Here is a 54,781-nt window from a genome sequence, read left to right as displayed (position 1 = left end):
GGAGCGCTTCACGATCTCCAACGACACCGACAGGGTCGAAGTCGCGCGTGTCGCGGGAACCGTCTATGAGTTCGACGCCGCGAACAAGGCCGCTCTTCAAAGCGTGTTTGATGAAAACGGCTCGACGTTCTTCAAGTTCGCCGACACCGTCGGCAAGGTGACGGTCGCTGACGTGGCGCACATGGGCTTGGGCGAGCAGAAGGGCCGCTATTACAAGTTCAACGGCACCGCCGACCAGTTCATCGTCAACGCGGACGGCAACGTCGTGAACGTGCTGCGCAAGCACGATGTGCGGTTTTTCGATCGGCCCGCGTCATGAGCCGACTGCTTCGCGTGTCGACGCTGCTCTTTTCTACCGCCTCGTTCCATGCGCATGCCGATTGTCTTGGCGATGCCGCGCGTTATCACCGCGTGAGCATTCAAGTGGTACGTGCCATCGCACAGCAAGAGTCCGGAATGCGCCCGTATGTGACGAACCGCAATACCGATGGGAGCGAGGACATAGGCCTTATGCAGATCAACTCGTCATGGTTACCAGAACTAGGCCGCTTCGGCATCACCCGGCAACACCTGTTCGATGCCTGCGTGAACGCCTATGTCGGGACCTGGATCCTGGCCTCGAACATCAAGCAGTTCGGTCCGACATGGAAAGCGGTCGGTGCCTACAACGCTGTTTCCTCGAATAAGCAACTCATCTACGCCAACAACATTTACCGCCGTTTGCAACGCGCGAACTGACCAACATGACGCCTACTTTTTCTCTTCAAACGCATCGCACCGCGCGCATGGTGGCTTACTTGTTTGCGTGTCTGGCACTCACGACCGTGTCGGGTCTCGCTGCAGCGGACCCCGATCAGTCTCGACTTGCACCGCCGCCCGGTGACGGCTGGCAACTCCTCTCCGCGCCTGCCGCGAAAGCCCCGGTGGCTCAGATTGCGATGGCGTCGCCGGGTTCTCCCGTCGTTCGTGCTACTCCCGCCGTGCTCAAGGCAGCAATCGGTGGTTCTGCACCGGTTGCGCTTCCCGGTGTCGCCGCGCTGTCGCCAGTTGGCGCGATGGACGTCGCCCCGGTCGTCGTGCCGTCGCGCGGTGGCGTAACGATGCCCGGTGGGATTCTGTCTTTCTCGATCACTCCACAGGACATCAACCTGCGCAATGCGCTCGATCGCTGGCTGCAGCAGCAGGGCTGGCAACTCGCCTGGAAGATTGACGACGACTTGCCGCTCGAGTTCAACGCGACGTTCTCGGGCGACTTCAAGTCCGTGCTCACGCAAGTGATGCAGGCGACCAATCACATGCGCACGCCCACGCGGGTTTGCAAGCACACCAATAACGTTATCCGCGTCGTCGCACGCGCAGCCAACTGCCAAGAATAAACGCCATGCGCCTCACGAAAATCAAGTCTGCCGTTGCCATTCTCGTGGCTGCATCGCTGACCGGCTGCGCGGTGTCGCAATCCGACGTGAACCACGCCTATGACGCGACCAACGCGGAAGCCACCCGCGCGATGGGTAACGGCCCCGAGTCGATGTCGCTTGTTGAAGAAGTGCCGACCGCGTTCCTCGGCGACCGGTTGGTGCCCGTCGCGTATGAAGCGACATTGCCCGCGATCTTCCGCGAGAAGTCGGTTGTCTTCCCCGGCAATCTCCCGCTGTCGAAGATCGCCACGCTTGTCTCCACCGCGACCGGTTATCCGGTGCATCTGAGCCCGGATGTGTTCATTCCGCGCGACGCGCTGATTCCGAAGACCAACGGCGGGAACGGGCAGAGTGCCCCGATGCAGCCGCAAGCGTTGGCCAAGTCGAATGTCGAGCCGGTCTATGCGCAGGCGTGCAACTGCAAGGTCGGTGAGTATCTGCGCGGCATGACCGAAAACCTCGGCCTCGACTGGACGTTTGATGGCAGCACCATTTCCATCAGCCGGTTCGTCACAAAGACGTTCACGATCGCGGCGATCCCGGGCAAGGTGTCCATCAAGTCGACGATGTCGAAGGGTACGGATACGTCAACCGGTAACCAAGCGTCCGGTGGTACCACGGGCGGCACGTCGGGCAATACCGGATCTTTCTCGTCGATCACGTCCACCGGACGCGATGGCACGTTCGATCAAATCGCGATCATCCAGTCGGAACTAGAAAAGCTAAAGTCGCCGCTCGGCGAAGTCGTTGTCAATCCGCAAAGCCGCTTGGTGATGGTTCGTGACACCAAAGAAGCCGTCGATCGCATGGGCGCGCTGCTCGCGCGTGAGAACGCGATCTCGACGCGTCAGGTCGCGCTGCGCGTGCGTACGCTGCAAGTCGACTTGAGCAATTCGTCGCAAGCAGGCGTCAGCGCGGACATCGTGTTCAACCGCATCTCGGACGGACTGAAGCGCTATTCGATCACGGTGGCTTCGCCTACCTCGTTGGCAACAGCGATTGGCGGCACCGTTGGCCTGTCGGTCTTGAAGCCCGGCTCGCCGATGGAAGGCACCAACGCGATCATCAGCGGCCTCAACGCTTTCGGAAAGACGATACAGGACAACACCCAGACGAAACTGACCTTGAACGGCCTGCCCGTGTCCATCGGATCATTCGAGACGAAAGGCTATTTAGCAGCCACCACGCCGAGCGTTGGCTCGATCGCCGGTAGTTCCGCAGGCGTACCCGGCTTGCAGCCGGGATCGGTGACTGTGGGTGACTTTGTCAACATTCTGCCGTCGGTCAACGATCACAATCAAATCATTCTCTCGTACTGGAGCGATAGCTCGAAGCTGAACGGCCCGTTCACGACTATCAGCACGGGTTCGGGCGCCACGCTGCAGCAGATCCAGTTGCCTGACATCCTCGGCAATAAGGACGACCAGACCATTGCGCTGTCCGATGGACAGACTGTCGTGCTGTACGGCGCGGTGAGCAATCGCTACGACGGCAACAGCAACAACGGCATTGGCGGCTTGTCGGGCGCATGGAATAAGGGCCGGACGTTCCAAGTGATCATGCTGACGGCGACTGTCGTCCCGTCGATGTGAGCGCGAGGTAAGCATCCCTATGCACTTCGAATCCATACCGGGAGAAAAGGGCGCGAAGCTCGTATTCGGGCTGGATTGGCGCGCCTATTCCGCCAAGGGCGCTCGCGCCGAACGCCGACACTACGTCGAGGAGTCAGGTGCGACGCACTACACCGAATACAAGGCGAATGACGAGACCATCGTCGGGTTCTGCGAACTTGAACCTGCGCACCGCAAGGGTGGCAAGCTGTACTCTGCTGCGGCGCGTATCGCGTCGTTGGACCGCGTTCGTCGGCGTCCGGCGGTACTCGTTCTCATACAGAACGATGAGCGCGTGCATTTGGTGCTCGTGCAGCGTGGCGCTGTCTCGCTCGATCAGGAAGTAGCACTTAATGCGCTTGCCGATCGGCGACACGAGATCGAGGACGGGTGCGCAAAAGCAGGGCTCGAACTGGCGACCCTTGGTTACGGCGCGCAATTGCACGCGGTAAATGAGTCGTTCGATCTTCGCGAGCTGCTTGTCGCGCGCAAGGTCGGGCTGATCAAGAAGGTCCCGGTGACCGTGCCCACGACGGTGCCGTTGCTCGTCATCCTGGCTGCCGTGTTCTTCGGCGGCAAGCAATTGATTGACGTGCTCAATCCGCCCCCACCGCCGCCCGTGCCCCCGCCGACGTTCATGCAGGAGTATCAGTCCGCAGTGATGCGCACGTTTGCCGCGCCTGCTCCGCTCGCGAACCAACTCGCACCGAAGCTGCTGGCTAGTTTCGGCGCGCAGGAAACCAACGTCGCAGGATGGCAGTTTCAAAAAGCGTCTTGCACGATCGCGGGTCCCTGCATCGCAACGTACAAGCGACAGGGCGGCACGTTCAAGGAATTCGACGCACGCGCGCCGGAGTCGCTGCGACCGGTCGTCTTCAACCCGGACGGTTGGCATCTGACCGCGCGTGGGCCTGAAGTGACGGTCGCTGAGCGTGTCGCGCTCGCCCAGCAAAAGACGTGGCCGACTCAGCAGGCACTCATCAAGGCCTTGCAGACCGATCCGCAAAAGCTTTCGATTAAGCCGGACACGCTCGATAGCCACGGTTACGTCGTTGATATCAAGCCCGCCGAGCGCCTCATTGCGCGACAACCGACGGCGGGCGAAGTGCAGGGGCCGCTCGTGCGGCGTGGCACGTGGCAGATCGACGGATACAAGTGGCAAAGCGCGCTGCTCGCGCGCCTGCCCGACAACATGGCACTGGACACCCTCGACGTTGAACTGAAAGAGGACGGTACCGGGGTGCATTTCACTGCGAAGGGTAAATACTATGTTCTCAACTAAGTGGCCAGCACGGGCCGCCTGCTTCGGTGCGCTCATGTTCGTCGCCGGCGCGGCGGTTTCGCAGGAAAGTCATCTCACGCTGGACGACATTGACAAGCTCGCGCGCGCAAAGCTCGTCGACTCGATGCGGGGTCCGCAAGGTGGTCAAGGTGGGCAAGGCGGATCAGCGGCACCAGGCAGCGGCGAAGGCCTCTCTTCGCCGCTCGGCGCGACCGGGGCACCGGTCACCGCCGCCGCCCCCGCCCCCGCAGCGCCCAAGATGGAGCACAGGCCCAGTGCGCCGCCGAAGCGCGTCATTCCCGCGAGCTTCGTTGGGGCGTACTCCGACATGTCCGGCTCCTACGTTCTGTATGACTATCAAGGCACGACCTATACCGCGCGGCGCGGCAGCCGGTTGCTCAATGGCTGGACCGTAGCCTCCATCGACGGCTTCACGGTCAATCTCGTCGACGGCAAGCGCCACTGGACAGAGACCATCGCTGCGCCCTCTGACGCGCCCGCCGCGATTCCGGACTCGCCGGCCGTCAGGGCGATCACTGATCTGTCATCGCCACTTCCGCCGGGGGGTGTCTCATCGACGGCTTCCACCTTTGTACCGTTTGGGAAATAAGCAATGGGTCTGTTCGCACAAGAAGAGCAGGGCACGCCGGACACGGCAAGCGGCGGCTTCCTGAAGCGATTTCGCGCTCCGCGCTCGAGCTTCGTTGAGCTTGGCATTGCTGCGGAGCCGAAATTCGTCTCCGCAGAGCCTGTTGCCGGAAAACGGAAACGGCGAGATAGACCTTCCGAAATGGCGGCGGCGCAAGCATCGCCCGTGAGCACGCGCGCGGTGAACCCGCAAGTCACGTTTCTCGGTCGCGCGCTATCGGGGGGTGACATCGAAGATGTCGAGAGCACGGAGATCGGCGATGACTGGCACTCTGCCACGCAGGCTGCGCCCGAGCAGTGCGAAGCTCCGGCCGATGTGACCGATGAAGATGTGGCCTTTCGCCCGTTCGTCCCGCCCAGCTTCGAACGACCCAGCTACGCGAGCATGGCTGCCTCGATGGTAGCCAGGGAGCGCGGGGAGCCGGTGAATAGCTTAGGCGCGACAGCGGAAGCGGTGCGAGCCGCTGCGGACGTACAAAATTCGCCGCAGCCTGAATCGCTCGTTGTCACCGCGCCGTCGGAAACTCATGAGCGCGCTAGTTCCGCTGCCAGCGATGCGATGCTCGACGTGCGTGCCGCATCCGCTGCGCGCGTTGATCCTCTGCAGTTCGAGAAGCAACCGGAAGTCGAGCCTCATCGGCCCGTAGGCTCTGGCGAGAAAAACGCCATGCCCCCGCCGACCACGGCAGCGCAGGAACAGCCAGCGGACGACGATGAGCAGTTGGAGGGCGGAGGACTGTCGTCCGGGCGGCCGGAACTCGTGTCGCCCGATTCCCTTCTGGACTTCAAGCGTATTCTGACCGTCGCGGACGACGATGCCGCGCTGCGCATTCCCGCGGCCGCCCGCAAGGAGTTCGTCGCCGTTGAGCTTCAACCGGGTGTGGCGATCACGGTGGCCACCGCGCGATTCTCAGAGAAGGCGCAGTACGCAACCTTCATCAAGGATCTGGGCGCGAACGACATCCTCGTGCGCGAGGAGATGATCGCGTCCGATGCCGTAATCGCCGCGATCTACTCGGGTAAGGCCGCGGCGTCCGCGAACTCCACAGTCCGCGAAGCGAGCCGCGCGATCGGCAATTTCCGGGACATTGTTGAGGCCGCACACGCATACGGCGCGAGTGACATTCATTTTGAGCCACGCGAGTTTCACAACGAGGTCGAAGTTCGGTTTCGCGTGAACGGTGACATGTACACGTTCAGCCGCATGCCGAAGGCCATCGTTCGTCGCGCCTTGTTTGCCGCGTACAGCGATCTCGTTCAGCGCAACACGAACTCGGGCAACAGCTTCCAGCCGACCGCGCCCCAGTCGGCAATGATTCCGTTGGTGGTCAAGACGGACACGGTCAACCTGCGCTGGCAGTCGTCTCCGCTGGTGGGCGGGTATGACGTCACGCTGCGTCTGCTCGACGGCAACTTCAAGAACTATTCGGTGCTGCTGCCCAAAGACATGGGCTTGGAGAAGAGCCAGCTTGAGCTGATCGAAACGCTCAACTATGTGAGCGGCGGCATCACGGCGCTCACTGGCGAGACGGGCTCGGGCAAGACGACGACGCTGCGAGCGCTCTCGTACATGCTGCCGGATCGCGAACTCAAGAAGCAGTTCGCGGTGAACGAACCGTCCGAGTATCCGATGCCGTGGCTGTCCGACTACTCGATCATTCGCCGGCCCGACGAGACGGACGATGAAGCGAACCGGAAGTACGCTGAGGTAATTCGAACGCTGATGCGGCAGGATCCGGACGATCTGACGATCGGGGAAGTGCGCGACCGCGTCGTGATGGGACTAGTCGCCGAACTCGCCTTGACCGGCCATCCGGTGCGTTTCTCGCTGCACGCGGGCGACATCATTGCAGCGGTCATGCGTATGGCGGGGGGACGGCTGCAACTGCCGATCGACGAGCTGGCTTCCGAAGGGTTCATCAATGCGGTCGGCAACCAGAAGCTGATCCCGACGCTTTGCGAGCACTGCAAGCTGCCGGCCGAAGACGTCATGCCCAAGGCTGACCTCGAACTGCTCCGCACGAAGTTTGGCCTCGATACCTCGGCGATGGCGTGCCGCAACTATGACGGCTGCGAACACTGCCGGCTGAAGGGGCTTTTCACGCGCAACGGCAAGGTGGCAGGTGGCACCAAGCGGCCGTCGTTGGCTGCTGAGCTGTATCGCCCAACCCCGGAATTCCTGGAGCGGGTTGCCGAGCGCGACTGGGCCGGTGCGCGCGCAGTTTGGCGCGGCGAGCGTCGTACCGGGTTCGATAACGCGAATATGACTGGAAAGACGCTCTATGAACATGCTCTTTTCAAGGCTTCGCGCGGTTTGATTGACCCACAATTCATCAATCGCTCGATGCAGTCGTTTGCGCAGTACCGCGTGATGCCTGGCGTCGATGGTTTGATGGTCTAACCCAGTCTCCCATGATCACCACGTTCGCAAAGATGCTGTCCGTGCGGCAGCAGTTGGTCGTCGCGCGCTGGCGGTTCCAGAAAGTCCGCGAGGACTTCTACCGCGAGACGCGGCTCGATATCGCCGCGAAGGGCCTGCGCAACACCGAGACGCTGTTCGACCGGCTTGAAACGTACGAGAAGCGCAGCCGTTCGCGAGGCAAGCTCGAGTGGCGTGTGTTCGCGCGCATCCGCGAGACGATGCAGCGCGGGGAAAGCTTCGCGCTTGCAATCAAGCCATTCGTCCCCGGCGATGAGTACGCGCTGCTGGACATCGCGGATGAGTCTTCGCGCGAAGATGCCGTCGTTCGCGGCTTCGAGCTCGCGGAAATGGCGGCGAAGGCCAAGCGCGTGCTGTCGTCGACGACCTCGGTGCAGATGGCATACCCGGCGCTGCTGCTCGTCTATATGTACGCATACTGCATGCTGTTTGGCGGCGTCATCTTCCCGCAGGTGCTCGACGTCCGGCCGCTCGACCAATGGCCCGATCTCGGCCGGTTTCTCTATCACGTCGACACGTTCTGCTACGAGTATTGGTGGCTCACGCTCACGGCGGTGATCGGCCTTGTGCTCGCTTATTTTTCGAGCCTGAAGCGCTGGGCCGGTCCGCTGCGCGACAGGTTCGACCGCATGCCGCTGCTCTGGCGCAATCGTCGTGACCTCCGCGCGGCCCTGCTTATTGTTTCGCTCGCGGGCCTGTTCGACTCCAACCTCACGCTCCGTGCGGCGCTCGACAGGCTCCTCAAGACAGCCGATCCGTGGTTGCGCTGGCATTTAAAGATCATGGATCGCCGCTTGACGGCCCGCTCTGATGAGCCGATGCGCGCGCTCGATACCGGCATCTTTTCGGTCACGATCGTCGACACGATCACCGACGCTGCGGGGCGCGACCAGTTCGAAGCGGCCATCAAGAGCCTAGGCCGCGAGTCGCTCGATCGCGTCGTTGAAGCAGTCAAGCGCAACGCCCGAATGACGCATTTCATCCTGCTCGGCTTTGCCGCTGCACTGTTTCTGACCCTCGGCATTGGCTCATACGTCGTGACGGGTGCCGTCAACCCCACATCGGGGAATCCCGCCGCTTCTAGCTATTAAGGAAAAGCAAAGTGACCAACGATAACACGCAAGCTGTCCAAATCGACCCGATCAAAGAACGCCGGGCGCGCATCCTCAACATCGCACGCGCCAAAAAGCAGTCGGGCGAACTCTCGATGATCGAAGCAGGTGCAGTGATGGCGGGTGCCGCACTGCTCGCACTGGCGGTCTATGCCGGCGGCAAGTACGTGCTCGATCTGATTCATTCGTCGCAGTTCAAGAGCGAAGCACAGATGTTCCACACCGGGATCCTGAACGCGACGCAGAACGACGCCGATTTCTCCTCTGAAACGCTCACTGTGCTGGCGCAGAATCACGCCTTTGATTCCGCGGGATCGCGCGTCGCATTGGACAAGTCAGCGGTCAAGGGCATGTTCAATGGCACGGTGACGGCTGCCGTCGGCACGCTCGTTACCTCGAATGATTCGTTGATTCTGACGTATCCGGTCACATCGACGGTCTGCTCCCTGAGTGCGGCTGCGCTGATCACCGTCTACACCCAGGTGACCGTCAACGGCACAACGATCTTCTCGCCGACGGTCACGTTCAACCCGCAGACGGTCGCCACTGCATGCGCATCGAACGGCGCGATGGCGTCGATGGGACTGTGGACCACCCGTACCTGATCACGGACCGCCGACATGGGAAGCATTCTTGAGATGTTGATCGTCCTGGTCGGCGCGGCCTTGCTGACCGTACAGGGTATCAAGGAAGACATCGCTGCAAAGCGCCAGAATCTGTTGCAGATCGAAGGGCAGAATATTGCGTCGATCAACTCGGCGCTTGGCAGTTACATCACGAACAACTACGCGTCGCTAGTTCCGGTTGGCTATTCGCAAAGTGTCTCTACGCCGGTCGATCCAACAAGAGTACCGACGCTCGATCAACTCAGCGCGCAGTCGAACAACAAGGTCTCCTTCAAGAACGGGCCGTTTTGGGGCGGGATGTATCAGATCGCGCTGTCGATCGTGCCCGACAATTGCTCGACCGCAACGGGCACGTGCCATATCGCCTCGCAGATCTATCCGAGCTTGCCGCTCGTCAGCATGAAGGACAAGACGGCTGACATCGCCGGCGCCGGTGTCCTCGCTGCGGCCGGGGGTGCGCAGTTCGGCTACTCGACAAACCGAGCGCCGGCGACGGTGATCGGCATTCATGGCGGGTGGACATTGCCTAATCCAGTAGGTAGCAAGGCTGGGATGGTCCTCGCGATTAATGGATTCGGTGCGGACGGCAATTCGCCGTATTACCGCCGTGATGGCGCGCTCCCGCTGACCGGCACGATGAACGCGAATAATCAGGACATGCAGAACGTCGGCAATGTCACGCTCGGCGCGAACAAGGTCTTGAAGGTCGACAACGGCGCGATCTACTACGGCGACAGCGTGAACGCGGCAGTTCGGACCAAGGGCACCTTCAGCGTGCAGAACTATCAGGGAACGGGACCGGCCGGGCTCAACGTCGGGGACGTTAGTTCGTCAGGGACGGTCTCTGGCAACACCATCAACGGCAATATCGCGAACATCAACTACACCGCCAGCAAGTGCAACTGGAACGGAGTGACGATCCGCAACAACCTCATGTACGTGTGCAATAAGTGGGGCAACTGGGTAGGTGCGAGCACCTTGGTGAGCAACCAGTCGGCCGATGCCCAGTACAGCGGTTGGTATAACGGATGGGGCGTGACGCCTCCTTCATGCGGCCCCGGTGGCACGGCGTGGTATCGCATCACCCCGCAATCGCTGACGACCGACTATTCCAATCACAATCCACCGATCTCGGGCGCGCGTTACGCGATGGGTTGGAACGGCTCGCAATGGGTGCTCCAAATCTATGACGTACTTGCTGACGGCGCAAATACGCTTGTGCAAGATCAGCTCGGCCTGCAAGCGCAAATCGACGTTGGCTGTAACTACTCAAACCAATAAGAACATGAAGCGAATTAGGACGGTAATCTCGTTTGCGCTGATGGGGACGCTCAGCGGTGTGCTGACGGCTCCGGTCACCTCCAACGCGGAATGGGTCCAGAATCCCATCGGCGTTCCGCGTGCTCCCGGCTGCGACCCAGGGTATTCGTGGCAGAAGCTGGGTGTGCGGTACCAGTGCGCCACGCCACAACCAAATTGCGCATATGGCTTTGCTAGTGGACCAGTTTGGACAGGGACAGCTTGGGACTACTCCTGTAATGTACCGCCGCCTCCAAGCTGCCCGAGTGGGACAACACAGTTTGTCGCGCCCTCGTGGAACGGCTCGGCCTGGGTCGGACAGGTATGCCAACCAAATGCACCCACGCAACCGAAAGGGAATCCCGAGGAAGCCTGCCGAACCTACGTGACTCAGAAACTCGGCTTTTGGCCTGGATGGGGCGTGCAGAACTCAATTTTTGACGACGGCACGAACACTGAATTTATTACCAACACGTACAACACATCTCCGAACACTTACGAATACGCCATGTGCAGGGCGAGCGATAGTACCGGCGAAGTGAACGGCTACGATGTGCAGGGTTATGGCGACACTGCGGGCTCGGGCGGTTGAGGCAAAGGTTCCCAACATAGCGCCTCGGAGATTCACTGCGGGGCTTTTTACGTCTTGCCAACAATAAAAAAGCCGCCAGATCGAATGGCGGCTCGGTCTTTTCTGCGACACAGCCTCATTAGCTGGCGAGGACGTTTCCAGTCGTGAAGGTAAAGGTACGGGAGAATGCTACGCCGTTAATCGTACCCGTGAGCGAAACCGTGTATTGCGCGTTCGGCGACAACGGCGTAGCGGGGTAAGCGACGCCCATCCACTTCGGCAGAATCTTATTCGGGTCGGTGGCCGAGTCCAGCACTTGCAAGGCGATCACGTGCGACGCCGAATCGGTCATCGTGGCGCTCTGCATGACGATGGTGTCATTCGGGTTGCCCGCGACCGCGACCGGCGTACCCCAATGACCGGATGTTGCAGGGGGCGTCGGCATTTCTCCAAAAGAGTCGTTCGCGACGCCGGTAGTGCCTTGGCATGGGAACGTCAACGGCGCGTTCGTCGTGATCTGCTGATAGTTGGCGAGTGCCAAGGAATACCACTCCTGCGGGAAACCGTTGTAGGTCGTCGCGACCTTGCCGATACCGACCGTGTTCATCGGTGCAACGGCAATCATGCTGTGATACACGCCCGAGATCAGGCCATGGATCGCTTGCTGTCCGTAGTGCGCTTCCGTCCACGTCGCATTCGTGTATAAACCGCCCGATACACCGCCGATCGGCGCGTTTTGCGGGAAACCGAAATGTGCCGCCCGATCAGCATACGAGACGCCTGTGAACCCGGAAGCACCCGCCGTTTCGGTATCGGACACAATATTGTTCGTGGCCTGATACTGCGCGTGAGCAGCCACCGACTGATCGAGCACGGTGTTTTCCTGAAGAGCAGGGAAACCGCACTGCTGGCGCTGCTGGTTGAGCAAGTTGAACGCGGCCAGATGGAAGCTGTCGGCCGGATACTGAGGCGTAGTCAGATTCGCCGGAGTCGTCGTTGCGGGCGTGCTGGCACCGCTTGCCGGGGCCGCAGGCGAAGCATCGCTGCCGCCGCCACCGCCACCGCCGCAAGCAGCCACCAGCAGCGATGCAGCGATCGCGGCCATCGAGAGTTTGAAGTTGTTCTGAATCGTCATTTGTTTTCCGATCTAGTTATTGCAGTCGCCCCCGCGATCTGCTTACTTTCATCTTATCGAGCGGTGTTCGAAGTCAAGGCGACCCGGAAGTCCGCCGCGAAACCACTTTCCTCGTTGGCAAATTGCCGTTGGCCAAACGGCGGCGCAGGCATTGTAATACCCGGTAAGGGTTCGAAATTCCGCACCGTTGTTTGATCGCAACCGTTTGCTATCGCTTCTGCCCGCGAGCGCGAAAATGCTTCACCCTCACGGCGACGAAAACGACGCCGAGCACTGCAGCGACGGCGACGGACTGTGTCGACCCGATTGAAGAGAGGAGTGCGGTTCCGCCCCAAAGGAGAATGAGAAAAGTCGTGAGCGCGCCGAATGCTTTGCTTTTCGACACGGCCGCGAACTGTCGCCTGCCCGAGCCGAACCTTTTCGCGAAGCGAATGTTGCTTCGCTCAAGGTCGAATGGCTCGTTGGACTGCGCCGTCGCCCGGTCGGCGCGGTAATGCGTCTCGTACCGTTGGAATCGTGCGTCGCCCCGGCCCTCAAGCCACGCGGCGACGCTGTCTGGAAAGAGGTAAGCGAAGTCCTGCATGGCTCAGTGCGTCACGTCCGCGTGGAATTCGATCGCACCGATCGCATCCGCAATGCACAGGCCCTCGGCCTCGCCGTTGTACGCGCCAGTTTGGAGGTCAAACCAGCCAATCCGCGCGCGGCCATCGCGTGAAAAAACGATGAGCCCTGCTTCGACGGAATATTCATTTGACATCGCCCAACCTCCAGTTTGGATTACGACTTCGCCTTCTTCTGCTTCGAGGCAAGGCGGGATTTGAGGGAATAGCTACAACCCGGGCAGACGAAGTCCTTAGCCAACTCGATCTTCCCCTGTTCGTTGGCGAGGACATAGTCTGTCTTGCAAGAGCGGCAGGGCGCCACGGAGAGTCTCGAGTCCATCGCCATCGCGCTGGCGAGGTGGTTTGCACGATCTGCGGTGATTACGAGGTCATCGCCGAACAATTTCGCGGCGATGTCATTGGTTGCGATCAAAGCTTTGGGAATATTCGCGTCGTTCCTGAGAGCACAGCGGTACAACCAAACGACGAACGTGGCTTGAACCCGGTTGACGGCTGTTTGCACATACCAGGTGAGCGACTTAGTTCTACAGCCGACCGGCGAGCTAACTCCGTGGATTTGCTTATAAACGGCGCGCGCGGTCGTTCGATTGAGGTTGAAGAAGTCCACGGCGGTCGACGCTCGGCATCCCTGCGACATGAAGAGACGGGCGAGTCCGTCCCGTTCAGCCCGTTCCAGACGTAGATTTGACCATGAATCCTTGTACGGCAACGCCGAAGCTGATATCTGTGATGTGCGCATGAGATGATGCGCAACCGATTCGTTGGATGGCCATCCGGTGCTGTACTCCTTCCAGAACAAGTTATCGTCGAAGCGCCACCTGAAGAGCGGGAACTTGATTCGACCGATGGCCGCTTCTAACTGGCGCACTGGCTTCGTCGCTAGATACTCGGCAAGCTCGAACGTAATGCCGAGCAAAGGCGGGGCTAGGATGTTCATTTGCAGCACATCCTTCAGCAGCGTTACGTAGTAGCAGTTGAAATGAAAGAGGTCCCGACTGATCATGCCGTCGACGGCTGGCATCTGCGATGCGAGTTGTTCAACCGTCTGAGAGTACATCACGTCGTCGACGAATGTTTCCCAGTCACGCGGGTTAGGCAGCGTAGGCAAGAGCGCCAAGAACGGCATGTTCATCAGCGTCGCTTTCGGAGCAGCGAACTTGTTGAACGTGTCCATGCTCTCGAGCGATACCGCAAAAACGGCCTCGGCCCGTTCATAGCGAGTGAGCACCTTGTGCATCAGCTCGGTCAGAGAGTAGTTCGCGCGCTGAATCTTCTCTGCAAGAAATGCTGGAAGAGTAAGGCTGGTCTCGATCGCGTTAAGTGTATTGATGGCCATCGTTGGTTCTTATTGTTGATAGTGCAACCCGGCGCGTACGACGCGCCGTCCACGATTTTGGTTGTTCTTTTCTTTCTTTATCGGGAAAGCCAGGTGTCGATTTCGACAAGCGATTTGCGCATCATTCCAGAGAGCGCTTCGACCAACCGGCGATGCTCCGCCGGGTCGCTGGATGCTTGCATGGCCAGTTGCGCCGAGGATAGTTTTCCCGTGAACGTCTCGAAAGCGGCGGTTGCCGCGCTCATCGAGTTTTGGACCTTCTCTGCCGCGTCAATTGACGCCTTCGCTTGGCTTCGCTGTTCCTGCAAGGATTCAAGTTCCTGCTTCGCGGCGCCAAGCGCTTTTTCGGTGCTCGCAAGTTCGGCGGTCTTTGCGCTGACAGCCTCAGCGATTGCCGTAAAGCCAGCGGGGGGGCTGATAACCTCCTTGATCTCGACTACCGGCTCTTGATTTTCGAGGACGCGTTGCAGTCGCGCGATCTCCTTGTCTTTGTCAGCGATGTCCTTTTCCATGCTGCTCAGCCCGGCTGTGCGGCGGTTGAAAAGGTCGTCGAGCCTCACCAACTCCTCTTGCTTAGCAGCCAGCTCGCGCGCGTTCGCCGCGAGTTCCTCTTTAAGGTGTGCAACGTCCTTTCCCGCGAGATATAACTCGGTCTTGCTATCTTCCAGCAACGAGGCGACGTTTTCCAGCTGGCGCTCGCTGTCGACGAGCGCGCTGTCGCGCTGCTTGAGCTCCTCCAGAAGCTTCTTGACCTCGGCGCGAGTCATGTCGGGATTGCTCTCCTTCGCCAGCATGATCTCGTTGATGTGCGCGTCAGTGTTGTGCTTGGCGGCTAGCATATCCAACTCGCCCACGTTAAAAATGCGGATCGCTTCGGCGTTGTCGCCGAAGCGCTCATAGCAACGCATATAGCTGCGTGCAGCGGATTGCTTGATGCCCAGGGCCTTCTCGAAGAACTCGTAGGCGATGGCAGCGGCCTTGTTATGAATGGCCCGAGTGTCGCCGGCTTTGGCGACCATGTTGTTCCGCACCAGGTGGTGCGCGTGGAACAACTGATTGCCAAGGGCAATCATTTCCGCGGCAATCCGTTCCCGGGACTCGGCAACAGCCATCATGCCGTCAGTCAGGCGGCCGATCAGTTCGTCTTCTGGGCCAAAGGATTCTTTCGCAGTTTCCTCGATGTGGGCGCGCGTGGCGCGGCTGTGGCCATCGCGAGGGACGATGAAATCATTGAAATCGATGTCATCGATCTTGGCGGGCAGGTTGTTCCGCTTGTTTGGGGTGTTCTTGGACGTCTCGCCGTTCAGCATTTCTTCTCTCCAGATTTTGCTACAGCACCCCCCGGTGCTGCTTGTCACGCCGCAGGCGCCTCTCGACTGCCTTGCGGTAATACCGTATGCACTTCGGTAACAAAGAGTAACGGCCGGTAAGGTTTGGACGGAGCGGAAAGAGGCACTTTTTTACCCCTCTTTACGTTCGCCGAACATGGAAGCGGCACATTTTTGGTGCAGCCCGCAAACGTTTAACGGAATAACTCAGTAAGACTTTAATTACATATGTGGAAGCAAATACCTAGAAAAGCGGCTTGCATATGTTCCCAGAAACGATCGTCGATAATTACATTTTGCTAACCGTGGCCTAGTGTTTGAAGATTGCGGCTCTCGATCCGTCGGCGAACATTAGGACAGCAGCTTTTGCATACTCAACGCTCAGAGGCTTGGCGCCACCGAGCAGGTCTCGCTTGGTGCAAAGCCGCTAGGGGAGATCATCGAGCGTGACGAGACTGAGGGAAGCGGGCATCAAGGACCGTGTCCGCGGAAGCGAATAGGCCTGCTCCGACCACAGGCCACAGTGGTGGCAAGTGGGCGCGGAGGAAGCAGGGCTTGCTTCGGGTCTGATCGGATCGGCGAACGTCGGTCTTCACTCAGTCCGTTTGCGTCTGTGCCTGTCAGGTAGCTGTCGGGCGGTCGAATGGGATATGTGGCCGAACCAAACCTTGGTTTCGAAAAATGAAGACGCCAAAAGGCGTCACGGCGAGGCGGTCGACCTCCGCGGTCGGGAACTCGGTTCCCGGTGCGTGTTCGATAACGAACGGGCCTTCGTGCAAGTAGAAGTCGTTCCCGCAGAGCCCGTAGAGGGTTTTGCGAAGCTTTGCTTGGGCGGATGCCTCCCCGGCACCGCCGATCGTGTCGGAGCTACGCTTCGAGGGGTGAAACTTAGAACCCTTGCGAAATGCCGTTGCGCGTAGTAGCCGCCGACCGCGACCAAGATCTCGAAAAGCATTGCGGTGTTCCGTTGGTTTGTCGGTACCCAGCTTGACACCCTCCGATTGTTGTCAAGGCGCGTTATGCGCAGTAACTCGGCCATCTCTCGAAAGACGCCATGTTTTTGCGAGCTTTCGCCTCTCTCTAGTTGCGTTACCGGCGTAGATTCCTCTGCATCCCCGCGTCTTTGACGCATCGACCGAAGCCACGCGTAACTCGCGCTCGCGCCTACTCCCTGTCTCTCGCATAGAGCTGCTTTCGCCACGCATTCCTGAGCCGTGACAAAAGCGTCTCTCCGCGCGTCGTTTTTCCCTGCTCACCCGAGCTTCGAAAACCATCCAGCGCTTTTAGGCTGGACATTCCTTAGTGCGTCTTTTTCTGGAGAGAAAAATGCCGAAGCAGTTGGTCTTTAAGGCGATGAAGTCGCCCGGTTGGTTGGTCGCTGTTTGCTTTGCGTTGTGGCTTGCTGCGCACTCGTTCTTCGCTTTCATGTTCGTTTCGTTCGTTGTCTTTTTGTGGATCAAGCGATCCGTCAAGGCAGCGATGAAAGAGGAGAAAGTCGAAGACACGAAAGGTACCGCGCATGCCGTTGTCGCGCCGGCTCCCGCCGACGTCAACGTTACGCCCATCAAACGTCAGTACGCCAAGTCCGCAGTGGTCGTTCCACTTGAGATAGGCACCGACGACTAGTCGCTATGCCTGAACGTCAAGACTGCCCGCACGGGCGGTCTTGACCCCTCACCCCAACGGGAAGCCATCCCGTTGCGGGCATGGGTTCCCGTTCATTCGGAGATTCCCATGCAACCAGAAGTAGCAGCATGGCAACTGGACATGTTCGACGCTCCTCCAGCGCCGGTTGCGCGTGTCCAAGCCAAACCTGATCCGCTGCCAGATCCGCATCTGTGGAGCGAGGCGGTCAACGACAAAATGGTCGACGCACTCATCAGTCTCGCGACTGACAGCAGACGCGGCGACAACATGCCCGAGTCGTTGATGGATTGCGCTGTGCTGTTCAGCGAGCGACTCAAGAACAGAAAGAAGATGGAACTAGAGGACTACCGGGCCACGCTGGGTTGGGTCATGGAGTTCTGGAACGGCGCGCTGCCGTATCGGTTCGTCTGCAAGATCAACGGCGTCGATCCCGAGATCCTGCAAGACATCATCCTGAGCAACCCACTGCTCAAGCGCGACATGGAAGCGGTGCGTCGCGAGTGCTTCGGCACGCTGCTGTAGGAGGCCGATGATGAACACATCAACATTCGGTCGCCTACTCGGCACACTTTTCCGGAATACGCCCCAGACGCAACCTCGCGACGACTATCCCGCAAGCCATTCATCCCCGATTGAGGTCGGTAAGGGCGGTCCTAACGAGCGGCACATTGCCATCTCGGGCCAACCGATGCTGTTTCGCGATGAAGGCGGTGTCGTCGTGCAGTTTCGTCCGTCCTTCGACTACGAGCTGCGGCCAACAGCCGTCGGAATGAAGTTGATACCGGCACTCACGCCGCACTGGGAAGTGCTGCACGAGCAAAAGGGCACGCTGACCGAGGCCATTGCGGCTGCTGTCAAGGGTGCACAAGCGCAAGACGCGCCTGTCGGCCGTATGCCCGACTCAGAGCCTAATCGCCCAGTCATCGTCAGCGGCGCTCGACCCCGAGCAGAAGTCTTGGACGTGATTGTATCAACGCCGCTGCGATCTGCTCAGTCGTCACATGGACGCACTGAGCGCGCGAGGTACGGGGTGTTGAGAGAGTGGGGCGAGAAGCGAATCCCCGACGGCAAGCGCCCTGGACAAACGTACGTATCGTTCTGCGTCACGCTCGAGCATTGCGGCGAGACGCACGTCCTGCAAGGTGAAGGCCTGCGCGACGCGATCGCAGAGTCGGCCTGCCGGATCGGCGACCGTGTGGAAGTTAGGCGCGTCGGCAAAACCAAAGTGCCAGCAATCGATGGTCATGGACGACCCAAGCTAGATGTCAGCGGCGCTCAGGTGCTGTGGGACAAGTGGCTTTGGTCAATTTCCAAAAAATCTTGAAGGAGTTAGGCATGGCATCAGTAAACAAAGTCATTCTCGTAGGCAACCTCGGGGCTGATCCTGAAACGCGCTACCTGCCGAGCGGCGATGCCGTTGCGAGTATCCGGCTTGCAACGACCGATCGCTACAAAGACAAAGCCTCGGGCGAGATGAAGGAGCAGACCGAGTGGCATCGAGTGTCGTTCTTCGGTCGGCTGGCTGAGATCGTCAACGAGTACCTGAAAAAGGGCTCGTCGGTGTACATCGAAGGCAGAATCCGCACACGCAAGTGGACGGACCAGGCCGGGCAAGAGCGGTATTCGACGGAAATCGTCGCGGACCAACTGCAGATGCTCGGTGGCCGCTCTACGGGCGACCGTTCATCCAGTGACGGTTTCGAGAGCCAACGCCCCGCGCGTCAAGAACGATCGCAGCAGCCGCGATCGAGCAACCCCGCGCCAGTGAATCGCGAGTCGCAATCGACGTCGTATGGCGGAGGCGGTGGGTTTGATGACATGGATGACATCCCGTTCAACGCTTACCTAACGCGACGCGAGTGGGCTGCGATCTGATCCCGTAAGGGCTCACCTCGCTTCCTGTTTCTCCTCACCTTCGTTGCTTCGTCGAACCGGAAACGGTCGGCGAAGCCGCGAAGCGTCTCTTTCCTGCGCGACGCGCCTTCGCTGTCGCTGCACCCACCTTTCGCTTCCCCTGCTGAAAAAAGCCGCCCGCCGTGCTCGCCTCGCGCGAGGTGGACGGCTTTTTTGAGCACGGTTTCACCGCCTGTTCAGGCATCGACCTCAACCACACCACAACTGGAGTGCCAATGAATGTAAAGGACGTCAAGCTGTCCGCGGAACAGTGGGTTGCGTTGCTCCAGAAGTATGGAGTGCCCGCAAGCTCGTTGATTGGGAAGGGCGCACCTTGTCCCATCTGCGGCGGAAACGACCGCTTCACCTACGACAACAACCGCGGCCGCGGTGACTGGGTCTGCCGCAAGTGCAACGACGGCGACCGAAAAGCCGGCGACGGCTTCGAGCTCATCTGCAAGTCCGCCGGAATGACCTTCCGCGAACTCATGATCGAACTTGAAGGCGCCAGTCTGGTCGATGCGCGGCAGAACCGAGCGCAACCGGCGGCCCCGGCGCCTGGCCGAAAGGTCGATCCCGAATGGGCGCGCAAGCGCCTCGACTCAATGTGGGATCGCGCGACGCTGATCGGTGCCGATGGCCTTGTTCCGCGGTACCTGCGGGAACGGGTGCCGGGTCTGACAGTGGCACCGTCCGCGGCGCTGCGCATGGCGATGCTCGATTACCGGCACGAGAAGAAAGTTATCGGTCAGTGGCCGGGCATCCTCGCTCGATTCACCCTGCCGGATGGCCGTCTCGGAACGCTGCACCGCACGTTCCTTGAACGCTCGAAACCAGCGAAAGCGTCGATTCTCACTAACGATGGCGAGATTCTTCCGGCCAAGCTGAACGACGTGACGCTTAATAAGCTCAACGGCGGCGCAGTCCGACTGATGGATCCGGTCGACGGGGAGATAGGCGTCGCGGAAGGTCTCGAAACGGCGTATGCCGCGCACATGCTCTCCGGTGTGCCGGTCTGGTACTGCCTGAATCGAATTCTTCTCGCCGATTTCGTTGTACCGGACGGACTCGGGATCCGCGTCGTCCATATCTTCGCTGACTTCGATGCGGTGGATCCACGCACCGGCAAGTCGCCGGGCGTCGATGCAGCGTTGAAGCTGGCGAAGCGGCTACGTGCTGAGGGTTACACGGCGATCGTTCATCGCCCGAAAAAGCGGGAAACCGATTTTGCGGACGAGTGGTCCGCATCACAGGCAGCGCATCGCCCTGCATTTGAAATGTCGGTGCGCCGCGAGCAACGCAAAGCACTGCACGTCTGATCATCCGCGGCCTTCTGGCCGTTAACAGTAATTTTTTTGCCCGGTGGGGATTCGTCCCCTCCGGGGCCGCAATCCGCCCGAGCTTTTTCAATGGAGAAGAGGAAATGAGCTTCAACATGATTGTTGGCCGGTATGAGATCGTGGCAACTTCCGGACTCGAGAATGGCTCGGTCAGAGTAGGGAAGTCGGAGGCGCAAGCCTATGACGTGATCGACAGGAAACGAGGCGGCCACGCTCGACTGGAAAAACAAGGCGTCACGCTCGACATCGCCTGGTTTTACTGCATTCGCCGACAGGCGAGCGCACAAGCTGTATCTCTACTGCATTGAGTACCCCCTGAAGACAAAGCCCCGACCATTGGTCGGGGCTTTTTATTTGGGGCCTGGATTTCTTTGGCTACTTGAAGCGTACGACGTAGTTCAACCGCCACTTCAAGACGAGGAACAGTATTTTCAGGAAGGGAATCAGGATCCCCACCGCCCATAACATTGTGAGCCCCGCCGCGAACAACAGCGTTTCGCTGAGGCCATTCTTCGGCAGATGGACAATCAAGAACATCGAGAAGAACGACACGGCCGCGAGGATGATGCGGCGGGTCACGAATGGCAGTGCCATGAATTTAGCGTCCATCACTGTCCCCCTCGTTCCTGTTAATGATAGCGCGGCGGAACAGGAATGCAGCTTCGCACAAAGCGAGTGCGGCCGCGAGCAAAATCCACATCCGCGCCCCGCGCGTCCAGTCCAGTTGCATCAAGCTGTCGAGAATGTCCATAACCGCTTCAATAGTCGTTGGGTTAGCGTCGCGAGCGAATGCTTGTCACATCGATAACCCATCTTCGCAGTTGGATGTCAAAGTCAAGGCGCGAGCGTTTTGGCGCGTTAGACGAAGGCAACAGATTTGCTTTGCTACCGCGTGACGGTGTTCGATAGTGCTACCGCCCGGGCTGGTTTCGGACGGTGAGGGTGCAGCCAACGCCGGAATTACTCGGGTGCGAACCAACGGGACCAGTGCTGCAACATCGTCGACGCGCAACCTTTTCAGAGTTGCCGCGTAGTCATGCAAGGGCTGAGGAAGACGAGAAATCGCTGCAACAGACGCCTTCGTTGCAAAGCATTTCACGGTAGGCGAGACATGGGAAGGATCAACGACGAAGGCAGCGACCTTCCGCTGCGCCGCTTCGTCCCCGTTCGGGTCTCGAATAGTTGCTCCCGGTCGCGCGGATCGCCGCACCGTGTTGGGACGGCGATGGCACTCACGATTTTCTGACATAGTGGAGGTACGGCAAAAGAGACGCCCGACTTCCATCGCAGTCGGGATATGCCGGGTTAGCGGCGCGCTCGAGCGGATCGTGTATCAAGGAGCAACGTCTGTCGGTCGACTAAAAGCCGGCGAACTGGTCTGCGATCTCATCGACATTGAAACGATCTGATAGCTCAGACATTGCATCCGGCTCCGCGGCGGCGACGGGACGTTTTTCGTCGGTTGCGACGAGTGGGCGCGATAAAGCAGGCGGCGTCGAACCTGTCGCTCTTGTCGCGCGATGCCGATCCGTCGGCGGCGGCGTCGATACTAAGCCCGTAGCGGGAGCCCGCGGAGCGCCGGTTGTCAAAAGACGCACCGTGTCGCTGGCGAGCGAGCGGAGCACGGCCGCGCGTAGCCGCGGATTCTCGTATTCGTCCAAACGCTGATACAGCTCGGGAAACAGCGCCTCGTCCACCGTCACCTTGATCAGCATTTTTTTTGTCATGCTGCCGCTCCGAGCGACTTGCGTTCACGGGCCAGCGTCGATTCTCCTACGATAAGAAAGCCCTTCACGTTAGCGAAGCACGGTGCGTCCAGCAGATCAACACGATTGCGGGGAAACGCCTCGCGGATTGCGGGCTCGTAGAGTGCCGCACCACCGCCGCTTAGAACGATGGACCGAACGGCATCAGTGCGGCCGACCTTTTTCTGAATTTCTTTAACGGTGGCCAGGACGACTGCTTGCGACTGTTCAAGGTACGGTGCGAGGTCGATGTCCTCGTTGTAGAAGAGCAGAGGCTGCTTCAGCCGCAGGCACTCATCGATGCGCTCAAGATCAGTGATGAGTTCGCCCTGCCGTTCGCCAAGCAACGAAGCCATGCGCTGATAGACCTGCGACGCACCGCCCGGAGCGCCACCGCTACGCCTGTCATTCATCGTAAAGCCGTTTGCAACCACCCAGTCGGTCGTGAAGTACCCAACGTCAATGACGATGTGTTCGTTCTTCCGGTCGAACGCACTGCCGCCATACTCCGAGAATGACACGAGCGACCCGAGGGGCTGAGGGATGACCTTCACGCTACCAATATGCACCTTGTGCGCACCGAAACTCAGTGTGCCGCTGAACGCGTCGCGAACGGCGTCCGAATACTTGCCGATGCTATGGACAGGCAAGCCCAGAACAAGACGTTCGACTTCCGTCAATCCTGCGAAATGGAGCGCGCCATAGAGTAGCGCCGCGTAGTTCGGCGTTGTGCAGAAATCTTCAGAAAGGGTCCGCCCGGCGTTTCCATAAGCTGACGATCGCTCGACACCAGGGCCCACTTCAAACACTGTGCCATCGACTTCGATTGCGGCCACCTTGCGGTCCGACAGCACGCCCTGGCCAAAGGTCGAAACCGCGTCGCTCACACGAAGCGGGGCAAGCGACGGAAACATCATTGTCGCGAGGTCCGAGCCCATACGGAACGACCATTTAGTATTTCCGTAACCAACGTCGACTGCAAAAACCTGTGTCTTCATATCTTTCTCTCCAGAGTTCAAATAGCCATTGCCTACAACCTTTGCGTGGCTCCTGCTTGGTCCCGCGAAGGGTCAAGACAAGCGCTCTCATAAGCGGCTGTGCTCGTCTTGGCCCCTCCTTGGTCCCTGCGAGGGCCATGCGCTTAGCGGCGCCGAGCGCACCTCTCGTTAGGGTACCTACGCGGAACCAAGAGGGGCCAAAGCCTGTTGCTGACGGACCTACTCTATCGAGAACGTCGCAAAGTCAAGGCAGCGAAAGCTCGCATGATTTAGGCAGCTTTCACCCGCGCATTGAGTTTCCTGCCAGATATCCTTCTATTACCCACCGCGCGAACAGCGCATCGACTCCTAAACGGACCATCGAGGGCATCGCTTTGCCTAGCGAAAGGCCCTCTGTCAGAGGTCGCAAGTTGATGCGGCCTTTTTCTGAAGCTAATCAAGCCCAAGGCGACCCAAGTTGAGGAAGCCGGACACGCGATATCCATTGGGTTTGGGGGCGGTTTTGCCCGAATCAGCGAGTTGAGACGGCTTGGGAGCGGACACGGACACAGGTCCTGGCGCTTCGGAGCGACTCCACCTCAATGTGCATGGACACATCCTTTCAGCATACGAAGCTGGGTACGTTGCATGACGCCCGACACACCGCGGCAGATTGAACGGGCTTTGGGGTGGGGGTGGAGCGAGCCGTAATGGCGAGGCTTTCCCTGTACGGAAGACGAACGGTAGGCGCGACCGGAAAAGAAACAGCGCAAACGAATTACCGAGCAAATGGCCGAGGTCGTGCCGTCGAAGGACAGGGCACACGGGCGCAGAGATGCGTCACGGCCGGCGCGGTAGCCGTAGCAGCGGCTTAGTCGACTCGTGCAACGAAAGGCGCGCGAGTCGACTGCTGGCAGCAGCAGGCACAGCACACAGAACGACGAGATAACCGGGAAGCGGGTCCGCGTTTGCCTTCGCTTGCAGCAACCCAGTGTCGGTCAACACGCGAAGCGTGGGTCGGACAGCACGCAGCAATACGGACGGTCGATGCACGTTTCTTCCACGTGCAGGGCTATCGAATGGAATCGCTAATGGACAGGAAGGCAGGACCCGGCGGGGATACGCGGCGCGCAGCGCGATGGCAATCAGGAGATAGGCTCCCTGGTGCCTCACGCGGCGGCAAACGAACCGGACGTCAATCACATCGTCCGGACCACGCAACGGCAAACATGAGGTTGCAATGCAAAAGGCTGCCAACGGGTTCGTCCTCGGGCGGTGTATGACCGGGACGGTGATCGTCGGCTCGTACCACGTAGCGCTAGGGCCAATCTTTTGGGAAAGCTTTAGAGAGCCGAATGGCGTGCGCCATCATGGGTTGACATCTGGCGGCGATCGAGCGCATCGCTTCAAACATGATTCGAACGATCTCGACGCCTTCGCGTCGGGCATTTTCGAACGCAATGCTGCCCTCGAGAGCGACAGCGATTTGGTGCGGCTGCCAGCGCGGGCAGACGTCTCCGCGTCGGCTTTCGCGGAGTGGGTGGCGACCACCGTATGGATGGAAGTCAGCGTTGGTCCGACTCCAGTATTTCTTTGTAGCTTCGACGGTTACATCGACCGCTCATCGCAATGGACGCGCGACTTGTCGGCTGCGCATCGATTCAGCGCGTCGACGGGCTGGGGCGGCTGCGATCGAACTTCCTCGGGTTTTAGGGGTACTTAGTGTCGGTGTCGTCTGCGCGTCAGATACCGTCTGCACAGATCGGGCGGCGAACGATCCGATGGGTGGACCATGGGTTCCTCGCGCATGCTGAGTGGTCGCTCTGGCTGTTGTCATTGCGATTGGGGTCTCGGATGTGAGAGCCCGACAGGAAGCGCTCGGGCACGCTGCTATGGCGGGACTGCAGACAGCTTCTTCGGGGTATCAGGAGCAGGGCCGCCGCTTCTCAGACCGTTTGGAACTTAGGCAAGCGTTTGACTTTGGCTGCGCTTTTCATCGCGCGGTCCGCTCTTCTTTTAGCAAACACCGAGGGGGAAACAGATGGCAGTGACAGTGAATGTACGCGCGCTTCTGAGCGGTTACAGGCTTCCAGCGGATTTCAAAAGCAAGCTTGGCGTCCTGTTCGTTGAGAACGTTGATCGGGTACATAGTCGCACACGTGTCAGCACGAAGAAGCTCTCCGTCGATACGCAGGGATATCGGTTGCAGAAGCTTTGCCACACTTTCGTCGAGCTTCGGGAGATCGGCTTTGCGTTGCAGTCACCGTGGGCGATCAAGGAAAAGCACGTTCGGAGTCTCGTCGAGTTGTGGGTGCAGAAAAAGCAAAGCGCCGGCACCATTGAGAACAAACTCACGTACATCCGCGCTTTAGCCAGTTGGGTAAACAAGCCCAATCTCGTCGGTACGTTAGCCGACTATGTCGATCGCAAGGAGCACGGGCTTATTCGTTCGTATTCGGCGCTCGAGGACAAATCGTGGGAGGGAAAGAAGATTGACGCCGTGGCGGTGATCAACGCGATTGCCGAGACGGATCCGGTCGTGGCGCTGCAGTTGAGGCTGCAGGCGGCGTTTGGGTTGCGTGTGCAGGAGAGCTTTCTCCTAAGGCCGAAGGACTCAGTGCGTCGCGACGGGTTTCTAATCGTGACGCGTGGAACGAAGGGCGGCCGGGATCGCCTCGTACCGATGCAGGCGCAAATGCGGTTGCAGCTGATGTTGCTTGAAGAGGCCATGCAATACTGCAACGATCTCACCGGATCAACTATCCCCGACGGGTACACCCTGACGCAGTGGAAGAACCACTACTATGAGGTTCTGAAGCGGCACGGTGTCACAAGAGCCGGACTCGGAATTACCAGTCATGGACTCCGGCACCAGTATCTCCAACAGATGTATGAGCTGCTGACGGGAGTCGCGGCGCCGGTGAAAGGAACCGGCGAGAAAGCCGACATCGAGCTTCACCGAGAAGCGATGAAGCAGGTGGTTGAAGCGGCGGGGCACAGTCGGCGCAATAAGGCCAACGCGTACATCGCGAGCTACAACAGCGCCGCGCATCAAAAGTCTGCCGCGATTACCCTCGAGCAGGCGCTTGCTGCGGTCGAGGCGGCGGACGGCAACAAAACGGCTGCGGCGGCTGCCTTAGGCATTTCTCGTCAAGCGTTGTACAGAATTTTTGATAGAAATTAGGTCGGAGTAACAAAATCGGACCTCATGGGATTTTGTTACTCCCTCCCTTTTTGCAGGAAGCGCGTCAAATCAGGTGCTTAGTCGAGGGGCGGCTCAGTTTTGAGAATTATCATGATAATTCCTAAGCCGCTTTACGACCGAGGGCTACCTGAGAAGCAAGTCGAGTGATGGGCTGGTCAGCGCGTAATAGGTCAAGATGACGGCGAGCGCCAAACCGGTCGCAATTTGCGGGACCAGCTTCGCGCGGAGACGGTAGGCTGCGCTGAGGTACTCGACGGGGGACATTTATGTTTCTCCTGGGTCGTGCTGGCAGAAAAGGGCCATGCACAGTCCAAGTATTGCAGACCGGCGCCAAGGTCAAGTTACCAGCGGTTTCGGTCAGGGAGATCGTCCACTGCGAGGTTCACGCTGTTCTCGAAATTGCCTTCGTCGCCGCCCGTTGCCGGTATGCGAGGAAACTGGATAGATGCAATGCCGTCGATGTAAATGCGCTTCGCGAGTTGTTGCAGCTTTCGATATCTGGCCGCGTCGTTGAGAACGGTGTCCACGGGCCAAAAGTCGCTCAGGGTGATTTTGCTGTCGACGATCTTCCTGGCAAGCATGGCGAAAATCGGTCCACGCTTCTCCCAGTCGCCTTCGGTTCTGGCGAGCAGATCAATCAGGAACGGCGCATCGAGCGCGCTTAGCTCCTTTCTGACCAGCTTCAAGAGGTCTCCCTCTTTCGCAGCAGGACGCCTGGTGCGGGCGTTCCAAATTGTGCCTGCTTTTTCAAGCGCGGCATGCCGGTCGTCCCCAATCGCAATCCACGGCGTCTGCATCCCGCATTCTTCGCAAAAAATGCAGCAGACTTTTTCTTGCGGGATCGCGAACAGAGAGCGCGCTTCAAGATCGTTGATCTCGGGGGCAATACTTTCTTCGGCGGTCAGGTAATCACGCGCGGGTGCAGACGGGCGTTTGAGTAGCCGGTGCGAAAAGCCAAATGCCCATTTTCCGCCGCAGTGGTCGCAGGGAAACAGTTCGTCAGTCATGGCGCTGTCCTGTCGCCGGCTCGCCGGCGGTTCTAATCTTGTAAGCCGCCGTGAATTATAGCTACCTCCGTGAGGGCGACCGATCGCGGTCGCTGGAAGTCACCTTTGCAGCCCACCTACTAGCCTTTTCGGTGCCACGAGTTGCTTCTCAAGTTCATCGGCAGATAACCGATGCAGTTCGCGCTCATCGTCAGTTAGCGGGATTCCATTTGGCATGCGCTCACTTTCAACGATGTCGCGCAAAGCGTTGATTGCGGTTCTCAACGCCAAGCTCGGGCTGACCTTCATCGCGATATACCTCCTTCAGAGGATGGCGGCGCGAAGCTTCCGTCGAGGGAAGTCATGCGGCCACGCGGTTCGCCGCAATCCCATTGTAGTCTTCGTGACTGACGAGGCGCAGCGGTGCGAGCGAGGGCGCGTCAAAGAGCAGGCGATAGGATCGGCCAACCGGCACGGAGACCAGCTTGCCGGCCGACGACTTTATGAACTTGCCATCGAGCGAAAATGGATGCATGCCACTGCTGACCTTTGCGAGCAGGTCTCTTGCCTCTCGTTGTACGGCTGAGAGGTGCTGGACGATGGACAGGTCGATCGAATCGTCGGCCGTCGAGACTCGCTTCGCCGCGCGCTTTTCTTCCAGCGCGAGACGTCGCTGTGCCTTCTGTTTTTCTGCAGCCGCGCACGCATGGCAGTACTTGCCCTTGCCGCTGTGACCGCATTCGAAGGTTCGTTTCATGGTGCATTCCTAAGTCGTTGGTGACCCTATTGCACCACTGTTCGACGGTTGGTCAAGTGTCGGTAGGCGACTGAATCGCACTTCTTTTGCCCGGTGACATTCCATCGAGCTCCTGCGATAGCTTCAGGATCCGAGCGTCGGCAAGCTTCACGCGTTCGTTGAGCCGGTCGATGTGACGCATCGCTAACGCGTACTGTTCGGACAGCATTGAGAGCGCCCAAAATGGGTTGAGCGTGACGTGACAATCGGCGCACGTGACGGTAGCGCCGCTTTCGACGAGCCGTAGGTTCCGGTGTGCACACTGGGCCTGAACGTCGCCGAGCGTTTTAGTAGAGACGGCTCGCCTTCCGAAGGGAATCACCTTCCGCATCGACGCTTTATGAATAGCGGCCGGCCGCATCGATACGAGAAGTTCCGACGGCTGCTACAGCGTTTGGCGGGAACAGGACGCTGGAGATGGCTGCGTCGCGGCGGTAGTGCAGTTCAACGACATCGAGGTATTCGCGAAAAGGGGCTATGTCACCGGGAGCCCCCGCTAAGTCTCGATTCGCGAATCGGAGGTCGGTTGGCACGAATGTGTGTTGCTTCAACAATTCGACATGATCCGCGTTGGGCAACCACCACCGATTCCAATGGATGGTGAAAGCGAGCCATCCCTTAGCTGACTGGTCAAGTTCGTCCCAAGTCGCGTGGATGTCGAGTATCGCGCCGAGAGAACTGAAGAACACGGCGCGCAGGGACGTTTGTCCGCAGCGGCGACGACAATCTGTTTGCGACGTTCGTCGACCGCGTCAATCGCACTTGCCATCGCGAGCGCGGGATAATTCACTTGCCGGTTGGCGTAACGCGCGACTGCACGACTTAGAAAGAACGAGTTCGAGGCCATGTCATTTGCTCGGCAGTTAAGAACGCGCTCAAAGTATCCTAGAGGAAGCGGCCGTCAAGTCACGCGGTTGGGAAGCAGCACCGACGCTACGTCGGCTGGCGGGATCCACTCAACGCAGGGGGCTATGGTGCGCGCATAAAGAGCCTGTTTCTCTTTCATGCGGGCAAGGTACTGGTGATTGCCTTGCATGCCATAAATTTCAATCGCCGTCGGCGAACGAGTATCCGTCAGTTGGAAGTCGGGCAGCATGACATCGCCTGCCTCGAGCCTTAATGGCTTGATGAATCGTCGACGCTCGGCGACCAGCCGGTTCGCCATTTCGACCTCGTAGCCCGAGTCGCAGGGCACGAAAGTGCTGCCTCACAGTTGCAGCGCAAGGTCGATGATCCGAAGATTTCCGTCTCTGGTCCGTTCAACCACAGCCAGAATCACCACCCGCGCGCTGGCATTGCCGATCATCGCCCAAGCGGACCGGAACGACGCAGTGGACAATTCGACAACAGGGGCGGACGCGAAGAATGTGCGCTTCGTTTGGCGGAGGTTGACGACGAAGCCGTACCTCGAAGGCGTCACGGCGCGGAGCTCGCCAAGCACCAAACGGTGCGGCGAGTCTTGGGGTGTGGTCTTGATCCCGTCGAGGAACGCATTGAATTCGGCGGCGATGGACTCGGCGTTAGCTTCGTCGTGCCGACGCATTACATGCAAGACCTCTTGGATCGACTTGCCGTTGAATTTGCCATCTCCAAGAGCGGCCACGAGCTGCGCGTCGCACTGCCCCCAGCCGCGTGTTGACCTACCTTGCCAGACATTCAAACCAGCCTCGAGCCAATGCCGTTGCAGAAAGCCAAGACGAGGCGCCGTGCGGCGAGTTGTGCCGGTGAGGGAAGAGCTGCTCTCAGCGCGTGCCGACCGTTCGACGGTTCGAACAGAAAGCGAGGCGTCGAGCCTGACGTTCAGCCCTACGGGCCATTGTCGAATCGCATTTAGGGCGTCGGGCACTCTTCCGTCTTTACTGGGCACTGCAGCGTAGAATGGGCACGAGGTCTCGTCGTGGTTGGGCCCGTCGTCAGGCCATCTGGGCGAGAGGAAAAAGCTCGCCATAGCGACGCACAACGAGACGCAAGAGGTTGCCCGCGCCGCGCTCTTGGCACCGGCACACGGCATAGCCCGGCGACTTCTTCGCACGTTCTAGTTGCCGTGCATACCGCGCCGGGTTGTCCTGAACGTCTTGCAGTGCGACGGCGAGTCCGTCAAATGATACTTGCACCATGTCTTGACGCCTCGCTCAGTGTCAGGTCAACCTGATGGGCGGGGACCTTGTGGATGTGCGCCCGGGTTCCAAGCAAATTCGCCACTTTGCGCACGCTCAGGCAAAACTGTTCGGCGTGCGCGCCGCTCGGAAAGCGAAGGCCAATCGTCTTAACGGCGCCGGGCGCGGCTACATCACGCGAGAAAACGGAGCCGGTTCCGACCAGCGCGTCGAGCCAGCTGTCGGGGAAGCCCGGAGACGGTACAGAGTCCGCACGCGCGCCGGCGGGGTCTTTTGTGATGTCTTCGAAGCTAACAACGATCAGATTCATGTCGTTTCGGTAAGGCGAGGTTGGGTCGCACGCTAGGCGGCATGTGTGGTGGCTTCCCGCGTGTCTCGGCCGCGCGCGACATGCGCGTCATACAGCGCAAAGGCGCCCATAATGGCGACGATCGCACTAAAGCCGCATGCCGCCAGTAAAGCTGCTAATCGCTTCTCGTTGGCAGCGAGTTCAGCAGCGCGCAGTTTCTCTGCTAAGTGCATGTCACCGCGCTGCGCTGTGAGTGCAGCAGCGAGCGCCATCTCGTCCTTGAAGCCGTATTTCGACAGCAACAAAGACCGTTCATAGGCCGGGACTAGCTCTATCGCGTCGGACAAGCCTTGGAGTCGTGCCGCGATGCTGGTGTCGACGATGACCCGGACGGCGGAACGTTCAATCGTGAACTGGCGCGCGGCAACGCTGATCGCGCCGGTCATGACGATGGCTGAGGCACTAAGGAACGCGATGGTCGCGATGTGACTGACTTTCATGACGTCTGTATAGGTCTCACGCACGCGCGTGCACAGTCCCATTCTCGTTGCTATGGGGAACGGGGCGACGGGGGAAAGCGACCCGAATATCCATACCTTTCTGATGCGGATGGTGCCCTTATGGCATGGACGGCGAATGGCGAAACGACGCGGCGACGCGGAAAGAGATATGTTTTCGTGCTTCTTTTCGCGGATCTACAATTATCATGATAATTCCTACGGGATACTCGCCCACCTTCAGTGCGCATCACTTGGTGCGGCGCCGACGCTTATCCCCAGGCTTAACCACAGAAAATGTGGATAACAGTCCGACGCTCAACGACGAAAGGCACTATCAAAAGCGCGCCTTTACCATAAACGTTGGCGCATGCCGCATGTATCGTTGAGCCATCACCCGCGCAACTCGCGCATCGATCTTCGGCGATTCACCGTTCGCCGCATCCACAAGCATCTAGTTCAACCCGCAGGGGCACGTCCCCTTCGCGGGCGTGCGCCTGCTCATTTCATGGAGCAACGCATGTACAAGCAATTGGTTGAGCAGTTCAAGACGGCACAAAGCGCGGCAGCGTCAGCCTATGGCGCTGTCGTTCAAGCTGAGCGCGATGTATTTGCTGACGGACTGTCCGAGTATTCGGCGATGGAAGTGCGAAGCGAATACAAAGGCGAGCGCGAGCTCAACACGTTCTGCCGAAGGCTGCTCTCGCGGCTTGTGATGGAGGCGAGCCGCAAGTTTGCACCCGCCGGCGTCAGAATCGAGATCGACCAGAGTCGCGAACTCGACCGATGCGGCCTCGACGTCGACGAGGATCTGAGGAAGGGCAACGTCCCTGACTTGGACGGCTTCTGGCAACACCTCGAGCGAACTTTCGGCGGTGAAGCTGGCGAGCGCGTCGCCTTCGAGCAGGCAGCCAAGGCCGTCATCGATGGCTTCTGGCTCAAGCCCAATACAGAGATCAAGCGCACCAGCAGCGCCGTCATCTTGGAAAAGCGTGTTTCGTCTGAAGCGTCATTTCGCTCGAAAGGCGCGCGCGAGGTCTATTACTCGTCGCAGCAGTCGGTGGTGACAACGTTCGGCGGCCTAGCCACCTTTGCGAAGAAGCATCAGTTCGGCGCGCTGGCGATGCAACTGCGCAACTTCAGCGTCCACCAACTGACGTTCTCGACGCGCGAGAAGCTGTCTTTCACCGGGCTGGAAATCGTGATGTTCAACGATAAGTGGCAGTTCAAGTTCGCTCACGACGTGGGCGACGCGTTGTCCCTCTTTATCAGTGAGTTCGGAGCCAAGTACCTCGCCTCGCGCGACCGGTACTAAAGCGTCCGACGTCCCGTCCTTGACCCGCTTCGGCGGGTCTTTAATTTCTAGAGGCAATTCATGCAGAGAGATCTGTTTTCGTTCGAGCGGGACTGGTATGAGCCGTTGCGTGCGATTCGAAGTTTGGGATCGCAAGCGCCGTCGATCGCCCATCAGGGCGAGCTGGCCGCAGCCCGCCGTCAGCACCTCGGGCAGTTTTTCACACCGGACGCCATTGCGGCGTTCATGTGGAGCTTCGTCTGCGGCTGGAACGTCAATCGGCTTATCCGCATCCTGGATAACTCGGTCGGCTCCGGTCGGCTGCTCCAGTACGCAGACCCGGAACGGCATGCCGTGTACGGCGTCGACGTGCACGCCGATGTCATCCAGCAGTGCCAGAAGGTGTTCGAGGAAGGGGGATTTAATTGCGAGTTCCGGCAAGCTGGCATGGAGGACATCCATCCGACGCGCTTTGATATCGTACTGATCAATCCGCCGTTCTCGATCCATCTTGAGTCGCCGCATTTGCAGACGCTCGAGTGCACGACGTGGGGCCGGTACGGCGCGCACACCAGCGCTTTGAGCCACGACTACGCCGTGCATCAGGCGCTTGAGGCGGCGAACATCGTCGTCGCGCTCCTGCCGATCACGACCGCCGAGTCGATGATCGCGGGCGAGCAGGGCGACCGCTTGAAGCGCCGCGCGGCAGGCCTGTTCGAACTGCCGGCAGACGCGTTCAAGCTCGAAGGCGCGAACGTGCGCACTGCCGTGGTGGTGTTCGACCGTCATCGCGATCGTCCCTCGGACTTCGTGCGGGCGGTCGTCGACGATCTGGCGAAGCCTGGCCCAGATCTCGGGCTGCACTTCGAGGATCGTTCCTTCGGTGAAGCTCGGTTGCGACTGCAGAAGCTCGATGACAGTGTGCCGTTCATCATGCGTGCGGTCACGGGCGACAAGTCGGTCAAGGTGTCGCACGATGGCCGGCGCATTCGCTTGTCCTTTGCGTGTGGCTTCAACGAAGCGATGGTGCTCAACGCGGTTCTCGTGAAGCGCATCTACTCGCGCGACGGCCACCGGCTGCCGCGCGGCTTCCGTTATTCGGGGCAAGGCTCGCTGGATATGGAAACGTATCTCGTGCAGGACGATCCGGTCGCCGCCTTTGGTCAGTTGCTCGATCGAATCCGCAGCGTCGGTGGCGAGCCGCAACTCGCGCCCGGCTTCATGGAGCACTTCAACAGACGCATGCGACGCAGCGTACGACAGGCGATACCGCTGCGGCACGTCGCGTGGACAACTGGCGCAGGATCGCGAGATCACGTGTCGGGCATCGCGAAGGAGACGCACAAGGTCGACGCGACTCGCTGGGCCAGTCCGCTCATCAAGGCGGGCGACGAAGTCCATTTCGATCGCGAAGCCGACGGGCGTTACCGATACGCGCTGCACGGCGTCGCGTACCACCTGTCGGTCGACGAACTCAATGCGCGGTTTGCGGTTGAGAATGTCAGCGAGGGATGGGAAGTGGTGCACGAAGGTCTGTGCGCGTGCTATCCGGACCACGCCGAGGCATTGCGTGCGCGTGTCGTGGCGCTCGGCGTCGATCAGTGGCTCGACTGGGGATTTCAGGTCGATGATCTCGTCGAAACGCTGTTGAAGCCGACAGGCTGCATCGTCGCGTGGGAGCAGGGGTGCGGCAAGTCCCGGCTCGCGTTGGCGCTGATCCTCGTCTCGGGTGTGAAGCACGGCCTCATCGTTGTTGAGTCCCGGCTGATCGAGGAAATGTTGAAGGAGATTAGCCAGTTGCCTATCGCGGCCGATCAGGTGAAGGTAATCGAATCGGCGGCGGATCTCACCGACCTCCGGCAAATCAACCTCATCTCGTACGAGCGGCTGCGCATGCCGGTCGACAAGGCGGTTTCGGCCCGCGTGACGTATGCGCATCGACTGCGGCGTCGCATCGGCCTGCTCGTGGCCGATGAAGGCGAGCGCCTCGCCAATCCAACGAGCGATCAGAGCCGTGCGCTTTGGCAGCTTTCGGCGCGGCGCCGGTTCGTCTTGACGGGAAGCCCGATTCCGAATTACCCGAGAGATGCGTTTGGGCTGATTGCATTTTCTGGCGGTGATGGGACGGCAGCGCAGCCCTACGGCTACCGCGTGGGCTATCTCGAGCAGAACTGGATCAATTCGGTGGAGTACGCGATGCGTGGCGTCGATCGATTCAGGGATGACTTCGTAGTGCTCGAGTGGGTGACGTGGCAGTTCGCGGAGAGCCTGCAGGATGGGGCGAAACGCGAGGTGCCGAAGATCGGCAACCTGCATCTCTACCGCGCGATGCTCGCGCCGCACATCAAGCGGCGGCTGGTCGCAGAGCCTGAGGTCTCGCGCTACATCCGGATCGAACCACCGCAGTTCGAGGTGGAGACGGTCGACTGGGATCGCGGCCATCTGGCTGCGTATCTGCGTGCTGCCGACGAGTTCGCCGATTGGTATCGCTCATCGCGCGATGACAAGAAGGCGTGCAACCTGGTGACGATTCTCGCTCGTATCCGTGCTGTTCACTTCTCTGCTAACTACCCGCAGTTCGGGATGGAGGGCGTGGAGTATATCGGCGGGCTCACGAGCAAGCAGCGCGCGATCGTTGCGCGGATGCGCGCGATCGCGGCGGAAGGCAAGCAAGCAATCGTGTTTGCCGAGAACCCCGGCGTGCTCGATCTTCTGGCGCGCGAGCTGGATGCGCATGGTGTGCAGACAGTCCCGTTTCATGGCGAGATCCCGATCAAGCGTCGCGTGGCCGATAAGGACACGCGCTTCTTGGGCGGACTGGCAACCGGGTTGATGGCCACCAAGGCATCTGGCCGCGCCGGCTACAACCTGCCGAACGCCGACTACATCCTCTTCTATGACCGCTCATGGACGTGGCGCATTGAGTATCAAGCGATGCGGCGCGCGCTGCGGTGGAACCGGAAGGGCGTGTTGAAAGTCGTCTATTTCCACCTACCAGGAAGCATCGACGAGTATCAGGACCAAATGGTCGCGCACAAACGTGATGCGACGGAGGCGGGGCTGGACTGGGCGACGCCGGAACTGGACGACGAGACCTTCCTTCATATGGACTCTCTACTAGATCGTTTCGTCGATGACCTCGCATTGCTGTCGGCGGAAACGTCCGGTGACATGCGCAAACTTTTGAAGGAGGCAGCGTAAATGCCGAAAGACTCGAACGTGTATGTGGTGGTCGGGGAGGGCGTAGTCACGGTTAAACGTGAAGGCTCCAATCGCGCGGTGCTGGCGAACGTCCTCGGCAAGGTACAAGTCGATGGCGTCGAGGTGCTGTGCCTCGACCGTCTCGTCCATGAAAGCCATGAGAAGCAGTTTGGCGAGTGGACATTGGCCGGGGCAGTCACGACATTGCTGTCTCGATCGCTGCCGCCCGTGACTGGCGCGGTGGCATAAGAAACAGGGGCACCCCCGAGTGCCTCTCGTCACAACCTTTAATCACCAACCGGCTTTCGAGCCGGTTTTTTTTCGTCCTTGCACACTGAACGACGGCGACCGTTCCGCCACACATCGGTGTGTCTTCGCCATCGCGTGTGACAGTGTTCGCTGCGCCGCATCACTTGGCCCTTGATGCCAGTACGCGCGTTTCGCGGCCTGCCGTACCCCGTTTATGTGTCGGCCGCCTTAGGCGCCGGTGTTCTGCTGGCGCGCTTTTTCGCTCATGGCATCATGCGAACAGGCGCGAATTCGAGCGTCCGTTTACGCCAGGACAACGCTATGAGTAATTCGCCGACACCCAACACCCGATCCATCGCCTTTACCGTCCCAACGCATTTAGCCGAAGCGCTCCAAGAGACCGTTGACGAATTTCTTGGAAAAGCGGCCGGCGGAATGACGCCCGCGCAGCGAGCAGCGGAGATACGCGCTCAAGGTCGCGACGCGAGCCTCGATTCGCTCGCCTACCTCCTTGACGTGGCTGAGGGCAGCTCTGGGCAGGCGCGCGTCGCTGCTCAGTTCCTAGCAGGCCTCTACAACGGCGACGACTTTCCATTTAGCCTCGCGCACTTTCGACGGCTCGATGATGATTTGCTGGAGCACGGCCTGCAGGTTCTGCGGCTCGACAGGCGGCACGTGACGGAAGTGCATCGTTACTTTCCCGGTGGGGAAACCCGCTGGCAGACAATGATCAAACGGTGGGGGCTTGCTGATGAGCAGGCGCACACGCCGCTGCCCGATGATGGCCTTGTGCATTCCTGCCAGTACGAAAGCAAGCTCGATGCGTCGGGTTATCGAGACGTCACATTGTTCGTCAAAGTCGCGGTCGGCGTCGATGATGTTCGTTCAATCGGTCTCGCGATCTCCGCCGCCGATTCGGAGCGGCTCGCTGCGGACCTCGTCGCGGTCCATCGCCTCGCGTGGACACGAGGCAAGCCGTTGGACGCAGAGGAGAACGAGCCGCGACCCGCCTGGCTGTGAAAGACGGCATGAATTCGTGAGCTTTTGCGCGGCGTGCCCGCAGAGTAAACCGCTATCTTTGCTCCATCACCCGCGTCATAGACGCATCGACCCCGCGCTGACGTCAGTCAGCCCACGTTGTTCAACCCTTTGGGAACCACTCCCAAAGGAGGCGGGTTCCCGCTCAGGAGCCCTGTCATGCAACAACAACCTACTCTTGCCCTTAAGCACATTCAGGTCAGCGTCAATCCCCGCAAATACTTCGATGCAGCGGAGATGGAAGAGCTGACCGCGTCTGTGCGCGAAAAGGGCGTGATCCAGCCCGTGATCGTGCGCACGCTTGCTGACGGCGGCTTCAGCCTCGTCGCCGGCGGCCGCAGATACAAGGCGGCGCTCGCAGCGCACGGCGAAGACTATGAAATCCCGGTCGTCGTTCGAAACATCGATGAGGTCGAAGCCAAGCAACTGGCCATCATCGAAAACATTCAGCGCGCCGACATGTCGGCCGCCGAAGAAGCCATTGCGGCAGCCGAGCAAGTCGGGCTGTGCAAGGGCGATCGCGACGAAGTCGCGCGTATCTTCGGCTGGTCGCGTGCGACGCTAGATAAGCGTCTCGCGCTGATGAACTGCAGCACCGCCGTGCTCGACGCATTGAGCACGCGACAGATCCTGCTCGGTCACGCCGAGCTGCTTGCTGCACTCCCCAAGGAGACGCAGGACAAGCTGCTGCCGGTGATCATCAAGGAAGGCAAGGCGGTCGCTGAGGTCAAGAAAACCATCGAACAGGTTGCCTGTTCGTTGGCGGCCGCGATCTTCGACAAGGCCGACTGCGCCGGATGCCCGCACAACTCGTCCACGCAGGGCGAGATGTTCGGCGAGTCCATCGGTACGGGAAACTGCACCAACCGCACCTGCTACAACGAGAAGACCGAAAAGATGCTCGAAGCGACGGCCACCGGCCTGCGCGACGAATATCCGGTCGTGCGCATCGTGCGTGCTGGCGACAATCACACACGCGTGCAACTCGCAGTCGATGGCCCCAAAGGTGTCGGCGAAGAGCAGGCGAAGGCGTGTCACGCGTGCCAGAACTACGGCGCGGCGGTTAGCGGCCTGCCTGACTCGATCGGCAAGGTCTATCGCGGCCAATGTTTCGACACCGTCTGCAACATGAAGAAGGTGGCGGCGCAACTGCAAGCGGTGAAAACTGCGACGCAGCCGAAGCCCGAGGCAGCCAAGGGGGGCGCGAAAGCGTCGCCCGCCGCAGTGAAGGGCGCGGCCGGTTCGTCCGCGGCATCGACGACGAGCAATCCGCCGGCGACGGTTGTGGCTGAGTCGGACCGGATCAAAGCGTATCGCGTGGCGTTGTGGCGAAAAGCCCTGCGCCGCGAGGTCGGCGCGGATCCAGCGCTCGCTCAGCGATACCTCGTTGCGATCGCTTTGTCCGATCAGATGCGCTGCGTTGATCAAAAGACGCTTTCCGGCATCTGGGAAAAGCTCACCGAGGAGCAGGTCGCGTCCGGTGACGTGTCGAAAGCTGCAGCTTCGACGGCTGCCGCGGACGACGCGAAGCTTGCGCATGCCGTCACCGGTGTCACGGTTGCCGCGATCCAGGGTCTCGATGTCCAGCACCTCACGCGTCTGTGCAAGCACCATCACCTCGATCTCGCGAAACACTGGAAGCTCTGCAAGGAGTTTCTGGAACTGATCACGAAGTCGGAAATGATGGTGGTCGCTGACGAGCTGGGCATTCGTGCCGCGCTCGGCGACAACTTCAAGAAGGTCTTCGGCAAGCCCAAGTCCGAAGTCATCGACGCGCTTCTGGCCGTCGAAGGCTTCGACTACACGGGCAAGATTCCGAAGGTGCTCAAGTTTTAATCGCGCGGCTGGCCCGTGCATCGACGTAGTTTCCATCCTCTATAGACCGCCGACTCTTTGGATGGCGGTCTTTTTTCTTTTTCTGGAGTTTCCATGTTTGTAGCGATTGAACCGCTTCTGCGTCACTGCACGAAGCTCACGCTGTCCTTGCAGATGAAGGGCGAAGAGATGGTCGTCTATGTCATGCCACAAGGCACGGCGAAAGACGCCGCCATGCTTCAGCCGCTTGCCCTCACCGCGATGGCGGCCGAACTCGACGCGGGCTTCGTCGACGCGCTCGCGGCCTATACCGGCGCGCACGCGTCGCTCGCCGATCAGGTTGCTGCGACCACCGCCATCCTCGAAGCCGCCAAGACGACGCAAGTCTCCAAAGCGACCAAGACGCTGGCTAAGGGCGGTAGCAAGCCAGCATTGCAGGCGCCCGGCAGATCGGGCACCGACGCGGACAACGATGATGACGACGGAAGTGCCGACGCTGAGGGGCAGAGCACCGCCCCGACTGTGTCTTCGGCATCGTCCGCAGCAGAGGCATCGGCGGAACCGGCTAACACCGGGACCAACCTTGCATCGCTTTTCGACTAAGGAGCAGACATGGCTATCCAAGTTGCGAAGCTCACGCGCGAGTTCGTCTACAACGGCGTGACGTTCCCCGATCCGGGGCCGACCTTCTCGCCCGACGATGTCCGCGATCTCTACTCCGCGCAGTATCCGGAGCTGACGACCGCGGCGATTGACGGGCCGACGACGGAAGGCGATGTGATGCGCTTCACGTTCTTGCGCGCGGCCGGTGCCAAGGGTGCAGTCATGCCCTGCAGCGACCATGCGTAAGCGCGACCTCCTTGGAGCCTTGTCCGACCCGGACCTTGCGCTTTCCCATCAGCAACCGCCCGGAAGGGCGGTTTTTTTTCATGACAAGGAGATTGAGCAATGTTCTTCGATCCTCGCCCGTCTGGTGCAGAAGTCGCTGTCTCGGGAGAGTCTTGGCAATCGCGACGCGCTCCCGTTGCCGGACGTCGAGTTACCCATGATTTTCTAAGCCTGCCGGCCATCGGCTCGGACGTCAAAGCGCGTGCAGTGATGCGCTGGAACGCCGAAAAGGATGTCGCCAGTCTCATCGCTGCCCAGTTCAATTCTGGCGTGCTGAGGCCGCGCGATGTACCGGAGTTCAAAGGCGCGGGTGACGCGCTTGCCCACGGTTTTTTTGCGTGGGCCAAGCGTCATACGCCGCGTTTGGACTGCCTCGGTTTTGACTTCGTACTGTGCGACGTCCAGGCGGTGCAAGACGTCGTCCAGTATCAGGAGGACCGCAGCGACTTCAATCCGACCTCGCCTGTCTATCTCGGCATTGAGATAGCAGAGGAAAACATCTTCGAGATCGGCAGGCGTGCGGCCGAACTTCGGAGTGTTCATCCGCGGTTGGTGTCGACGGCATTGGTTCTCATCAATCGTGCAGCCGGACGCACGATGTGGGTGAGAACGCCTGATGAGTTCCTGGGCGAGTTCGCTTCGTGGTTCTGGGATGGCGATCCGCAAGCGACCGACAAGGAAGCGCGCGAGATGCTGACCGACCGCTTCGGCGAGGACGAAGCGGAGATCGAACATTACCTCCCATCCGTCGTGCGTCCGCAGCTTTGTCCTGACGACATGGACGTCTGCCGGTGGCACGCGACGAGCCGCCGCTATTTGCCTCAACGGGCGCTTGGCGTCGCCGCGCTCAGGCGGCTTCAGCGCGTTACCTCCGGCCGCACGCGCCGCATCTGTGCGGAGCTGGAGAAGCTCTCGCTGATGCTGCAGCGGGTGGGCAGTCGCGACCTCTTCGGTTGCGAGTATCGGCCTCAATGCGCTTATGCAGCCGCCACGCTCACGGTGCAGAACGACAGTCGCGTGGGTGAAGTGCTCGATTCGCACTATGAGCACCTCGCCAGCGCCGGCGACGGTACGACGTATTACGGCTTTACGCCGCTTGCCTCTACGCCTGAAGCCATCCGCAAGCAGTACGCGAACTGGTCGCAGGGCTTATCCATTCTTGGCCAACTGGACCGCGTCATCGCGTGTCTCGCGGCATAACGAGGAGTTTTGTATGAAAGGGCTTGATATCGACTCGGACCGCGTCGATGAACTCGCGGCAGTCAGTGCGATCTTGCTGTACGGCCGTCAGGACCGCAGCGCTGTCTACGGCACCGTTCATCCGGTGACGCAAGGAAAAACCGGGCGGGCGACGATCGGTGCAGGCAGGCCGATCGACCGCATGGCGCTCATCGATTGCTTGCGCGACCTGGCTCAGAACGCGGCGCCGAAGGCCGAATTTCTGCCTGAGACGGTGCTCGCAGTGTCGCAAGAGGCGGTGATGTGGTGGTGCAGACCAGCGATGCGAAGAGTCTTCTTCGATTGCCAGGAGATCGGGCGGCGCAGTGCGGTCGTCCCGCATCCAGGGTTGGTGTTCCGTGCAGCTTCGAACGGGTTTTCCGTGTTCGCGCTGCAGGAAGACAGCCGGCCAACGCCTTCATCGAAGCTGCACGAACCGCCTTACTTTAACACCTGGGACTGGGGGCGGATTTGCATCGGATCGGCTCATGTGCCCAAGCGCATCGACGTCGAATCGATCGCGGGATGGGAGAGCGGATTTTTCCAATCTGCCTTCACCCACCCCAATCACGGCAACACACGTGTTTCGCATCCGAAGGGGGAGTTCGCATTCTGGAAGGAAATGCTCGACGGCAACTACGGCGAGCAGTTCCCGAAAGAGGCGCTCGTGCCCATGGACACTACTCTCGCTGAGCTGATCGCCAGCAAAAAAGGAGATTTGAAATGAATGCTGGTGGTTTGAATGCGGGTGATGCCGCGCTTCAGCGCTCGTTTCCGACTGTCATGGTGCCCCGGCGCGAGCCGGGGCCGCCCATGCAGTCGGCGGGCGAGCGATTGCTGATCGGCGAGAACGGCGTCTTCATAGAAATCGATCTGCCGTGGCTGTCTGTCGTTCGCCGCGTTGCGCACTATACGGTTCCGACTGCGATTCCCTATGGGCGAGTGGTCGAATCGACGGTGCTGCGCTGTGGCACGGTGCCGCCGGAACTGATCGGCGACTTCGTCGCTATGGCACGAGCCGCGCATCCACTGGAAACGGGTGCGTGGATCGTCTGGAACGTCGAAACCAAGCAGTTTCGTCTCGCACCCGTAAGGGTGCTTTCGCAGGGCACCGGAACGCTGAAGTACGAGCGGCCGGAGCTTTTCGCGGGCGAACTGCGCGTGATCGACTGCCATTCGCATGGTGCTCACCCGGCCTTCTTCTCGTCGACAGATGACGAAGATGACCGGCAAGAGACGAAATTCGCGTTCGTCGTTGGGAACTGCGCATCATCGGTTCCCAGCATGGCGATGCGGCTGTGTGCGAAGGGCATCTTCGAAGACGTCGAACGCGTGCCGAGCAGTTGGTATGCGGCGGCCAAGCTGAAGGAGGCGGCATGACAAGCGCCATCCGTCATCTGCTTCCTTCGCGGATGATTGAGCGAAGCTGGAACGTGGTCGTGGTCGGCGCAGGGGGCACCGGCAGTGCGGTGCTTCCGAGCCTCGCGCGGCTGCACCACGCCATGCTGGAGCTCGGGCACCCCGGCGGCATCGACTGCACGGTGTTCGACGACGACACGGTCAGTCCGACCAACGTTGGCCGTCAGGGCTTTTACCCCAACGACGTGGGTGAGTACAAAGCCTCGCTCATCGTCAATCGGCTCAATGCGTTGATGGGCACGAACTGGCGGGCGGAAGCTCGCCGGTTCGGTCCAGGTGAGCCGCTTTACAACGTCGATCTGGTGGTCGGCTGCGTGGATACACGTGCCGCTCGGTGCGCGATCGTCAGCGCGGCGCAGCCCACCGAAGCGTATTACCTCGACTGCGGCAACGACACCGATCGCGGCCAAGTCGTCATTGGTCAGATCTGTGGCAAGAGCTACGCGCAGAAACATCCGGAGCGGTTGCCTCATGTTGGTGAGTTGTTTCCGGATTTGCTCGACGCCAAGCTCGATGCGAAAGACGAAACACAGTCGTGTTCCATGGCTGAGGCGCTGCGCAAGCAGTCTCTGGTCATCAACCAGGCCATCGCGGTCCAAGCGTTCAACATGCTCTGGACCATGTTTCGTACCGGTGCAATTCCGTTCTCGGGCGTGTTCGTGAACCTCGCGACGGGGCGCACGAATCCGATCCCGCTGGACCCGGCCGCGTGGACGCGCTTCGGATATGAAGTCCCGAAGAAGCCCACCAAGAAGGCGAAGAAAAGCCGAAAGGCCGCGCTCGCCGCTTAGATGTTTCTCCCGAAGCCGCCCCGTTGAGGGGCGGCGTCTTAGCGAACCGGCGCCGGCCTCAGCTTTGCCTTCGGCGACTTGCTGAACCGCGAGGACACGGACCGATTGTTGTATGGTCTGAGCGCCTTTTGCGATTCGCAAATGCAGTGGGAGGTGGCGGCGGCACGCGAAGGCGCGGCGCCCGCCCCTGCGTTCTTTGCGGCTGACGTGCAGTTATCGCTGTGTCTTGCCTAGACTTTTGGAACAGACGCCACACTCAATCGAAGCTCGCTTGTGCTGGTAGGTCCGCGGCGGGCGCGGGCGAACGCTGCGCCAGCAATTCGTCGTACCGGCGCATCGCATCGGTGGCGCTCGTGTAGCCGATCTCGATACCGACTGCGGGGGCGACGCGGCGGCGCACGCTTGCGAGCAATTCTGCTTCGTCGGGCGTCCGGCGTTTGGCGTCGGGCGCACGGTCGGCCATCCAGACGACGATGGTCTGAAGCATGGCGCAGGCGATTTATTGATACTGATCGACTTCGCATCGGCGCGGAAAAGTCAAAGTCGTCCAAGCCTACGCCGCAAAGGCAGCACATTCCTCGAATTGGCGAAGCTTAGACTTCATAGTTTCAAGGTGTCGCATCAGCGCGGCCAGACGCCTTTGCTGGGTGACGACAAGCGCATATTCGTCTTCAATCCGGTTGATCCGCGCGACCCAATAGTCGGCCGGCAGGCGCGTGAATGCGTCGACGCGTTGACGGAATCCGTTGAACATTGTTTCGAGATGCGCGAGTTCGCGGTCGGCGAGCCCCGTTGCTCGCTTCGGCTGCTTGGTCTTATTCAATGCTTTCCCCGTGGGCCGCGCCGTGCAATGTCAAATAGTTGGTTTTGTGGCGGGCCGACGATAGACGCAATGTTTATACCATTAAGGTTAGAGGGAACAGTCGAGATCGATCAGGTCCAATGTAACGAGAGAAAACGTTTGCGAGCGAGACGCTGCCGAAACGAAAGTCTGCGTATGTGCGCTACTTCGCAATTCTGTAGGGATCGGAGTACTGCGAGAGGCGCCGCCGCAGGCGAAGGATTTGCAAGGCCTGCAAAAGAGGCAGTCGTGCCGCGATGTCGGCGTGTCTTGGTTTGTGGGTGTGTCTCATTGTCATTTTTTTTGCCCGTCAAGCTTCATCCCTTAGCGATAGGCCGAGCGGACGCGGGGCTCGTACAATCGCAACCGCACTCGTTCTGGTTACTAGGCGGAGACTTGCCTGATCTGCTGGCTCAGGTTTCGAAGGCGATGACAGAAAGAGGTGGTGAAAAGGCGAGCTTTCGATGACCTCTTTCGTATGTCGCCCAGTAGACTGGCCGTATTCTCCGCGCTTCCAGCGCATCGACCTACCCCTCCAGCGTGCTGGAGGACGAGCTCCTCTCCAGCCGCCTACGACGGCAATCTTCTGGCGACCCTCGTTGATCGCCTTTTTTCGTCCCGTTGGGAGCTTATCCCTCCGGGAGACAGCTCCCATTATTTTTTAGGAGCTGTCTATGTCTCTCAATTTCGCACCTGTCGTCAAGGTTTCCAGCAAGAACGGTTTCATGGCGAATCATCGTGTGGTCGGTCAGGACGTCGAGGCCAGCCCGCCGCAGTTGTACACCGGACGCATTCATTCGGTGTGGAGCGACGGCACGGCAATGGTGTATTGGGACTACTCGCTCAACCCCAGCGCCGAACGGCATCTGGTGCAAAGCGGTCGTGTCAGACTGCATCACCTCTGCCATGCCGCCTCGTAGGCCTTTGTAAATGACGCGTCCAGTCGCCTTGCACTGGACGCCGTTTTTTCGTTTCTCCTTCCGATTCTTCTCCATCAGGGCGACCACCCTGACGGGTTCGGTTGCCCGGTTTCGTTGAGGCAACCATCTTCAAGCTCATCTCCAGTTTCATCCTCGTCTGCATGCTCTCCGGGTGCGCCACGGCGGACTTCGGTTCGCCCAATACGTACCAGCACTACGACGTTCAACGCATCGGCCAATTCGAGCAGGCAACCATCCTGCGCGTGCGTCCGATCACCATCGAGAGCAATTCCGGCTCGTCGGGCATTGCATCGTTCGTGAGTGCAGCAGCGGGTGCCTTCCTGGGCTCGCAAGTGATCGGCGACGGTAGCGGCCGCTATGTCGCCGGCGCGCTTTCCGGCTCCGTCTCCGGGTTGGTGGCTCAGCGCGTAAGCGCCGCTATGTCTCGCCACAGCGGTGTCGAGGTTTTCCTTCGTCGCGCCAACGGTCAGACCGTGGTCGTTACACAGGTCGACGATCAGCAGTTCGCTGCTGGTCAGCAGGTGTTTTTCGTCTCGAATGGGTCCGGCTACCGGATCACCCACTAACTGGCGGCGACGCCTCGACTGGATGAACCATCGATGAACCACTATCAATTGATCACCCACGGGCAGACCAGCGGCTGGGACGCTTCGACCAACGATGTCAACGGCAAGAACTTCTACGGAATGCTTTCCGTGGAAGTCGCTGCGCAAGCGGGCGACGTTGACGAGTTCACGGCGATCGTGTCTCACCCGGAGTTCAACCCGTTGGGCGCGCGGCCGCATATGTTCGCGGAGGTTGGGCGGATCAGCGACGGTTACGGCGACGCGAGCTTCAAACGCTTGGAGCCTGCGCTCGACGCTTACAAGGCGCGATTCCTCTAATCGGGCATCGCAGTACGCATCTTCTGAATGCGCGGTGAAAACCGCGCCAACCCTTGCGGGGCAGGCTCCCCGCAAAGGGACCTGCCTCGTCTGCAATATGAGGCAATCATGAAATTTCCCCGAGCGTTCTATGCGGACCGCAGCAGTGCCAATGCCGGCGCGAAAGCGGCTCTGCAACGTCACGCGACCCGCGTTCTGCGGCGTGTCGCCCAGGACTTGCGCCTTCCGGCGCACGCGCACGAAGTCGTCACCGATTCTCGTCGCGGCAGTTCTTCGGTTCGGGTCTCGTTGCGCACCGAGACGTTGTTTGTCGACGTCGTCGAGCGTCAAGGTGGTTCCGGTGTCGCGCTGAGCTTCAGAACCCGGCGCGGCCGCTCCGACCTGACGGGTGGTGGCGAGAACCACGTCGCTCTCGCACAACTCGAAACGCCTACGGGCTATCGAGCGATGCTGGACGGCTTGCGTCTGGCCGGCGGAATCGACCTGAAGTGCGGAGGTCGTCGATGAAACTGGCGAAGGTGAAGATTGAGTACAGCTCCGGAACCACTATCGTGGACCGAGTGACGCTCGATCCCGCGACAGGCCAGGTTCACTTGGCTCCGCGATTGCTCGGACTGTTGAGCAAGATGGACGAGTCTGAGTGTTCTGCGGCGTTCAGCCTGGAGTACAGAGGGCACGTCTTGCCGGTCACGCCCGTCGTCAACGGCGGATATGTGGTTGCTCTTCCTACGGACCCGCCCCCGGGAATCCGCCAGATCCTGCATGCGGTCGCGACGCCGTCGAAGGATCAACGCCAGCAGAACGGGCGATACCTCCATACGCTATCGGCTGCGTCTATCGGTGGCACTGTGGGCTACGTCCACTCCGCGTCGTCCTGGGACCTGTCGACAGTCGTGGGCGCAACGATTCTCGCGTCGCTTGGAGTAGTATTGTGGTACGCGGGTTTTCACGCAATGAAAGGAGAGTGAAATGGGTGCATCGATTTTTACGTTAGTGCTTGGCGTGTCCATTGCAGCTTTTTTCATGTGGACGTCCAACAACGGCCGGAAAGCCGATCGCGAGCGCGATTGGGGCAAATGATTCGACGCAGCGCAAGCTGAGTCCAAATACAAAACCGTACCTTTCGAGGTGCGGTTTTTTTTTACCGTTTTCCTTTTCTGGCGCGCCTTCGGGCGCGCTTTTCATTTTCAGGAGCTGGTTATGTCATTAGCAAACACGGATGTGCTGCCGGGCAGTGTTACCGCCGCTGGTACGGTCGATATCAAGCCAGTCGCCCGGCTGGACACCGACGGCAAGACGGTCGATCAGGTTTTTCAGGCTCTGTGCAGCTTTCTGCGTGGCAAGGAACTCGAACCGGAATGGCTCTGTCCCGCGAACATGCAGGACGATGCCAACGAGGCGATGTACGGAGCACGCCACAACCGACCGTGGCCTTACCACTCGTCAAATGCCCGGATTTCCGTGTCGGTGTGCATCGGCAACTCGGAAGGCTGGATCATCCATGTGGACTTCGTCAGCCGGCCGCAACTTAGCGACTCGCTCGACCGGACCTACGCGATCATGCCGTTGCTTCGCGCGAAGGTGTTTTCGACTGACCACGCGTGGTCGCTCGCTCGTCTGATCGCCCGTTTACTCGACGCGGCGTAATAGCTTCTCAACTCTATCCAGCGCCCATCCGGCGCACCTAACCCTTGCCGGGCATCGACCCGACAGGGAACGATTGCCCGTCAATTTTTTCGAGGCAATCCACCATGTATCAGCTTTCCTTCTCGGGCTTCGCCCACTCCTTCCGTACGATGCTTGACGTGCTCCGCTTCCTGCGAGACGAGACGAGCGTCGCAACGGTCGACGCGGCAGAGATCGCGCTCACGTTCTTCAGCCATCCAGTGGCCGTCACTCGCTATAACGGCAAGCTGACCGTTCGTCGGCCCGGGACGGCGACGAGCCTCTTCCTGTCGCTGATCGACGAAATCGACGCGGCCTACTTCAGACCGTCATTCACCGCGCTCGAGCCGTGGCAAATTCGGCGCGAGCACTGGCAACTGCTCTATCTGGATTTTGATCTGGCGCGCGAGCCGCTGTATTTGTTCTACTCGGATCAGATGGCGCAAGCCAACGAAGAGGCGGCCAAGAGTGGCCGTCGCGGGCTTGACCTGTTCGAGCTGCTGCAAGACGAGTCGCAACGCCGGTTCGGCTTCCGCTACGCGGGCCCGATGTTGAACAACCGGCAGAGCAATGGTCGGCACGAGGTTCATGTCGCCTACGCGCTCGCTGCGGGCAAGCCTGTTCCGCAGGCGGTGATTGATGACTATGCTTCGTTGTCGAAGTTCGACTCCGACTTGCAATGGGCTAAGCCGCTTCTCGCGGTGCCTGAGTTGCGTGGGGCGCTGCCGCTCGCGAAGCTCGTGCCGCTGGCAACGGTGATGCGCCATTCGAAGGAGGCGATCACCGGCGACAATGCCGCGCTGCTCGCGATGCTGATGGGTCTCGTGCCGAACTCGCCAACGACGGTCGAAGTTGACGACTTGCTGTACGCGAAGGGCATTCTGGAAGCGCATCCCTTGCCTGAGGCGTACCTGAAGCCCGTCGACGTCGGCTCGCCGATCTGTCAGTTCGCGGAAGTACTCCGGCGGACGCTCGCCGATGGCGCGCGCGACAGACGGGTAGCGGAACTCGAGAAGGCACGGGAGTCGTGCAGTATCAGCGCGCGCCGCTTCCAACTCGACACGCAACTGGCCATTCTCGATCACGGCAGGCATACACACACCTTCGCCAACGAGTTCGCGAAGGCAGTGCAAACGGCCGACATGTCCTATCTTCTCAGCATTCTGGATCGGCCAGACGACGCAAACCGGGCGACCAAGCAAGCGGTGCGGGAGGTGTTCGGCATCAAGCTCATCGGCGTTCGCGCCGCGGCTCGGCGCCGGGGCATCTTCCAACTCGCAGGTATGGACGCCGCGCAGCAAGCAGAGTGGGAGGCGCTGTCGGTCTCGCAACGTGAGGCAAGGCGCGTCGCCCGCGAGGTCGCACGTGCTCGCGAGGCAGCCGAAATGTCACGCATCCGCATGCAAGACGGGGCTGTCGTGACCGGTGCGGACTGGGTGGACCGGACGATCGCCGAAGGCTTCTCCGAGATCGTGAGCGTGCGGCAGGGGACCAGCGTGCATTACGCGCTTGCTGACCCAGTCCGGCATCTGCAGGTATCGCTTCGCGCAAACGACGGTACGCTCGCCTATGCGCGCGTGTCGCTTGAACATCGCGCAAGCTGATTCAATTTCGACAAACCCGGCTTCGCCGGGTTTTTTTTCGTCGATCTTGCCAGCGCCGAAGCTTAAGGCGCCATGAAATAGTGACCTTTCCATGGATCGGCACATTGCCGAAACCCTACACTGCATCTATCACCCGCGTCACTGACGCATCGACCCAGCCGGCTACGAGCCGGCTTTTTCATATCTCGCCCCTAAGGGACCACGTCCCTATGGGCGTAGTCTTTATGGGGCTTCTCTTTGGAAGCCATCATGAAAGTCACGCCCGCTCAACTCACGGAACTCCTCTCGCTGTACGTGCCGAAGCGTCTGCCGGTGCTCATCACTGGCCGCCCCGGCATCGGCAAGAGCGACATCGTCGAACAGACCGCGCATGCGACTGATCACGAACTGCTCATCAGCCACCCGGTCGTCGAGGATCCGACCGACTCGAAAGGGTTGCCGTTTCCCTCGCCCGATGGCACGACTGCCAAGTTTCTGCCGTTCGGCGACCTCGAACGCGCGATGACGGCTAGACGCCCGCTGATCTGGTTTCTGGACGACCTTGGTCAGGCCTTGCCCGCCGTGCAAGCCGCGAAGATGCAACTGCTGCTCGCGCGGCGCGTCGGCGAGCACGTCCTGCCACCGCAGGTCACGTTCCTCGCGGCCACCAACCGCCGCACCGACAACGCCGGTGTCTCCGGGATCCTCGATCCGGTGATCTCGCGTTTCGCCACGGTGGTCGAGCTCGAACCGACCATCGACGACTGGACGCAGTGGGCCGTGCGCGAAAACATCCCGCCCGCGCTCATCGCGTTCCTGCGCTTCCGTCCGGACTTGCTGTCCGTGCAGAAGACGTCACGCGACATCGAGAATGCGCCGAGCCCGCGTAGCTGGGGGTTCGTCGCGAAAACCTTGGATGTAGTCCCCAGGCATCTGGAGCACATCTCCTACGCCGGTTCGGTGGGAGAGGGTGCCGCGACGGAACTGGTCGCGTTCCTCCAGATCTTCCGCGAGCTGCCGAATCCGGACGCGATTCTTCTCGCGCCCGACACGGCCATGATCCCGGCAACGCCTTCGGCGTTGTACGCGATCGCGGCAGCGCTTGCGGCACGCGCGAACGAAAACAACTTCGATCGCGTCGCGCGTTACACCGAGCGTCTGATCGGTGAAGGGCACCGCGAGTTCGCGGCGCTGCTGGTGCGAGACGCTGTCCAGCGCTCGCCGCAGATCCAGAACTCGTATGCCTTCATTGGCGCGCAAGGCGGAGAGATCGGCAAGATCATCCGCGGCGATTAAGCGCTTCGACGTTTCTCAGTTTTTCCCTGCAACACCTGTCGGCCCTGTCGCGTCCTCGGACGCACTGGGCCTTTTTCTTTGCTTCATCCATTCCATTTCTCTACGAGGTTTTTCTCATGGACATCACTTCAATCCAATCGAAGGTCATGCTTTGCTCGGTCACGATTTCCACCTGGGTCGCCCGCCGTTTCGACGGCAAGGTGACGCAGGAAGTCGAGAGCAAGCACCACGCGAAGGGCATTGGCAGATTCAACAAACGCCTGTTGCCCGAGCATGCGCCGAGCTTCGCGGAAGTCGTGACGCTGGCCGGCCGCATCCGCTCGTACTTCTACGACCACACGCTGAAATACGACCAGCTGGGCGTGCGGCTGCTGCCGACAATGGTCTACATGGATTTCGCCGAGAAGATGCGCTCCTTGAAAGACGAGTTCGACTTGGCGGTCTCCGTGTTCCTGACCGACTATCTGAACCTGAAGGAGGCGGCTCGCGAAGAACTAAATGGACTTTTCAACGAGGCAGACTATCCGGCCCGCGCTGAGTTGACCACGAAGTTCGGCGTGAAGATGGCCGTTCTGCCGTTTCCCGACGCTAGCCAGTTTGGCGTCGAGTTGCCGGCGAACGTCCTGACCACGCTCAAGAGCGAGCTGGACCAGCACGTTTTGGCCTCGATCGCGACCGCGAACGAGGATCTGGTGCGGCGTCTGTACGAAGCCGTGTCGCAGATGGCCAACCGGCTGTACGCGACGGGCAACGTCCGACTCGACGTGGCCAATAACGTCCGGGAACTCTGCGCGTTGCTGCCCAAGCTCAACTTCGCGAACGACCCGCAACTCACGCATATCCTCGAGCAAGCCAAGACGCATCTGGCCGTGCATACGGGAGCGGAGCTGAAGGACTCGCGCGTGCTTCGTTCTCAGGTGGCCAGCAAGGCGCAGGAGATCGAAGGGCTGATGGCCGCGTTCATGGGCATGCAGCCCGAGCCGATGGAAGTCGAGTCGGCGCACGCGAGCCAACTGCGCCTCGTCGCGTAAGGGGGCGTCATGGACCGCAACGATGTGGTGTTGGGCAGTAGCGCGGTCCATCCGCGCATTGCACGGCAGCGGACCGAGCTTGTCCTTTCGCAGCCGTTCTTCGGGGCGCTCGCGCTCCGATTGAACGTCCGTGAGGATCCATCGACCAAAACGTTTTGGGTCGACGGCGAGACGTTGGGCTTTAACCCGACGTATATGGAAACGCTCAGCGACCTCGAAGTTCGGGGTGTCGTCGCCCACGAAGTGCTGCACGTGGCCAACGGCCATTGCTGGCGTCAGGGCGCACGCGATCCCGACCGATGGAACGATGCCTGTGACTACGCGATCAACCCGATCGTGCTGTCGTCAGGCATAGTGCTGCCGAAGGGGGCGCTCGTCGATCCGCGCTATACGGGCAAGTCGGCCGAGGAAATCTACGGTTTGCTGACGCAGGAGGCGAAGCAGAAGCAGCAACAGCAGGAGAAGCAGTCGCCACAGCACCAGCAGACGCAGAGCCAGCAGCCGCAGTCGGGTCCGCAGGATCAGCAGCAGGCTTCGAAGCCCGGTGGCCAGAACGGGACCGCGCCGGAGCAGTCACCTGGCGATCAGCCTTCGCATCCCGGCTCATTCGGTGAAGTGAGGCCCTGCAAGGGGCCGGATAAACCGGTAAAGGAAGCGGAGTGGAAGGTTGCCGTCACGCAAGCCGCGAAAGCGGCCGCGATGCGCGGCAACCTTCCCGGCGATCTGCAGGCGATGGCGGGCGAGGCAGTGCGGCCTGTTGTGGACTGGCGCGCGGTGCTGCATCGCTTTGCGCAGCAATCGTCGCCGTCGGACTACAGCTTCGCCGCGCCGAATCGCCGGTATTTGCATCTCGGGTTCTACCTGCCGGCGCTGCATACACCGGCGATCGGCGACGCGGTTTTCGTGCGGGACTCGAGCGGATCGGTGTTCGACGAGACGCAGGCGCAATTCGATGCGGAGATCCTCGCGGTCTTCCATTCGTTGAAGCCCGCACGGCTCATCGTGATGGATTGCGATACCCGTGTGACGCAGGTGCAGATTTTCGAGCGAGGCGACTCGCCGGAGATCAAACCTGTGCGCGGCGGGGGCGGGACGGCGTTCGTCGACCCGTTCAACCGGGTCGCGGAAGACGGCATGAACCCCGCCTTTCTGGTCTATCTGACAGATATGGTGGGGCGCTTCCCAACGGTCGCGCCGCATTATCCAGTGCTGTGGGCGTCAACCACGCCTCTCACTCGGGCTCGCAAAGCGCCGTTTGGCGAAACGATGGAAGTGGTCTCCTAGTCCCCTGCTCGGCCGGGCATCCCCTGAAGAACGAAAGCCCGGCATTGCCGGGCTTTTTTCGACTGCGCTCAAGGCTCAGGCGCGGCGCTTCTGCAGTGGCTGGTATGCCTCGCCGCCCTTGAACCGCTCCAGACGGTCGCTCGCCGTGGTCAGCGCACCAAGCGTTGCGCTATGGAGTTGCCGGTCGTACATGCTGACGATCGCCGCCAGCAGTGCAAAGGCTGACTCGGACGACACCTGCCACGTTCCCGTCTTCCGGCCACCGTCGAACACCTCGGCCATGGCCCGGTCGGCCGCCAGCAGCGATTCGTGCGAAAACTTGCCATGGCCTGCCTCGGAAAGGAACGTGGCCAACAACACGACCTCGGTGACGTACTACGCAGGACTGATCTGGTCGCAGGCGCTGCGGATGGCTTCCAATGACACGTGCGCCCGAAGCGCGAGGTCATCGGCGACTGCACGGGGGATCGGGAGCAATTGCGCCTTGGTCAGGCGCGCACGGGCGGCTTGAGAGGAGCGCTGGAACGGAAGGGTGCGAGACATAAAAACGTTTGATTAACTGCCTAGGTTAACGATCTTCCCACGCCGGTTCTGAAGGTCTGACGGTGCGGGTGCGCGGGAACCTCTCGACTACGGCGATCGCGCGCTCGCATTGATCTGCGTCGAGTGTATGGATTGAGCACTTCTCCGCTTCCGCACCCGCCTCGCTGGCGAGCCATTACATCGGTTTGGCGCGCGCCTCGTACACGTTGCAGCCGTCGCGCCGGACCTTCGCGGCAACCATGGCTCAGGCGCTGCGTGTAGCTTGGCCTTAAATTCGCGCAGGCGCGCGTCGGTGAGACGGCCGAGCGGTACATGGCGCGCGCTGCGCGGAAATACGCCCGCCCACGCCTGGCAGTTCGCACAAAGCCACAACGGGCCGTGATCGTCACGATAGGGGTAGGGGTCGTCACCGGCGTGCACGAGCGTCGCGGGAGCGCCGCAGCAGTCACAGTTGGGGTGGGGAAGAGGTTTGACTGATCTTTCGACGCGCATCGCCGATTCTCGTAGGCGTGAGAGTTCAATATAGCAAACTCATAACTCGCATCCGCGCTGCGAAACGAGCGAAAGAGATATGTTTCCATGCCTGTTTCTCAGGATCGAGAATTATCATGATAATTCCTATCTCGCCGCTGCTCCGATGCCATCAGGCGCGCTGAAAGCGAGCAGTCCGGCCACCATGGAAAGCCGCTCGATTTAAGGTCGCTTTCCAAGGCCGCGAGCGCATCGCAACACCAACAATACTCGAAATGTTAGATCGCCCTCGAAGCATCGCATGTCCGAGTCTGCAGATAATCCCCTCCTGAAGCTGCGCCCGCTTGAAGCGGAAGCCGTGCGCATGTTTTTCCATGCGCTCTCGCCGCTGCGCGCGTTGCTCGATGCGCCCGAACTCGCGGAAATCATGATCAATGATTACCGCAACGTTTGGGTGGAGCGTCGGGGCGTGATGACGCGCGAGAACATCGACTTGCGTCCGCAACAGCTCGAAGGTGCAATTCATTCGCTCGCGTCATCCGTCGAAAAGTCAGCAAAGGCAGGAAGCGACAAAGGCATCATCAACGCGGGTCACCAAAACTTGCGTATCGCGGCGGTCATGAGCCCAACGTCGATCGACGGCCACGCCCTGAGTATCCGGAAGCACCGCGAGTCCAAGCTCACGCTGTCGGACTACGTGAACATGGGGGCGTTCTCAGCAGCGAATGCCCGACCGGAATACGCAGAAGCGATCCACTTCGAGGAAGGCATCGAGGACGAAGCGCTCATGCGTGCGCTCGTCGCGCTCGTTCAGTCGCGCAAGAACGTGCTTGTCGCCGGCGGCACATCCGCGGGTAAGACGACGTTCCTCAATGCGTTGATCGAACAGATCCCCTCGGACCAGCGGGTGATCTCCATCGAGGACACGATGGAATTGAAGCTGCACGTGCCGAACCGCGTGCGGTTGCTGTCGAACGCCGACACCAACGTCACGACGCAACTGCTCGTCGCGCTGTGTCTGCGCTTTCGCCCCGACCGCATTATCGTTGGTGAAGTGCGCGGCGGCGAAGCCTACGACCTGCTGCAGGCGCTCAACACCGGCCACGACGGCGGTCTAGCATCCATCCACTCGAACAACGGCCGCACGGCGCTGAGCCGCCTTGAATCGCTTGCCATGCTCGGCATCCCAACCGGATCGCGGTGGGAGCTCGAAGACATGCGCAAAAACATCGCTGACTGCTTCAACTACATCGTGCACTTCAAGCGCACCGGCGAGATGCGGCACGTCTCCGAAATCCTCGAAATCCGGGGATTCAAAAATAACGATTACGACCTACAACGCGTTTTTTAACGGGAGCATCAAATGAAGGGCAAGAAGATACTCAACAGAGCTGAGAGGGTAGCGGAGC

63 protein-coding genes and 1 pseudogene (2 of these 64 only partly in view) are annotated in these 54,781 nt (G+C 60.2%); 42 read left to right on the top strand and 22 right to left on the bottom strand.

Going from position 1 to position 54,781, the window contains the following annotated elements:
* The 11 genes from AWB80_RS20930 to AWB80_RS43385 form a co-directional block, all read left to right on the top strand.
* Positions 1 to 319, top strand: the 3' end of a protein-coding gene (locus AWB80_RS20930; RefSeq protein WP_061176556.1) for a TrbG/VirB9 family P-type conjugative transfer protein. 944 nt of this gene lie to the left of the window's left edge; 319 of the gene's 1,263 nt are visible here — the last part of the coding sequence; its start codon lies off the left edge, out of view; the stop codon is at positions 317 to 319.
* Positions 316 to 738: a lytic transglycosylase domain-containing protein gene (locus tag AWB80_RS20925; protein ID WP_087131469.1), complete on the top strand. Its 423-nt coding sequence runs from the start codon at positions 316 to 318 to the stop codon at positions 736 to 738. The genes AWB80_RS20930 and AWB80_RS20925 overlap by 4 nt, the downstream gene beginning before the upstream one ends.
* Before the next feature lie 5 nt (positions 739 to 743).
* Positions 744 to 1,376 (top strand): toxin co-regulated pilus biosynthesis Q family protein, encoded by a 633-nt coding sequence (locus tag AWB80_RS20920; RefSeq protein ID WP_061176555.1) that lies wholly within the window; start codon positions 744 to 746, stop codon positions 1,374 to 1,376.
* A 5-nt stretch (positions 1,377 to 1,381) separates the two neighbouring features.
* A complete protein-coding gene (locus tag AWB80_RS20915; RefSeq protein ID WP_061176554.1) occupies positions 1,382 to 3,010 on the top strand; it encodes a hypothetical protein in 1,629 nt (542 codons plus the stop codon).
* A gap of 19 nt (positions 3,011 to 3,029) precedes the next feature.
* Positions 3,030 to 4,310 carry a hypothetical protein gene (locus AWB80_RS20910; RefSeq protein ID WP_061176553.1) on the top strand — a complete coding sequence of 427 codons (1,281 nt, stop codon included), beginning with the start codon at positions 3,030 to 3,032 and terminating at the stop codon, positions 4,308 to 4,310.
* 34 nt (positions 4,311 to 4,344) lie between these two features.
* Positions 4,345 to 4,920 carry a hypothetical protein gene (locus AWB80_RS20905; RefSeq protein WP_061176552.1) on the top strand — a complete coding sequence of 192 codons (576 nt, stop codon included), beginning with the start codon at positions 4,345 to 4,347 and terminating at the stop codon, positions 4,918 to 4,920.
* A 3-nt stretch (positions 4,921 to 4,923) separates the two neighbouring features.
* Positions 4,924 to 7,359, top strand: a complete 2,436-nt coding sequence (locus AWB80_RS20900) for a GspE/PulE family protein (protein WP_167390467.1) — start codon at positions 4,924 to 4,926, stop codon at positions 7,357 to 7,359.
* Positions 7,360 to 7,370: 11 nt separating this feature from the next.
* A complete protein-coding gene (locus tag AWB80_RS20895; RefSeq protein WP_061176551.1) occupies positions 7,371 to 8,489 on the top strand; it encodes a type II secretion system F family protein in 1,119 nt (372 codons plus the stop codon).
* Positions 8,490 to 8,500: 11 nt separating this feature from the next.
* Positions 8,501 to 9,115 (top strand): type 4 pilus major pilin, encoded by a 615-nt coding sequence (locus AWB80_RS20890; protein WP_087131468.1) that lies wholly within the window; start codon positions 8,501 to 8,503, stop codon positions 9,113 to 9,115.
* Positions 9,116 to 9,130: 15 nt separating this feature from the next.
* Positions 9,131 to 10,417, top strand: coding sequence for a hypothetical protein (locus AWB80_RS20885; RefSeq protein WP_061176550.1), 1,287 nt, complete (start codon positions 9,131 to 9,133; stop codon positions 10,415 to 10,417).
* A 403-nt stretch (positions 10,418 to 10,820) separates the two neighbouring features.
* Positions 10,821 to 11,027: a hypothetical protein gene (locus AWB80_RS43385; protein WP_143328103.1), complete on the top strand. Its 207-nt coding sequence runs from the start codon at positions 10,821 to 10,823 to the stop codon at positions 11,025 to 11,027.
* Positions 11,028 to 11,145: 118 nt separating this feature from the next.
* Here AWB80_RS43385 and AWB80_RS20880 read toward each other — a convergent pair whose 3' ends face one another.
* The 5 genes from AWB80_RS20880 to AWB80_RS20865 form a co-directional block, all read right to left on the bottom strand.
* Positions 11,146 to 12,141 carry a CAP domain-containing protein gene (locus AWB80_RS20880; RefSeq protein WP_061176549.1) on the bottom strand — a complete coding sequence of 332 codons (996 nt, stop codon included), beginning with the start codon at positions 12,139 to 12,141 and terminating at the stop codon, positions 11,146 to 11,148.
* A 208-nt stretch (positions 12,142 to 12,349) separates the two neighbouring features.
* Entirely contained in the window at positions 12,350 to 12,724 is a 375-nt protein-coding gene (locus AWB80_RS20875) for a hypothetical protein (protein WP_061176548.1), read from the bottom strand.
* Between the two features lie 3 nt (positions 12,725 to 12,727).
* On the bottom strand, positions 12,728 to 12,898 hold the full coding sequence (locus tag AWB80_RS44425; protein WP_167390466.1) for a hypothetical protein: 171 nt from the start codon (positions 12,896 to 12,898) through the stop codon (positions 12,728 to 12,730).
* Between the two features lie 20 nt (positions 12,899 to 12,918).
* Entirely contained in the window at positions 12,919 to 14,100 is a 1,182-nt protein-coding gene (locus AWB80_RS20870) for a FlhC family transcriptional regulator (protein WP_061176547.1), read from the bottom strand.
* 77 nt (positions 14,101 to 14,177) lie between these two features.
* Positions 14,178 to 15,410, bottom strand: a complete 1,233-nt coding sequence (locus tag AWB80_RS20865) for a hypothetical protein (protein WP_061176546.1) — start codon at positions 15,408 to 15,410, stop codon at positions 14,178 to 14,180.
* A 1,344-nt stretch (positions 15,411 to 16,754) separates the two neighbouring features.
* Between AWB80_RS20865 and AWB80_RS20860 the strand changes: the two genes are divergently transcribed.
* From AWB80_RS20860 to AWB80_RS20835, 6 genes are all read left to right on the top strand, one after another.
* Complete coding sequence (locus AWB80_RS20860) at positions 16,755 to 17,054, top strand: hypothetical protein (protein ID WP_061176545.1); 300 nt, start codon at positions 16,755 to 16,757, stop codon at positions 17,052 to 17,054.
* A 108-nt stretch (positions 17,055 to 17,162) separates the two neighbouring features.
* A complete protein-coding gene (locus AWB80_RS20855; RefSeq protein WP_061176544.1) occupies positions 17,163 to 17,597 on the top strand; it encodes a hypothetical protein in 435 nt (144 codons plus the stop codon).
* 7 nt (positions 17,598 to 17,604) lie between these two features.
* Positions 17,605 to 18,399, top strand: coding sequence for a hypothetical protein (locus AWB80_RS20850; RefSeq protein WP_244206631.1), 795 nt, complete (start codon positions 17,605 to 17,607; stop codon positions 18,397 to 18,399).
* Between the two features lie 11 nt (positions 18,400 to 18,410).
* The gene (gene ssb, locus AWB80_RS20845; RefSeq protein WP_061176543.1) at positions 18,411 to 18,950 is read left to right on the top strand and encodes a single-stranded DNA-binding protein; all 540 of its coding nucleotides are present in this window, start codon (positions 18,411 to 18,413) and stop codon (positions 18,948 to 18,950) included.
* A gap of 254 nt (positions 18,951 to 19,204) precedes the next feature.
* Complete coding sequence (locus tag AWB80_RS20840) at positions 19,205 to 20,287, top strand: DUF7146 domain-containing protein (protein ID WP_061176542.1); 1,083 nt, start codon at positions 19,205 to 19,207, stop codon at positions 20,285 to 20,287.
* Positions 20,288 to 20,391: 104 nt separating this feature from the next.
* Entirely contained in the window at positions 20,392 to 20,616 is a 225-nt protein-coding gene (locus AWB80_RS20835) for a hypothetical protein (protein WP_061176541.1), read from the top strand.
* A gap of 67 nt (positions 20,617 to 20,683) precedes the next feature.
* Here the strand turns inward: AWB80_RS20835 and AWB80_RS20830 are convergent, their stop codons facing one another.
* The 4 genes from AWB80_RS20830 to AWB80_RS20820 form a co-directional block, all read right to left on the bottom strand.
* On the bottom strand, positions 20,684 to 20,902 hold the full coding sequence (locus AWB80_RS20830) for a hypothetical protein (RefSeq protein ID WP_143328102.1): 219 nt from the start codon (positions 20,900 to 20,902) through the stop codon (positions 20,684 to 20,686).
* A 4-nt stretch (positions 20,903 to 20,906) separates the two neighbouring features.
* Positions 20,907 to 21,059 (bottom strand): hypothetical protein, encoded by a 153-nt coding sequence (locus AWB80_RS44055; RefSeq protein WP_160147466.1) that lies wholly within the window; start codon positions 21,057 to 21,059, stop codon positions 20,907 to 20,909.
* Positions 21,060 to 21,666: 607 nt separating this feature from the next.
* On the bottom strand, positions 21,667 to 22,035 hold the full coding sequence (locus AWB80_RS20825; protein ID WP_143328101.1) for a hypothetical protein: 369 nt from the start codon (positions 22,033 to 22,035) through the stop codon (positions 21,667 to 21,669).
* Positions 22,032 to 23,051 (bottom strand): PRTRC system protein D, encoded by a 1,020-nt coding sequence (locus AWB80_RS20820; protein WP_061176538.1) that lies wholly within the window; start codon positions 23,049 to 23,051, stop codon positions 22,032 to 22,034. The genes AWB80_RS20825 and AWB80_RS20820 overlap by 4 nt, the downstream gene beginning before the upstream one ends.
* A 1,219-nt stretch (positions 23,052 to 24,270) precedes the next feature.
* Here AWB80_RS20820 and AWB80_RS20815 point away from each other — a divergent pair.
* Both AWB80_RS20815 and AWB80_RS20810 read left to right on the top strand, forming a co-directional pair.
* The gene (locus tag AWB80_RS20815; protein ID WP_061176537.1) at positions 24,271 to 24,753 is read left to right on the top strand and encodes a hypothetical protein; all 483 of its coding nucleotides are present in this window, start codon (positions 24,271 to 24,273) and stop codon (positions 24,751 to 24,753) included.
* 318 nt (positions 24,754 to 25,071) lie between these two features.
* A complete protein-coding gene (locus tag AWB80_RS20810; RefSeq protein WP_061176536.1) occupies positions 25,072 to 26,214 on the top strand; it encodes an integrase domain-containing protein in 1,143 nt (380 codons plus the stop codon).
* Between the two features lie 144 nt (positions 26,215 to 26,358).
* Here AWB80_RS20810 and AWB80_RS44050 read toward each other — a convergent pair whose 3' ends face one another.
* From AWB80_RS44050 to AWB80_RS20765, 9 genes are all read right to left on the bottom strand, one after another.
* Positions 26,359 to 26,499, bottom strand: coding sequence for a hypothetical protein (locus AWB80_RS44050; protein ID WP_160147465.1), 141 nt, complete (start codon positions 26,497 to 26,499; stop codon positions 26,359 to 26,361).
* Positions 26,500 to 26,576: 77 nt separating this feature from the next.
* A complete protein-coding gene (locus AWB80_RS20805; protein ID WP_087131465.1) occupies positions 26,577 to 27,242 on the bottom strand; it encodes a Lar family restriction alleviation protein in 666 nt (221 codons plus the stop codon).
* Between the two features lie 99 nt (positions 27,243 to 27,341).
* Positions 27,342 to 27,530: a hypothetical protein gene (locus tag AWB80_RS20800; protein ID WP_061176534.1), complete on the bottom strand. Its 189-nt coding sequence runs from the start codon at positions 27,528 to 27,530 to the stop codon at positions 27,342 to 27,344.
* A 52-nt stretch (positions 27,531 to 27,582) separates the two neighbouring features.
* A complete protein-coding gene (locus tag AWB80_RS20795; RefSeq protein WP_061176533.1) occupies positions 27,583 to 27,978 on the bottom strand; it encodes a DUF7682 family zinc-binding protein in 396 nt (131 codons plus the stop codon).
* 52 nt (positions 27,979 to 28,030) lie between these two features.
* Positions 28,031 to 28,186 (bottom strand): hypothetical protein, encoded by a 156-nt coding sequence (locus AWB80_RS44965; RefSeq protein ID WP_244206629.1) that lies wholly within the window; start codon positions 28,184 to 28,186, stop codon positions 28,031 to 28,033.
* A 732-nt stretch (positions 28,187 to 28,918) separates the two neighbouring features.
* The gene (locus tag AWB80_RS45585; RefSeq protein WP_143328100.1) at positions 28,919 to 29,182 is read right to left on the bottom strand and encodes a DUF1173 family protein; all 264 of its coding nucleotides are present in this window, start codon (positions 29,180 to 29,182) and stop codon (positions 28,919 to 28,921) included.
* A gap of 42 nt (positions 29,183 to 29,224) precedes the next feature.
* On the bottom strand, positions 29,225 to 29,965 hold the full coding sequence (locus AWB80_RS20775) for a DUF1173 family protein (protein ID WP_160147464.1): 741 nt from the start codon (positions 29,963 to 29,965) through the stop codon (positions 29,225 to 29,227).
* Between the two features lie 149 nt (positions 29,966 to 30,114).
* On the bottom strand, positions 30,115 to 30,444 hold the full coding sequence (locus AWB80_RS20770; RefSeq protein WP_061176531.1) for a hypothetical protein: 330 nt from the start codon (positions 30,442 to 30,444) through the stop codon (positions 30,115 to 30,117).
* Positions 30,445 to 30,476: 32 nt separating this feature from the next.
* Entirely contained in the window at positions 30,477 to 30,923 is a 447-nt protein-coding gene (locus AWB80_RS20765) for a hypothetical protein (RefSeq protein ID WP_143328099.1), read from the bottom strand.
* A gap of 517 nt (positions 30,924 to 31,440) precedes the next feature.
* On the opposite strand from AWB80_RS20765, the gene AWB80_RS20760 reads away from it, so the two are divergent.
* The 11 genes from AWB80_RS20760 (at position 31,441) to AWB80_RS20710 (ending at position 42,833) form a co-directional block, all read left to right on the top strand.
* Entirely contained in the window at positions 31,441 to 32,235 is a 795-nt protein-coding gene (locus tag AWB80_RS20760; RefSeq protein WP_061176601.1) for a hypothetical protein, read from the top strand.
* Positions 32,236 to 32,295: 60 nt separating this feature from the next.
* On the top strand, positions 32,296 to 35,415 hold the full coding sequence (locus AWB80_RS20755) for an SNF2-related protein (protein WP_061176529.1): 3,120 nt from the start codon (positions 32,296 to 32,298) through the stop codon (positions 35,413 to 35,415).
* Positions 35,416 to 35,664: a hypothetical protein gene (locus AWB80_RS20750; protein ID WP_061176528.1), complete on the top strand. Its 249-nt coding sequence runs from the start codon at positions 35,416 to 35,418 to the stop codon at positions 35,662 to 35,664.
* A gap of 321 nt (positions 35,665 to 35,985) precedes the next feature.
* Positions 35,986 to 36,684, top strand: a complete 699-nt coding sequence (locus AWB80_RS20745; RefSeq protein ID WP_208635670.1) for a DUF7673 family protein — start codon at positions 35,986 to 35,988, stop codon at positions 36,682 to 36,684.
* A gap of 177 nt (positions 36,685 to 36,861) precedes the next feature.
* Positions 36,862 to 38,538: a PRTRC system ParB family protein gene (locus AWB80_RS20740; RefSeq protein WP_061176527.1), complete on the top strand. Its 1,677-nt coding sequence runs from the start codon at positions 36,862 to 36,864 to the stop codon at positions 38,536 to 38,538.
* A 93-nt stretch (positions 38,539 to 38,631) separates the two neighbouring features.
* Positions 38,632 to 39,120, top strand: a complete 489-nt coding sequence (locus AWB80_RS20735; protein ID WP_061176526.1) for a PRTRC system protein E — start codon at positions 38,632 to 38,634, stop codon at positions 39,118 to 39,120.
* A 9-nt stretch (positions 39,121 to 39,129) separates the two neighbouring features.
* Entirely contained in the window at positions 39,130 to 39,366 is a 237-nt protein-coding gene (locus tag AWB80_RS20730; protein WP_061176525.1) for a PRTRC system protein C, read from the top strand.
* A 99-nt stretch (positions 39,367 to 39,465) separates the two neighbouring features.
* Complete coding sequence (locus AWB80_RS20725; RefSeq protein ID WP_087131461.1) at positions 39,466 to 40,605, top strand: PRTRC system protein F; 1,140 nt, start codon at positions 39,466 to 39,468, stop codon at positions 40,603 to 40,605.
* 13 nt (positions 40,606 to 40,618) lie between these two features.
* On the top strand, positions 40,619 to 41,350 hold the full coding sequence (locus AWB80_RS20720) for a PRTRC system protein B (RefSeq protein ID WP_061176522.1): 732 nt from the start codon (positions 40,619 to 40,621) through the stop codon (positions 41,348 to 41,350).
* The gene (locus AWB80_RS20715) at positions 41,347 to 42,003 is read left to right on the top strand and encodes a PRTRC system protein A (RefSeq protein ID WP_087131459.1); all 657 of its coding nucleotides are present in this window, start codon (positions 41,347 to 41,349) and stop codon (positions 42,001 to 42,003) included. Before AWB80_RS20720 ends, AWB80_RS20715 begins: the two co-directional genes overlap by 4 nt.
* Complete coding sequence (locus AWB80_RS20710) at positions 42,000 to 42,833, top strand: PRTRC system ThiF family protein (RefSeq protein WP_061176599.1); 834 nt, start codon at positions 42,000 to 42,002, stop codon at positions 42,831 to 42,833. Before AWB80_RS20715 ends, AWB80_RS20710 begins: the two co-directional genes overlap by 4 nt.
* Before the next feature lie 256 nt (positions 42,834 to 43,089).
* On the opposite strand, the gene AWB80_RS20705 is transcribed toward AWB80_RS20710, so the two are convergent.
* Complete coding sequence (locus AWB80_RS20705) at positions 43,090 to 43,320, bottom strand: hypothetical protein (protein WP_061176521.1); 231 nt, start codon at positions 43,318 to 43,320, stop codon at positions 43,090 to 43,092.
* Positions 43,321 to 43,386: 66 nt separating this feature from the next.
* Positions 43,387 to 43,656: a hypothetical protein gene (locus AWB80_RS20700; protein ID WP_061176520.1), complete on the bottom strand. Its 270-nt coding sequence runs from the start codon at positions 43,654 to 43,656 to the stop codon at positions 43,387 to 43,389.
* 692 nt (positions 43,657 to 44,348) lie between these two features.
* Between AWB80_RS20700 and AWB80_RS20695 the strand changes: the two genes are divergently transcribed.
* The 10 genes from AWB80_RS20695 to AWB80_RS20650 all read left to right on the top strand — a co-directional run bounded on the left by AWB80_RS20695 (position 44,349) and on the right by AWB80_RS20650 (position 52,358).
* Positions 44,349 to 44,594 carry a hypothetical protein gene (locus tag AWB80_RS20695; protein WP_061176519.1) on the top strand — a complete coding sequence of 82 codons (246 nt, stop codon included), beginning with the start codon at positions 44,349 to 44,351 and terminating at the stop codon, positions 44,592 to 44,594.
* Positions 44,595 to 44,695: 101 nt separating this feature from the next.
* Positions 44,696 to 45,181, top strand: a complete 486-nt coding sequence (locus AWB80_RS20690) for an outer membrane lipoprotein (protein WP_425266871.1) — start codon at positions 44,696 to 44,698, stop codon at positions 45,179 to 45,181.
* 33 nt (positions 45,182 to 45,214) lie between these two features.
* The gene (locus AWB80_RS20685) at positions 45,215 to 45,499 is read left to right on the top strand and encodes a hypothetical protein (RefSeq protein ID WP_061176518.1); all 285 of its coding nucleotides are present in this window, start codon (positions 45,215 to 45,217) and stop codon (positions 45,497 to 45,499) included.
* A 27-nt stretch (positions 45,500 to 45,526) separates the two neighbouring features.
* Positions 45,527 to 46,006 carry a hypothetical protein gene (locus AWB80_RS20680; RefSeq protein ID WP_341866824.1) on the top strand — a complete coding sequence of 160 codons (480 nt, stop codon included), beginning with the start codon at positions 45,527 to 45,529 and terminating at the stop codon, positions 46,004 to 46,006.
* Positions 46,003 to 46,467 (top strand): hypothetical protein, encoded by a 465-nt coding sequence (locus AWB80_RS20675; protein WP_061176517.1) that lies wholly within the window; start codon positions 46,003 to 46,005, stop codon positions 46,465 to 46,467. The genes AWB80_RS20680 and AWB80_RS20675 overlap by 4 nt, the downstream gene beginning before the upstream one ends.
* A gap of 232 nt (positions 46,468 to 46,699) precedes the next feature.
* A complete protein-coding gene (locus tag AWB80_RS20670; RefSeq protein ID WP_160147463.1) occupies positions 46,700 to 47,146 on the top strand; it encodes a hypothetical protein in 447 nt (148 codons plus the stop codon).
* 104 nt (positions 47,147 to 47,250) lie between these two features.
* Positions 47,251 to 48,768: a hypothetical protein gene (locus tag AWB80_RS20665; protein ID WP_061176515.1), complete on the top strand. Its 1,518-nt coding sequence runs from the start codon at positions 47,251 to 47,253 to the stop codon at positions 48,766 to 48,768.
* 249 nt (positions 48,769 to 49,017) lie between these two features.
* Positions 49,018 to 50,043, top strand: coding sequence for a P-loop NTPase family protein (locus AWB80_RS20660; protein ID WP_061176514.1), 1,026 nt, complete (start codon positions 49,018 to 49,020; stop codon positions 50,041 to 50,043).
* A gap of 116 nt (positions 50,044 to 50,159) precedes the next feature.
* A complete protein-coding gene (locus AWB80_RS20655; RefSeq protein WP_061176513.1) occupies positions 50,160 to 51,074 on the top strand; it encodes a hypothetical protein in 915 nt (304 codons plus the stop codon).
* A gap of 9 nt (positions 51,075 to 51,083) precedes the next feature.
* Positions 51,084 to 52,358 carry a vWA domain-containing protein gene (locus tag AWB80_RS20650; protein WP_061176512.1) on the top strand — a complete coding sequence of 425 codons (1,275 nt, stop codon included), beginning with the start codon at positions 51,084 to 51,086 and terminating at the stop codon, positions 52,356 to 52,358.
* Positions 52,359 to 52,433: 75 nt separating this feature from the next.
* Here the strand turns inward: AWB80_RS20650 and AWB80_RS45455 are convergent, their stop codons facing one another.
* Both AWB80_RS45455 and AWB80_RS20640 read right to left on the bottom strand, forming a co-directional pair.
* Positions 52,434 to 52,712 (bottom strand): hypothetical protein, encoded by a 279-nt coding sequence (locus AWB80_RS45455; RefSeq protein WP_341866823.1) that lies wholly within the window; start codon positions 52,710 to 52,712, stop codon positions 52,434 to 52,436.
* Between the two features lie 214 nt (positions 52,713 to 52,926).
* Positions 52,927 to 53,393, bottom strand: a pseudogene (locus tag AWB80_RS20640) (zinc-finger-containing protein).
* 280 nt (positions 53,394 to 53,673) lie between these two features.
* Between AWB80_RS20640 and AWB80_RS20635 the strand changes: the two are divergent.
* Entirely contained in the window at positions 53,674 to 54,723 is a 1,050-nt protein-coding gene (locus AWB80_RS20635) for a TadA family conjugal transfer-associated ATPase (RefSeq protein WP_061176511.1), read from the top strand.
* A gap of 12 nt (positions 54,724 to 54,735) precedes the next feature.
* A protein-coding gene (locus AWB80_RS20630; protein ID WP_061176510.1) for a hypothetical protein crosses the window boundary here: on the top strand, positions 54,736 to 54,781 show its start. The gene runs 308 nt beyond the window's last position; only the first 46 of its 354 coding nucleotides appear in the window; its start codon is at positions 54,736 to 54,738; its stop codon lies off the right edge, out of view.

Origin of the sequence: Caballeronia pedi (assembly GCF_001544915.2) — a bacterium.
In the GTDB taxonomy this organism is placed as follows: Bacteria; Pseudomonadota; Gammaproteobacteria; order Burkholderiales; family Burkholderiaceae; genus Caballeronia; species Caballeronia pedi.
This window is presented reverse-complemented; position numbering and strand designations above follow the sequence as displayed.

Coding starts and splice junctions, on each gene's coding strand:
- AWB80_RS20925 (WP_087131469.1), top strand. CDS start 316: ATGAGCCGACTGCTTCGCGTGTCGACGCTGCTCTTTTCTACCGCCTCG.
- AWB80_RS20920 (WP_061176555.1), top strand. CDS start 744: ATGACGCCTACTTTTTCTCTTCAAACGCATCGCACCGCGCGCATGGTG.
- AWB80_RS20915 (WP_061176554.1), top strand. CDS start 1,382: ATGCGCCTCACGAAAATCAAGTCTGCCGTTGCCATTCTCGTGGCTGCA.
- AWB80_RS20910 (WP_061176553.1), top strand. CDS start 3,030: ATGCACTTCGAATCCATACCGGGAGAAAAGGGCGCGAAGCTCGTATTC.
- AWB80_RS20905 (WP_061176552.1), top strand. CDS start 4,345: ATGTTCGTCGCCGGCGCGGCGGTTTCGCAGGAAAGTCATCTCACGCTG.
- AWB80_RS20900 (WP_167390467.1), top strand. CDS start 4,924: ATGGGTCTGTTCGCACAAGAAGAGCAGGGCACGCCGGACACGGCAAGC.
- AWB80_RS20895 (WP_061176551.1), top strand. CDS start 7,371: ATGATCACCACGTTCGCAAAGATGCTGTCCGTGCGGCAGCAGTTGGTC.
- AWB80_RS20885 (WP_061176550.1), top strand. CDS start 9,131: ATGGGAAGCATTCTTGAGATGTTGATCGTCCTGGTCGGCGCGGCCTTG.
- AWB80_RS20880 (WP_061176549.1), bottom strand. CDS start 12,141: ATGACGATTCAGAACAACTTCAAACTCTCGATGGCCGCGATCGCTGCA.
- AWB80_RS20875 (WP_061176548.1), bottom strand. CDS start 12,724: ATGCAGGACTTCGCTTACCTCTTTCCAGACAGCGTCGCCGCGTGGCTT.
- AWB80_RS44425 (WP_167390466.1), bottom strand. CDS start 12,898: ATGTCAAATGAATATTCCGTCGAAGCAGGGCTCATCGTTTTTTCACGC.
- AWB80_RS20870 (WP_061176547.1), bottom strand. CDS start 14,100: ATGGCCATCAATACACTTAACGCGATCGAGACCAGCCTTACTCTTCCA.
- AWB80_RS20865 (WP_061176546.1), bottom strand. CDS start 15,410: ATGCTGAACGGCGAGACGTCCAAGAACACCCCAAACAAGCGGAACAAC.
- AWB80_RS20860 (WP_061176545.1), top strand. CDS start 16,755: ATGCCGAAGCAGTTGGTCTTTAAGGCGATGAAGTCGCCCGGTTGGTTG.
- AWB80_RS20855 (WP_061176544.1), top strand. CDS start 17,163: ATGCAACCAGAAGTAGCAGCATGGCAACTGGACATGTTCGACGCTCCT.
- AWB80_RS20850 (WP_244206631.1), top strand. CDS start 17,605: ATGATGAACACATCAACATTCGGTCGCCTACTCGGCACACTTTTCCGG.
- ssb (WP_061176543.1), top strand. CDS start 18,411: ATGGCATCAGTAAACAAAGTCATTCTCGTAGGCAACCTCGGGGCTGAT.
- AWB80_RS20840 (WP_061176542.1), top strand. CDS start 19,205: ATGAATGTAAAGGACGTCAAGCTGTCCGCGGAACAGTGGGTTGCGTTG.
- AWB80_RS20835 (WP_061176541.1), top strand. CDS start 20,392: ATGAGCTTCAACATGATTGTTGGCCGGTATGAGATCGTGGCAACTTCC.
- AWB80_RS20830 (WP_143328102.1), bottom strand. CDS start 20,902: ATGGCACTGCCATTCGTGACCCGCCGCATCATCCTCGCGGCCGTGTCG.
- AWB80_RS44055 (WP_160147466.1), bottom strand. CDS start 21,059: ATGGACATTCTCGACAGCTTGATGCAACTGGACTGGACGCGCGGGGCG.
- AWB80_RS20825 (WP_143328101.1), bottom strand. CDS start 22,035: ATGACAAAAAAAATGCTGATCAAGGTGACGGTGGACGAGGCGCTGTTT.
- AWB80_RS20820 (WP_061176538.1), bottom strand. CDS start 23,051: ATGAAGACACAGGTTTTTGCAGTCGACGTTGGTTACGGAAATACTAAA.
- AWB80_RS20815 (WP_061176537.1), top strand. CDS start 24,271: ATGCAAAAGGCTGCCAACGGGTTCGTCCTCGGGCGGTGTATGACCGGG.
- AWB80_RS20810 (WP_061176536.1), top strand. CDS start 25,072: ATGGCAGTGACAGTGAATGTACGCGCGCTTCTGAGCGGTTACAGGCTT.
- AWB80_RS44050 (WP_160147465.1), bottom strand. CDS start 26,499: ATGTCCCCCGTCGAGTACCTCAGCGCAGCCTACCGTCTCCGCGCGAAG.
- AWB80_RS20805 (WP_087131465.1), bottom strand. CDS start 27,242: ATGACTGACGAACTGTTTCCCTGCGACCACTGCGGCGGAAAATGGGCA.
- AWB80_RS20800 (WP_061176534.1), bottom strand. CDS start 27,530: ATGAAGGTCAGCCCGAGCTTGGCGTTGAGAACCGCAATCAACGCTTTG.
- AWB80_RS20795 (WP_061176533.1), bottom strand. CDS start 27,978: ATGAAACGAACCTTCGAATGCGGTCACAGCGGCAAGGGCAAGTACTGC.
- AWB80_RS44965 (WP_244206629.1), bottom strand. CDS start 28,186: ATGCTGTCCGAACAGTACGCGTTAGCGATGCGTCACATCGACCGGCTC.
- AWB80_RS45585 (WP_143328100.1), bottom strand. CDS start 29,182: ATGGCGAACCGGCTGGTCGCCGAGCGTCGACGATTCATCAAGCCATTA.
- AWB80_RS20775 (WP_160147464.1), bottom strand. CDS start 29,965: ATGGCGAGCTTTTTCCTCTCGCCCAGATGGCCTGACGACGGGCCCAAC.
- AWB80_RS20770 (WP_061176531.1), bottom strand. CDS start 30,444: ATGAATCTGATCGTTGTTAGCTTCGAAGACATCACAAAAGACCCCGCC.
- AWB80_RS20765 (WP_143328099.1), bottom strand. CDS start 30,923: ATGAAAGTCAGTCACATCGCGACCATCGCGTTCCTTAGTGCCTCAGCC.
- AWB80_RS20760 (WP_061176601.1), top strand. CDS start 31,441: ATGTACAAGCAATTGGTTGAGCAGTTCAAGACGGCACAAAGCGCGGCA.
- AWB80_RS20755 (WP_061176529.1), top strand. CDS start 32,296: ATGCAGAGAGATCTGTTTTCGTTCGAGCGGGACTGGTATGAGCCGTTG.
- AWB80_RS20750 (WP_061176528.1), top strand. CDS start 35,416: ATGCCGAAAGACTCGAACGTGTATGTGGTGGTCGGGGAGGGCGTAGTC.
- AWB80_RS20745 (WP_208635670.1), top strand. CDS start 35,986: ATGAGTAATTCGCCGACACCCAACACCCGATCCATCGCCTTTACCGTC.
- AWB80_RS20740 (WP_061176527.1), top strand. CDS start 36,862: ATGCAACAACAACCTACTCTTGCCCTTAAGCACATTCAGGTCAGCGTC.
- AWB80_RS20735 (WP_061176526.1), top strand. CDS start 38,632: ATGTTTGTAGCGATTGAACCGCTTCTGCGTCACTGCACGAAGCTCACG.
- AWB80_RS20730 (WP_061176525.1), top strand. CDS start 39,130: ATGGCTATCCAAGTTGCGAAGCTCACGCGCGAGTTCGTCTACAACGGC.
- AWB80_RS20725 (WP_087131461.1), top strand. CDS start 39,466: ATGTTCTTCGATCCTCGCCCGTCTGGTGCAGAAGTCGCTGTCTCGGGA.
- AWB80_RS20720 (WP_061176522.1), top strand. CDS start 40,619: ATGAAAGGGCTTGATATCGACTCGGACCGCGTCGATGAACTCGCGGCA.
- AWB80_RS20715 (WP_087131459.1), top strand. CDS start 41,347: ATGAATGCTGGTGGTTTGAATGCGGGTGATGCCGCGCTTCAGCGCTCG.
- AWB80_RS20710 (WP_061176599.1), top strand. CDS start 42,000: ATGACAAGCGCCATCCGTCATCTGCTTCCTTCGCGGATGATTGAGCGA.
- AWB80_RS20705 (WP_061176521.1), bottom strand. CDS start 43,320: ATGCTTCAGACCATCGTCGTCTGGATGGCCGACCGTGCGCCCGACGCC.
- AWB80_RS20695 (WP_061176519.1), top strand. CDS start 44,349: ATGTCTCTCAATTTCGCACCTGTCGTCAAGGTTTCCAGCAAGAACGGT.
- AWB80_RS20685 (WP_061176518.1), top strand. CDS start 45,215: ATGAACCACTATCAATTGATCACCCACGGGCAGACCAGCGGCTGGGAC.
- AWB80_RS20680 (WP_341866824.1), top strand. CDS start 45,527: ATGCGCGGTGAAAACCGCGCCAACCCTTGCGGGGCAGGCTCCCCGCAA.
- AWB80_RS20675 (WP_061176517.1), top strand. CDS start 46,003: ATGAAACTGGCGAAGGTGAAGATTGAGTACAGCTCCGGAACCACTATC.
- AWB80_RS20670 (WP_160147463.1), top strand. CDS start 46,700: ATGTCATTAGCAAACACGGATGTGCTGCCGGGCAGTGTTACCGCCGCT.
- AWB80_RS20665 (WP_061176515.1), top strand. CDS start 47,251: ATGTATCAGCTTTCCTTCTCGGGCTTCGCCCACTCCTTCCGTACGATG.
- AWB80_RS20660 (WP_061176514.1), top strand. CDS start 49,018: ATGAAAGTCACGCCCGCTCAACTCACGGAACTCCTCTCGCTGTACGTG.
- AWB80_RS20655 (WP_061176513.1), top strand. CDS start 50,160: ATGGACATCACTTCAATCCAATCGAAGGTCATGCTTTGCTCGGTCACG.
- AWB80_RS20650 (WP_061176512.1), top strand. CDS start 51,084: ATGGACCGCAACGATGTGGTGTTGGGCAGTAGCGCGGTCCATCCGCGC.
- AWB80_RS20635 (WP_061176511.1), top strand. CDS start 53,674: ATGTCCGAGTCTGCAGATAATCCCCTCCTGAAGCTGCGCCCGCTTGAA.